Source organism: Pseudomonas congelans (genome assembly GCF_900103225.1).
GTDB lineage: Bacteria > Pseudomonadota > Gammaproteobacteria > Pseudomonadales > Pseudomonadaceae > Aquipseudomonas > Aquipseudomonas congelans.
In genome coordinates, this window is the sequence record NZ_FNJH01000001.1 from 556,980 (window position 1) to 614,650 (window position 57,671).

The following is a 57,671-nucleotide window of genomic DNA, read 5'->3' on the forward strand; positions in this document are numbered from 1 at the left end:
GACTTTGCTTACTTTGGTCCCTCAAAGTAAGGCGCCGTAAGGGCGCAAAGGTGACCTGAGCCAAACACCAATCCACCTGATGTCACCGAACCGCTGTGTGACGCAGAGCGTCACGAAAGGCATTACCACGCGGAGCGTGGGAACGAGAGTCGCAATGTGATTTTCGATTCGGGCAGAAGCCTGGAAGCCTTTTATTTGGAGCCTCCAGGACTTGCGTATAACGATGAGCGCGGAGCATGGGGACGATAATCAATAAAGTCTGGAAACCGCTCGCTCGGCTCAACGAAACGCCGGCACCACATGCTTGATGAACAGCTCGAGCGATTTCTTCTTCTCGGCGTGCGGCAGGCTGTTGTCGCACCAGAAACTGAACTCGTCTACACCCAACTCCTGATAATGACGAATACGCGGAATGATCTCCTCCGGAGTACCGATCATGGTGTTTTTGCGGATGTTGCCCAGCTCGAACTCCGGACGCTCCTTGAATTTCTCTTCCGGGCTGGGCGCCAGAAAACCGTTGACCGGCGTCTGTTTGTTGCCAAACCACGCGTCAAAAGTGCGGTAGAACTTCGCGATGGCAGTGGCGCCCACTTTCCAGCCTTCAGGATTATCTGCGGCATGCACATGCGTGTGGCGCAGTACCATCAATTGCGGGCGGGGCACGTCGGGGTTATTGGCCAGCGCGGCTTCGAACTTGTTCTTCAGGTCGACAACTTCTTCGTCACCCTTCATCAATGGGGTGACCATCACGTTGCAGCCGTTCTGCACGGCGAAATTGTGCGAGTCGGGGTCGCGCGCAGCGATCCACATCGGGGGCGTGTTGATCGGCTTGGGCACGGAAGTCGAGGTCGGAAATTTCCAGATGTCGCCATCGTGGGCGTAGTCCCCTTGCCACAGCGCACGTACCACCGGGACCATTTCACGCAACGCCTTGCCGCCTTCGGAGGCTGGCATGCCGCCGGCCATGCGATCGAACTCCACCTGATAGGCGCCGCGTGCCAGGCCGACTTCCATGCGCCCGTTGCTGATCACGTCCAGCAGCGCGCATTCACCCGCGACCCGCAATGGATGCCAGAACGGCGCAATGATGGTGCCGGCGCCCAGATGAATACGCGTGGTCCTGGCCGCCAGATACGCCAGCAGCGGCATCGGGCTTGGCGAGATGGTGTATTCCATCGCGTGGTGTTCGCCGATCCAGACTGTGCTGAAGCCACCTTGCTCGGCCATCAGCGTCAGCTCGGTCAGGTCCTCGAAAAGCTGGCGATGACTGACACTGTCATCCCAGCGTTCCATGTGCACGAACAACGAAAACTTCATGACACTTACCTCGCTTAAATCCTGGCGCCTGCACCGGCGTGATGAGTTATTGTTGTCTGATGGTATACCGTAATACTTTCGGTGCAAGTGTTTTTTGCGGTGCTGCTCCTCGCCGCGAAACGCAACGACAGAAACGAAAAAAGCGCCTCATGGGAGGCGCTTTCGGATGTTGCGGATTCAGCCGGGGCTGGCTCGATCAGTCGGGATCAACTGCAGGCTTCGGATTCGATGTAGTCAGCCGTGGAGTCGCGAATCACCGGGCCCATGCCGCTCACGGCCTTTGCCTGTTCCATGATTTCCAGAGTGGAACCGGTGCCGACCAGGTTCACCGTATGGTTGGCGCAGTTATAGACCCGCTTGGAGTAGATCACCCCAAGCATGCCTTCACGCCGGGTGATCACCACGCGCTCCTTTGCGCTGCCGCTCTTCTCTACCAGTGCGTGCTGACCGGTCGGATCATGAGGTATGGATAAGGTTTTGCCTTCGGCATGCGCCGACAGGGCAGGGATCATCAGGGCCAGAAAACAGGCATGCAATTTCATCGGTGCTCCTGCGGATGAATGCGGGTTCGTTGGATCCAAAATTTACTACCGTAATGCGCTTCTGGATAGCAGGGCGAGCTGCCTCTCGTCGGCTTGTTTTCAGCGAATCGCCTCCCGCATCCGGCCAAAAATCCATTAAAGCTGTTGCTCCGGCAACAGTGGTTCCACAGCCTGATGTGGCACGGACAGTTGACGCTGTACGTCAGCCGTCGCAACGCTTTGATCTGCCTCTGTTTTATTGAATGGCACGGTTGCTGCTCTATGGGTATGCAGGCCCTGGTGCTTAATGCGCTCGGGAAGCTTGCAGCCAGAGGAGTACCGACATGAGCCAATCGTCCATAAAATTTGCGTACTGGGTACCGAACGTCAGCGGTGGGCTGGTAGTCAGCAAGATTGAGCAGCGCACCAGCTGGACTATCGATTACAACCGCAAACTGGCGCAGATCGCCGAACAGTCCGGTTTCGACTATGCGCTGACGCAGATCCGCTTTACTGCCGGATATGGCGCCGAGTTCCAGCACGAGTCCGTAGCCTTCAGCCACGCGCTACTGGCCGCGACCGAAAAGCTCAAGGTTATTGCCGCGATATTGCCCGGGCCGTGGACGCCGTCGGTTGCCGCCAAGCAACTGGCGACTATTGATCAGCTCACCGCGGGGCGCGTCGCGGTCAATATCGTCAGTGGCTGGTTCAAGGGCGAGTTCCAGGCCATCGGTGAGCCCTGGCTGGAGCATGATGAACGTTATCGGCGCTCAGAGGAGTTCATTCGAGCGCTCAAGGGGATCTGGACTACCGACAACTTCACCTTCAAGGGTGATTTCTATCGCTTCCACGATTACACCCTCAAGCCCAAGCCGATCCAGCGTCCTCACCCCGAGATCTTTCAGGGTGGCAGCTCGCGGGCCGCGCGCGATATGGCGGCGCGGGTGTCGGACTGGTATTTCACCAACGGCAATACCGTCGAAGGCATCAAGGCTCAGGTCGATGACATTCGAGCCAAGGCTGCCGCAAACGGGCATTCGGTGAAGATCGGCGTGAATGCCTTCATCATTGCCAGGGATACTGAAGAGGAGGCGCGTGCCGTGCTCGCCGAAATCGTCGACAAGGCTGATCCCGAAGCCGTCAACGCCTTTGGTGATGCCGCGAAACAGGCCGGCCAGTCGAGTCCGGAAGGCGAGGGTAACTGGGCCAAATCCACCTTTCAGGATCTGGTGCAGTACAACGATGGCTTCAAGACCAACCTGATTGGCACACCCCGGCAAATTGCCGAGCGCATCGTGGAACTCAAGTCCGTTGGCGTAGACCTTGTGCTTTCAGCGTTCCTGCATTTCCAGGAAGAAGTCGCCTATTTCGGTCAGCAGGTATTGCCTCTGGTGCGCGAACTGGAAGCCGCTGCACAACGCAAGCCTGTCGCCGAGACGGCTTGACCCCCGGCCATTCCCGACAGCCCGTCTCGTCCCTGTAAGCCGGTCGCGCTTACAGCCCGCCATAAAATCAGGCGCCACTGTGATCCAGTGTGCGCCTGCGTCCGTATGTTCAACCCCGATCAACCCATAGACAGCTCTACGTGGCATTATGATGCCACTCACTGGCATGCTTTTATCGATGCCAGGCCTTCCAGGTATGGCCGAGCACTTGCCGACAATGGCAGTTGATAGCGAAAGGATTGTCGATGGCCCCTGAGCAATCAGGTCCGGTTTTCAGAAAAACCAGATGCACTGGTTCTCACCTGTTGTGGAGGCATGTTTTGAAACGCGACCTTCGGCTTGCGTCATGGCTGATCTTCGTAGTGTGCGCCTGCGTGGTGATGTTAATGGCCTGGCAAGCATGGACCGCGCGCCGCAACACTCTGGAAAACATCCAGACCAGCACTATCAATCTGGCTGGAGCGCTGAGCACCTACACGGACGGCATTTTCAAGCAAAGCGAGCTGATGCTGATCGGCCTGACGGAACGTGTCGAAAAGGACGGCGTCGGGCCTGAACAGATCGAGCGTCTCAGGTGGGTCATAGCGCGTGAAATGGGCGCGCTGCCGCAGATTGACACCGTGTCGCTGTACAACGCTGACGGGATTTGCATCTTCTCGAGCAATCCCAAAGTCATTGGCATCAACAGCGGGCAGCGCCAGTTCTTTCAGCACCATCTGCAAACACCTGACAAAACCCCTTACATCGGCCCGACGATTCGCAGCCGTGCCTCAGGCGAATGGGTCATATCGGTCAGCAGGCGCATCAATAATCCCGACGCGAGTTTTGCCGGGCTGATGGTCGCCACCATCGGTGTCGACCATCTGTTGAAATTCTATTCGGATATCAAGGTTGGACAAACCGGCATCATCAGTCTGACGTCGACGACCGGACAGCTGCGGGTGCGCTATCCCCATCTGGAGCAGGAAATCGGTCGCGACCTGTCATCGACGCCCATTTTTACCTCGAAACGCGGCCTGATCTCAGGCACGGCTCAGTTCGTTTCCAGAATTGACGGCGTTGCGCGTTTTTATGCGTTCAAACGCAGTGATGTCTACCCGATCGTGACCGTTGTCGCACTGGGCCAGAAAGAGGCCATGCTTGACTGGCTGGGCCAGACTAAGCAATCCATTCTGGTCATGCTGGTGCTGCTGGGGTTGGTGATCGGACTCGGCGTTCGTCTGATCGGGCATATTCACAGTCGCATACGCGCAGAAGACCAGTTGCTTGATTCCCAGGCAGCCCTGATCCAGCTGAACCAGCACCTGGAGTTGATCGCCTCTGAAGACAAGCTGACCGGGCTGGCCAATCGCAGACGCTTCGATCAGTTTCTGGAAGTCGAATTCAAGCGCGCCAGACGCGAGCGCAGCCTGCTGTCGTTGATTTTGATCGATGCCGATCATTTCAAACGCTACAACGATCATTACGGTCATCTGGCCGGTGACGAATGCCTGATTGCGCTGGCCCGCGTGGTCGAGCAGTTCATTCGTCGTCCCAGTGACGTCGCCGCCCGTTATGGCGGTGAAGAGATCGCGGTGGTGTTGCCCGGTACTGACGAGTCGAACGCTCGCCAGGTAGCCGAGAACATCCTGCTGGCCGTCCGCGACGAGCAGATCGAACATCCCGCCAGCCCGTTTGGCATCGTGACGATCAGCCTCGGTGTCGCGACATTCATGGGCACGGATCGACAACTCGATGAGCGCAGCCTGATCGAGCTTGCCGACCGCGCGTTGTATGCCGCCAAGTCGCAGGGTCGCAACCGGGTGAATGTGGCGTCGGAAATCGCGACCGGTACGTTGCCGGCCTGGACCCGCGTCAAGTCCTCTGCGGACGCGCAAGCCGACACTGAGCCAAGGTCGGGCCAGCGGGATTGACACTCGCCGGCCGCTTCCTGCCTATCGCTTCTCAGGCAGTTGCTGGTCGTCGGCAATCTGTTGCGCATGCGGTTTGCGGCGCAGCACGGACAGGACCCAGGCGAAGAATATCGGCACCAGAACCACGCCCAGCAACGTCGCGCTGAGCATGCCGCCGATGACACCGGTGCCGATGGCGCGCTGGCTCGCTGCACCTGCGCCGGTGGCCAGGGTCAGCGGCACCACGCCCAAGATGAAAGCCAGCGACGTCATGACAATCGGCCGAAAGCGCAGCCGCGCAGCCTGAAGTGCTGCGTCGCGCAGTGAATGCCCCTGATCCCACAGCTCCTTGGCGAACTCGACGATGAGAATCGCGTTTTTCGACGCCAGCCCGATGATGGTAATCAGGCCGACTTTGAAATACACATCGTTGGGCAGGCCGACGGCCGTCACGGCCAGCACGGAACCCAGCGCGCCGACGGGTACGATCAGCATCACCACCAGCGGGATCGCCCAGCTCTCATACAGCGCGACCAGCAGCAGGAACACCACCAGCAGTGCCAGGCCGAACAGTCCGGCTGCCTGGCCACTGGCGAGTCTTTCCTGATAGGAGAGGCCGGTCCATTCGTAACCGATGCCTTGCGGCAGCTCTGAAACGATCCGTTCGATTTCCGCCATGGCCTCGCCGGTACTGACGCCCGGCGCTGCGTCGCCGGAAATCCTGAATGCGGGGTAACCGTTGTAGCGAGCGATTTGCACCGGGCCTTGTTCCCAGTGCGTGGAAACGAAGGCACCCAGCGGCACCAGCGTGCCGCTGTTATTGGGTACGTAGAGTTTGAGCACGCTTTCCGGGGTCATTCGCGAACTCTGCTCGGCCTGTACGACCACGCGCTGCTGACGTCCGGCATTGGCGAAGTCGCTGATCACCGAGGAGCCGAAGGCGGTGGACAGGGCGTTGCTGATCGACTCGAAACTTACGCCCAGTGCCCGGGCTTTTTCGCGGTCGATGTTGAGTCGCAATTGCGGCGCTTCGGCCAGACCTTCCATCATCGCGTAGAGGATCTTCGGATTGCCGTTGGCTTCGCCGAGCAGCTTGTCGCGCGCTGCCAGCAACGCTTCACGGCCCAGGCCCGCACGGTCCTGCAGACGCAGCGAGAAGCCGCCCGAGGTGCCCAGACCGTCAATGGGCGGTGGCGTCACCGCCATCACCGTACCATCGCCAAGCCCGGCAAAATGCTGGTTGAACGCCGCCGCTTCTTCCGCCGCCGACTGGCCCTTGCCGCGTTCCGACCAGTCCTTCAGGGTCGGGAACGCAAGACCGGCGTTCTCACCCATGCCCGAGAAACTGAACCCCAGCAGCATGGTTACCGCACCCGTGGCTTCGCGGGACAGCATATAGTTCTCGAGTAGTTGCGCAGTGAGGTCGGTACGCGAACGGGTGGCACCGGGAGGCAGTTGCACGTCGATGATCAGATAGCCCTGGTCTTCCACGGGCACAAAGGACTCCGGCAGGCGCAGGTAGAAAAAGCCCAGCAGACCGACGATACCGACGTACAGCAGCATGTAGCGGCCGGCGCGCTTGATCATGCTGGAGCTGACGCGCTCGTAACGGTCGGTGAACTTGCCGAACAGGCGATTGAAACCGCCGAAGAAACCGCGCTTTTCATGGTGCCCGGCCGGGATCGGCTTGAGCAGCGTGGCACACAGCGCAGGGGTGAACGTCAGGGCCAGGAACCCCGAGAACAGAATCGACACGGCCAGCGACAGCGAGAACTGCTGATAGATCACCCCGACCGAGCCGCCCATGAATGCCAGTGGCAGGAACACGGCGGCGAGGACCAGCGTGATGCCGAAAATCGCCCCGGAAACCTGCTGCATCGCCTTGACCGTGGCGGCGGCGGGAGAGAGGCCTTCTTCAGCCATGATCCGCTCGACGTTCTCCACCACCACAATGGCGTCGTCGACCAGAATACCGATGGCCAGCACCATGCCGAACATGGTCATCATGTTCACCGAGAAGCCCATCAGGTACATGATCGCCAGCGTCCCCGCCAGACACACCGGGACCACGATGGTCGGGATTAGCGTGTAACGGATGTTCTGCAGAAACAGGAACATCACCAGAAACACCAGCACCATGGCTTCGATAAGGGTGTAGATCACCTTGTCGATGGCCACATCGACGAAGCGCGAGGTGTCGTACGGTATCGAAAACCCGACACCTTCCGGGAAGTTGACCGACAGCTCGGTGAGCCGCTGCTCGACGGCTCTGGCCGTCTGGATCGCGTTGGCGCCCGGCGACAGCTGAACGGCACCGGCGACGGCACGCTGACCGTTCAGGCGTGATTCGAAGCTGTAATCCTGGCTGCCGACGGCTACGCGGGCCACATCGGACAGGTGCACCGCAGAGCCGTCTTCGTTGGCACGCAGAACGATGCGCCCGAACTCTTCCGGGTTGTCCAGCGTGCCCTTGACCGCCAGCGTGGCGGTCAACTCCTGCAGTGACGAGGCCGGGCTACTGCCGAAGCTGCCTGCCGGCACCTGCACGTTCTGCGCCCGGATGGCAGCATTCACATCGTCGATGGACAACCCGAAGCCCACCAGCTTCTGCGGATCGATCCACACCCGCATCGCGGCTTCGGCAGCGAAGAATTGCAGCCTGCCGACACCGTTCACCCGGCTTATTTCGTTATTGACGTTGCGTGCCGCGTAGTCGGCCAGCGCGACGGTATCCTTGTTGGCCGCGCCGTCCTTGTAGTTCAGTGTGTAGATCAACAGAAAACCGGAGCTGGCCTGTTCGACCTGCAGGCCCTGGCTGAGGACCGTCTGCGGCAAGCGTGCTTCGGCTTTCTTGATACGGTTCTGTACCTCGACCTGAGCCAGGTCCGGGTTGGTGCCCGGCACGAACGTCACGTTGATTTCCGCGCTGCCGGTCGAGTTGCTGGTCGACTCGTAATACAGCATCCCCTTGGCACCGTTAAGCTCGTCCTCGATGACGCTGGTCACCGAATCGACCAGCACTTTCGCGGATGCGCCGGGGTAGGTTGCGGTGATGGTGATCTGCGGTGGCGCCACGTCCGGGTACTGCGCCACAGGCAGAGACGGCAGCGCCATCAGCCCGGCGAGGAGGATGAATAGGGCAAGTACCCAGGCGAAGTTGGGGCGCTTGATAAAGAAAAGAGACATGGACAGTGATCCTTGATCGCGCTGAAGGCGGCTTTATTGCGCCGTGGCCTGCTGCTGTGCGGAGGGCGATTTGCGGGCGACCTTGTCGCCGGAGCTGAGCCCGGTCATGTTGCCGACGATGACCTGTTCGCCCGCCTTCAGACCTTCGGTGATCTGCCAGCGCGAATCCTGCATCGCCCCGGTTTTTACCGGGCGCGCCTCGACCGTGCCGTCCTGGGCAATCACCAGCACGCGGGCTGCACCGTCACCGGAGCGTTGAACGGCGCGCTGCGGAACAAGAATGGCGTTGCTGTCGACGCGCTGTGGTGTGCGTACCCGTACGTACATTCCGGGCAGCAGCACGCCCTTGGGATTGGCAAAGCGGGCACGCAACGAAACCTGGCCGGTGGTCCGGTCCACTGCGACATCGGTAAACAGCAGAGTGCCAGTGCTCTTGTAATCGGTGCCGTCGACACTCAGTGACAACGCGTCTTCGCCGCCCTTGGGCAAGCGGCCTTCCTGTATCGCGGCGCGCATCTGCAAGGCCTCGGCGGCTGGCTGGGTGAAGTCGGCGTAGACCGGGTCGAGTTGTTGAATGGTTGCCAGCAGCGTGGTTTCGCCCTGACCGACCAGCGCGCCCTCGGTGACCATGGCGCGGCCGATGCGGCCTGAAATAGGCGCCTTGACGGTGGCATAGCCCAGGTTCAGCCTGGCTGTTTCCACATCGGCCTCGGCCGAACGCTTCGCTGCAACAGCGTTTTGCAGTGCAGAGCGGGCCGTGTCGAAGGTCTGGCGGCTCACGGCTTCTATTTCCACCAGCGACTCATAGCGCTTGACCGTGGCCTGAGTCTCGAACAACGTGGCCTGGGTACGTGCCAGATCTCCTTGCGCCTTGGACAGCGCGGCCTTGAACGGCGCCGGATCAATCTGGAACAGCACTGCGCCGGCTTTCACGTCGGCGCCTTCCTCGAAGTTGCGGCTCAGCACGATACCGGCCACCCGGGCGCGAACCTGCGCCACACGCACCGGTTCGATACGGCCGGGCAATTCATCGACGACCGTGAACGATTCGGTGTTGACGGTAATTGCCTCTACCTCTTTGGGGGGCTTCGCTGCAGCGTGATCCTGCTGCTGTTTCTGTTCGCACCCGGCCAGGCCCAACGCTGCCAGCAGGGCTATTGCAGGCATGACACGCCAATCGCTGAAACTACTCATCATTCACCCGGCCGCAGCCCATCAGATGCTAAAGCCGCGAATGATCCACTCTGAAAGCCGATGAGTCAATATTGACTCACATGAGGCTTTAGTGACTAATTGTGTATAGGCTTTGAGAACGCAGTAAGGTTTCTGCACAATGCGCCGCCCGCCACTTATACGAGTTGAAGACGTACCCAATGGAATTACCTGCTGAAGACAAATTTCTGAAGGCCCTGGCCGTTGCGCTGGTTGACCATTCCAACGGTACGCTCAAGGATATTGCTCAGGCAGCTGGCGTCAGCAAGGCGACGCTCAACCGCTTCTGCGGTACCCGCGCCAACCTCGTGGAACTGTTGCTCAATCACGCCTCGGACCTGATGAACCAGATGGTCGCCGACGCTGACCTGCAGCATGCTCCGCCACTGGAAGCGCTCCAGCGACTGGTCGACAACCACCTCATGCACCGCGAAATGCTGGTCTTTCTGGTGTTCCAGTGGCGCCCGGATTCACTCGATGAAAGCAGCGGGGGGCGCCGCTGGCTGCCTTACTCCGATGCCCTCGATGCGTTTTTCCTGCGTGGTCAGCGTGAAGGTCTGTTCCGGATCGACGTCGGTGCCGCCGTCCTTACCGAAATGTTCGCAGCGCTGCTCTCCGGGATGGTCGACGCAGAACGCCGCGGCCGTGTGGCACGCGTCGGCATGGGCGCATTGGTGACCCAGTTTTTCCTGCAGGGCGCGGCGGCACGATAAGCCAGCCTGTGCTGTTTTGTCGCATGACCTGTTGCAGCCCATGAGCGCGACGTTTGCGCGTCTGCTCATGCCTTGATACAGGATTGGCGGTATTCCCCATTGTCCTTGAGTGGTAAATTCGCCGCCTTTGAATTTGTCTGAACCCACGCGCCTTATCCTCAGAGGACGCAAGACATGACGCAACATCTGACACGCCGCGAGGTGGTCGCTGGCCTCTCGTTGCTGAGCCTTGGCCTGCTGACCGGATGCGGCAGCTCCAATGCATTGCCGTTCAAACACGGCAAGGACATGAGCAACGAGATTGTCGGCCGCAATTTCCGGCTCAAGGATTCGCAAGGCAACGTCAAGACCCTGTCGAGTTTTCGCGGCCTCATGCCGATGATCTTCTTCGGCTTCACCCAGTGCCCTGCCATCTGTCCCACGGCGCTGGCGCGGGCCGCGCAGATCAGGAAACTGATGGGCGAGGAGGGCAAGACGCTGCAGGTGGTGTTCATTACCCTGGACCCGGAGCGCGATACGCCCGAAGTGATCGACGCCTACGTGAAGGCCTTCGATCCGACCTTTGTCGCACTGTCCGGCACGCTCGAAGAAACGGCCGCAACGGCCAAGGAGTTCGGCGTATTCTTCGAGAAGGTCCCGCTGGGTGACACCTACACGATCTCGCACACCGCCACCAGCTACGTCTACGACACCCGCGGCGTATTGCGCCTGGGGTTGTCGCACCGGCTGTCTGCCCAACAATGCACCGAAGATCTGCTCACTTTGATGGAAGTATGCTGATGACCGTTCTGATTCGTAACGTTGCAAAGCCGCTGTTGCTGACCCTTTCGCTGTTGGGCCTGAGCGCTCAGGCCCTGGCCGAAACACGCGTCGACGATGCCTGGGTGCGTGCCACCGTGCCAGGCCAGTCAGCCACTGGCGCGTTCATGCGCATCACCTCGGACACAGACAGCAAGCTGGTCGACGTTGCTTCACCTGCTGCCAAAACTGTGCAGATCCATGAGATGAGCATGAACGGCGATGTGATGAGCATGCAGCGTGTCAACTCGGTCGACCTGCCGGCCGGCAAACCGGTGGTGCTCGATTCCGACGGCTACCACGTGATGTTCATGGGCCTGGCCGCACAGGTCAAAGAGGGCGACCAGGTGCCCCTGACCCTGACCGTGGAAGACAAAAAGGGCGTGAAGCAATCGATCCAGGTCATGGCAGTCGCCAAGTCACTGACCAGCGACGATCACAGCAGCCACGGTGATCACAGCGGCCATTGAGGCCTGCGTTATAAACCGGTCTTGTGGGAGCGAGCTTGCTCGCGAAGAGGCCGGCACAGACCCCCAGCAAACAGGGCGCTCGATGCATCGGCACGATAGTGATCTACCTGATGGCTATCGTGCCGATGCATCGAGCGTGGGAATGCCTCTCGTGACGCTCCGCGTCACCACTCTGCGCCGCACTGCACATTCATGAGCGGACGCGGAACGTCGGCACGATAGTCTCTTCCCGTACATCCAAGCCGCATTCCGCCTGAGGCCAAGGAAGCATTCAGTCAGATCTTTATATGCATTTAGGATCTAACCGGTTAACCAAATATTCTTTTCAGGAACAAGCCTCTTTCGGCGATGATTGCCTCGCCACATCGGCCTAAGGAAGGTGACTGATACCAACAGAACCTGGATTTTTATCATGAAAATGCAGGAGTGTATCAATGGGCAATGTCCAGACCGCAGCCAGTGCACATGACGCGCTCTGGCGCCAGACGCCGAGTGGCGACCTGGTCGATCTGGTCGATCTGGGGCGTCCTTTCCGTGCGCCTCTGGCGTTATCGCGATTGCAAAGCACCCCCAAGCCAATTCTCGGGCGACGTGAAGCCATTTTGCTCGGTGCGCTGGCGCTGGTGTTCCATGCCGCGATCATTTACTGGCTGAGCCAAAAACCGACGCCCGAACTGCCGGTGGTGCCACCTGAAATTCCGCCGATGACCATCGAGTTTTCCCAGCCTGCGCCACCGGTTGTGGAAACACCGCCGCCACCCCCCGAGCCTGTCGTGCAGCCGGTGGTCGAGCCGCCGCCTCCGGTCGAGGACGAACTGGCCGTCAAGCCGCCACCGCCAAAACCGATTGCCAAACCCAAGCCACAGCCGCCCAAGCCGGTCGTGAAACCAGTGGCCAAACCGGTTGAGCAGCCACCCGCACCTCAGGTATCGGCAGCCCCTGTCGCCGCACCTGCGCCGCCCGCACCAAAACCAGTGACCCCGGCTTCGGCCAGTGCGGGTTACCTGCGCAACCCGGCCCCGGAATACCCATCACTGGCCATGCGTCGCGGCTGGGAAGGCACTGTGCTGTTGCGCGTGCATGTATTGGCCAGCGGCAAGCCCGGCGATATTCAGATACAGAAGAGCAGTGGCCGCGAGCAGCTCGACGACGCCGCGCTTGCGGCGGTGAAACGCTGGAGTTTCGTCCCGGCCAAGCAGGGCGATGTAGCCCAGGATGGCTGGGTCAGCGTGCCCATTGATTTCAAGATCAAATGAGGCTTCAAGATCAAATAACGTTTCACAATCAAACCCGGCTATTCGATTGACCTGGCGAGCTACCTGAACCAAAGGCGCATCGCGACACACTCCATGCCTTGTTCAGACTTTGTTCAGAGAGAGCTACGCCATGAACCTGATTGCTTCGCCTTTTGAATCCATCGAACACGCGGTCATCTGGCTGCTGGTGCTTTTTTCCGTCGCGACCTGGGGCCTGGCCCTGCTCAAGGGGGTGCAGTTTTCACGCCTGAAGTCACAGGATCGCAAGTTCCACAAGCAGTTCTGGGCGGCATCAAGCCTGGATTCCGCCGCTCAACTGGCTCAGGAGCAGCCGGGTGCTGCCGCCCGGGTTGCGCTGGCCGGTTACGCCGCCATTCAGGTGCCGGATGGCGCGCAGGCCAATGACCTCAGTCAGTCCATCAATCATCAGGACCGCCTTGAGCGCGCACTGCGCCAGCAGATCGTTCGTGAGCGCCGTTCGCTGGAAACCGGTCTGGCCATCCTCGCCAGTATCGGCAGCACTTCGCCTTTCATCGGTCTGTTCGGTACGGTCTGGGGCATTATGTCGGCCCTCAAGGGCATCAGCGCGGCCGGTTCGGCGAGCCTGGAAACGGTGGCCGGGCCGATCGGTGCCGCGCTGGTGGCAACCGGTGTCGGTATTGCCGTCGCAGTGCCTGCGGTGCTGGTCTACAACTACTTTCTGCGACGCCTGAAACTGACCGCTGCAGACCTGGACGACTTTGCCCACGACTTCTATAGCCTGGCGCAGAAGAGTGCCTTCCGTGTGCTGCTGCATCCGGTCTTGAAGTCCGGCACTGCAGGCGCACACACCGGGCAGAAAGTGAAGGAGGCATCCTGAGATGGCTTTTTCCACGCAAGACACCGATGAAGTGCTTAGCGAGATAAACGTCACGCCGCTGGTAGACGTGATGCTGGTGCTGCTGGTGGTGTTCATCGTTACCGCGCCGCTATTGACCAACTCGATCCCGATCAACCTGCCCAAGACCGAATCGGTCGCGCCAGTGGAGCAAAAAGACCCGTTGGTGGTGAGTATCGACGGGCAAGGCAACCTATTCATCAACAAGGATGAAATCCAGCCGGACTTGCTGGAAAGCAACCTTAAGGCAGCCAGGGACAAGGCTCCTGACGTGCGCGTGCAATTGCAGGCGGACAATGGCGTCAACTACGGAGAAGTCGCGCGCGCTATGGCTTCCATCGAACGTGCCGGGATTACCAAGCTGTCGGTTATCACTACCAAGTAACTGAGTTGTACCACCTACAGCTTCAACGGTTTTGGGCCGCATCCTCAGGCAGGTGCGGCCTTTTTTTGTTTGAATCGCAGGCATTTTTCAGCACTGACACAAAGGCAGGTTGTTATTCTTTATTGGTATTTAAATATTTAAATCAATGTCATTAAGCTATATCGCATCGGACTACCGGAACCTCAGTCAGACATCGTAATGATCGCTACCGTCCGCCGCACGGATCGCTCGTTGTAACCAGAACAGAGTTTCTGGATCAGGGATATTCAAGGGGTAGTGGTATGGGAGTTTTCAAACAAAGTGTATTGGCCACGACGATTTTTTCAGCCAATTTGCTGAGCGTCGCCGGTATCAATGCAAGCGCGTTCGCCGCAGAAGCGACAGATGAACAAAACAATCGGGGGGCAGCCACCCTGGGCACAGTGATCGTTACCGGCACCCGTGCGCAGGAGCGTACCGCCAGCGCGTCGCTGTCGCCTATTGATGTGATCTCCGGTGACAGCCTGCGCAGTTCCGGCTCCAGCGAGCTGGGCACCGTGCTGGCACGCCTGATCCCTTCGATCAATTTCCCCCGGCCCAGCCTCGTGGACGGTGCGGAGCTGACGCGTCCGGCGCAACTGCGTGGACTGTCGCCGGATCAGGTGCTGGTGCTGGTCAATGGCAAGCGTCGTCACACGTCCGCCTTCGTCAATCTGGGCGGGGCGGTCGGACGTGGTTCGGCACCTGCCGACCTGAATGCCATTCCGCTGTCAGCCATCGACCATATCGAAGTCCTGCGCGACGGTGCGTCGGCACGTTACGGGTCCGATGCCATTGCCGGGGTGATCAACATCATTCTCAAAAGCGCCGACCATGGCGGGTCGATTTCCAGCCAGTACGGCCAATACAAGAAGGGCGACGGGATCCAGCGCCAGGTGTCGGGCAATACCGGTTTTGCCCTGGGCGACAATGGCACCTTCAACCTTTCCGGTGAAGGTGCCAACAATGACTACACCAACCGTGCCGGTGACGACTTTCGAGCGTCCAGTATCGGGTCCACTACTTACGGTCAGCAAGTGTTCCGCCAGGGTGAGCCACAGACCCACGAGGGCAAGCTGCAGTACAACGCGGAATACAGCTTCAGCGATGCGGCGGAGTTCTACAGTTTCGGGGGCTACAGCAAGCGGCGTGGCGAAACCGCTGCATTTTATCGGCCGAGCAATGCCTCGAACAACATTGCGGCGATTTATCCCAACGGCTATCTGCCGCTGATCAACGGCACGCTCGAAGACACTTCGCTGGTCGCTGGCCTGCGCGGTGAACTGGCGTATGACTGGCACTACGACGTGTCCGTCAACTATGGCAAGAATTCCTACGAGCTGCGCACCAAAACCATCAACACCTCATTGGGACTGAACACGCCGCGCTCGTTCTACAACGGCAATCTGACCAATGATCAGAAGCAGCTGAGCCTCGACCTGTCCAGGGAATTCAATGCGGCGTGGCTGCCTTATCCGGTATCGGTCGCGTTTGGCGCGGAATACCTGCGTCAGGGCTATCAGATCGAGGCAGGGCAGGCGGAGTCGTATTTCCAGACCGGCAGTTCCGGGCTGGGCGGTTTTCGCGCGGCGGATGCAGGCAGTTACTCGCGGCACAACTTCGCCCAGTACCTGGACCTGGAAACCCATCTGACCGAGGAACTCGGTGTGTCGGCTGCCGTCCGCCACGAGGACTACAGTGATTTCGGTTCCAATGTCAGCGGCTCGCTGTCGGCGCGTTACGATTTCACTCCGCAGGTGGCTTTGCGAGGCAGCGTATCGACAGGCTTCCGCGCGCCTTCGCTGGCGCAGCAGAACTTCACTTTCACGTCGTCGCAACTGATTGGCAACACCATCCAGGAAGCGGGCACGTTTCCGGCCGGCAGTAACGTTGCGCAGCTGTTGGGCGCCGAAGACCTCAAGCCCGAAAAGTCCCGCAATTACAGCCTGGGCCTGGTACTCCAGCCGCTGGACAGCCTGACCGTGACCGCCGACGTCTATCGCATCGACATTCAGGACCGTATCTCGCTGTCCTCCAATCTGGTGCTCAATAACACCGCCATCAATTACCTGCGCAGTAATGGCGTGGGCGATATCAACTACACCAGTGCCCGCTATTTCACCAACGCCACTGACACCAGCACAGATGGCGTCGATCTGGTAGCCAATTACCGCTACCAGTTCGACAACGGCGTAAGCTGGAACAGCACGCTGGGTTACAACTACAACCACACCAAAGTTACCGACGTGAAGGCCAATCCGGCGATTCTCGATCAGTTGGGGGTGAACCTGATGCGGGTAGACCGCAGGGAGCGCATCGGTTTGCTGGGCGACACCACGCCGCAACACAAACTGACCCTGGGCAATGACCTGAACTTCGGCAACTGGGCGTTGCACTCCAATCTGGTGCGTTACGGCGAGTTCACCAGCTATCAGGCCGACAAGGTCAACGACCAGACCTTCAGCGCCGCCTGGCTGCTGGATCTGGCGGTGGACTACACCCTCAAGAACTGGGTCTTCACCCTGGGCGGCGACAACGTCACCGACAAGTACCCCGAGAAGCTCAACGACTTCTCCTCCAGCGGCGGTAACCTGGCCTACAGCACATTCTCGCCCTACGGGTACAGCGGCGCTTATTACTACGGCAAGGTGACGTATAACTGGTAGCGCGATTTGCCGTTGACTGTCCTGCCATTGTGTTTGCATAAAGCTCGTGACGCTGCAACACAACGGTATGCCTTGCTCGGAGTCACTGCACATAAACAAAAGCGCTTTTTGTCGCGATGGTACTGACGACGCAAATTGCGACGTAAGTGACGGCTGAGTTCTGGCGCTGATCCGGGGGTAGCCTGGCAGGACGCCAGGCTAGCCGCACCGGGCCATGGATGGCCTGTTGCGGCGACCCCCGGATCAGTGTCAGGGCGAAGGAACCCGACGAAGTCGGGCCGGAAACGGAGCCAGGGGGTTTGGTTACTTTGGCCCCATCAAAGTGACTCGCCGAGGGGCGAAAAAGTGACCTGAGCCAAACCTCAATCCACCTGACATCCCAGAACCGCCGTGTTACGCAGAGCGTCGGCCGCGGTGAGGCGGCGACTGACACGGGGGAGAAATCTTGCAGTCTTCGGCATGCCATGCTCCGGCGGGGATTTAAAATTCTCTAGAGCATATCGCCATATAAAACGTTATTTAAATAGCCTTTAGAAATAATCATGGACCCTCGTGGACACGTGCAAAGCCGGTAGCAGGACAGACTTTAATATTCTAATTTTTTATAATTAGCTTAGAAGTAAATGTAATTTTTAATTGAATCCCCATGCGCCTAGTCTTGCTGATCAGTCAGAAATCATCCAGGAGCAATACCATGAGCAACGTCAGCGCTTTGCCAGTCCAGTCAGGTACGACACCGTCGGGTAGCGGCAGCGTGCGCGACAGAGTGTCGCCGGAAGAATGGGAAGTCCGGGTCAAGCTGGCGGCGGCCTATCGGCTGGCGGCGCTCAAGCGCTGGACCGATCATATCTATACGCACTTCTCGGCACGCGTGCCGGGCCCGGACGAGCACTTTCTGATCAACGCATTCGGGCTATTGTTCGATGAAATCACCGCGTCCAACCTGGTCAAGGTCGACATTGACGGCACGATTGTCGATGACCCTACCGGGCTGGGTATCAACTACGCCGGTTACGTGATTCACAGCGCCATTCATGCTGCCCGTCATGACCTGCAAGCGGTGCTGCACACCCACACCCGTGACGGTATCGCCGTGTCGGCCCAGAAGGACGGTCTGCTGCCCATCTCCCAGCACTCGATTGCCTTCTCCGGCCGGGTGGCTTACCACGGCTATGAGGGCATTGCGCTGGACTTGAGTGAACGCGAACGGCTGGTCGCGGACCTGGGTGACAAGAGCGTGATGATCCTGCGCAACCACGGGTTGCTGACCGGTGGGGTGAGTGTCGAGCATGCGTTCCAGCAGCTTCATGCCCTCGAGTACGCCTGCAACATTCAGATTGCGGCACAGTCGGCGGGTAACGCCGAACTGGTGTTCCCGCCGCGAGAGGTGATTGCCAAAGTGGAGGAGCAGGCAAAGGTCATCAAGGACGGCCATGCGCCGGGTGTCGCACGGCACTGGAATGCCCTGATTCGCGAGCTGGAGCGTAACGACACTGACTACAGGACCTGAGCCTGCAACGCGGTGATGCGAGGCGCTTGAGGTTGGTGTAGTGTGCGCAGCCAAAACAAGGGGCGCACACATGCAAGACCTGCTGAATGAAATCCTCGATGAAGTAAGACCCTTGCTTGGTCAGGGCAAGGTGGCCGATTACATCCCGGCACTGGGCGGGGTCCGGCCTGATCAACTGGGCATCGCGGTGTACGGCAACGATGGCCAGGTGTTCAGCGCCGGTGACGCCGAAACAGCGTTTTCGATACAGAGCATTTCCAAGGTGTTCAGCCTGGTACAAGCCATCGGTCACTCGGGTGAGGAGATCTGGCAGCGCCTCGGACACGAGCCTTCCGGCCAGCCATTCAACTCGCTGGTGCAGCTGGAGTTCGAGCAGGGCATGCCGCGCAACCCGTTCATCAATGCCGGTGCGCTGGTGATCTGCGACATTAACCAGGCGCGGTTTGCAGCACCGTCACTGTCGATGCGCGACTTCGTTCGACGCCTGTGCGGCAATCGGGCGATCACCTCAGACTCCAAAGTCGCCGACTCCGAATACCAGCACCGTTCGCGCAATGCAGCGGCGGCCTATCTGATGAAATCCTTCGACAATTTTCATGGCGATGTGGAAGACGTGCTGCGCAGCTACTTCCATCATTGCGCACTGAGCATGAACTGCATCGATCTGGCCAAGGCATTCGGTTTCCTGGCCCATCAGGGGTTTTGCGCGCACAGCGGCGAGCAGATCCTCACTGCGCGGCAGGCCACCCAGGTCAACTCGATCATGGCCACCAGTGGCCTGTACGATGAAGCCGGTAACTTTGCCTATCGTGTAGGCCTGCCGGGCAAGAGTGGTGTAGGCGGTGGTATCGTTGCGATCGTGCCCGAGCGTGCTTCGGTCTGTGTATGGTCCCCGGAGTTGAACGCAGCGGGCAATTCCCTTGTCGGTATGGCTGCGCTGGAAAAACTCAGCGCGAGGGTCGACTGGTCGGTCTTTTGAGGTAAAAAGCCTTCTGAAGTGAACCGCGCGTCAAAGCGCGAACCAGACAGGAGTCATGGATTGAATCGAAGGCTATGCAAATCGCTCATGCTGAGCGTCGGACTGCTGGTGCTGGCAGGCTGTGGTACGCAGCGGGTTCAGGAACCCGAACTGACGCCTGAACAGGCGCGCGCGCAGATCGTGCGCCTGATGCCGGCGACTGTCACGGATCGCCAGGCATGGGCCACGGATATTCATGCCGCGTTTGCCGCGCAGAAGATTCCGCTGACCACCGAAAACCTGTGTTCGGTGATGGCCGTTACCGAGCAGGAGTCGACCTTTCAGGTCGATCCTGCGGTGCCGGACATGGGCCACATCGCCCGCGCCGAAATCAACCGCCGCGCCGCGCGACTGCACATTCCCAACGCCCTGATCGCCACCGCGTTGCGCGTGCGCTCGCCGGACGGCAAGACTTATGGCAAACGTCTCGATTCTGCGCGCACCGAGAAAGACCTCAGCGCGATCTTTGATGATTTCATCGGCATGGTGCCGCTGGGTCAGACGTTGTTCGGCAATTTCAACCCGGTCAAGACTGGCGGCCCGATGCAGGTCAGCATCGCCTTTGCCGAGAAACACGCCGAGGATTACCCCTACACGGTCGATGGTTCGATCCGTCGCGAAGTCTTTACCCGCCGTGGCGGCATGTACTTCGGTATCGCCCACCTGCTGGGCTATCCGGTGAATTACAGCCAGTCGCTGTACCGCTTTGCCGACTTCAATGCCGGCTGGTACGCCAGCCGCAATGCTGCGTTCCAGAATGCAGTGAGTCGTGCGACCGGCATCGAGCTGGCGCTGGATGGCGACCTGATCCGCTTTGACTCCACCTCGCCGGGTTCCACCGAGCTGGCAGTGCGCACGCTGGGCGATCGGCTGGGCATGAACAAGTCGCAGATATGGAACCAGCTCAAGCAGGGCGACACGCTGGAATTCGAAGAGACTGATCTGTACAGCAAGGTCTTCGCACTGGCGGACAGGGCGGCGGGCAAGCCTTTGCCCAGAGCCATCCTGCCCGGCATTACCCTGAAAAGCCCGAAAATCACCCGCAACCTCACCACCGCCTGGTTTGCCGAGCGCGTCGACGACCGACGCGAACGTTGCGTGCAGCGTGCGCCCAGGTGAGTTTGAGTCAGCGTGACAGGAGTCTCACCGTCATCGCATCCTGCTCGCCCCCGAAAAACGTATCCAGCACTTGTTGAAACAAGGGCCGCTCAGGCGCTGCGATGCTGAACAGGGTCATGCTCGAATGCAGTTTCATGTCATCCGGCGAGCTGAAGATCTGTCGCGCCGAACGTTCTACCTGAGGAGCAATAATGCCAGCGCACTGTTCCAGGCGCGGTCCCAGCACGGGGTGTTGCAGATAAGCCCGCGCTTCAGCGAGGTCGGTGATTGCGTAATGTCGTGCCGTGTCGCTGCGCCCCAGCCCCTGGATCTGCGGGAAAACGAACCACATCCAGTGGGAGCGTTTCTGCCCGGCGTCGAGTTCCGTTAATACCTGCTGGAAAAGCGGTTGCTGGGCATCGACAAAGCGTTGCAGGTTGTAAGCATCTTTCATGATGAGTTTCCTGTTTTCAACGAACCTGTGGTCGTATGATGGCCGCCCGACATGGGGGTTCGACCTGTCTGAAGAGTTTTTAAGCGTATGCCGGTTTTCAAACGTTTCATTTCTTTCATGCACCAGGCCTTGCGCGCGATGCATCTGGTCTGGACCACCTCCCGAGCGCTGTCCATCGGGCTGATCGTCGCCACGCTGATCGCCGGCCTGCTGCCCGCGCTGGCCGCCTGGCTCGGCCAGCGCATCGTCGATGCGGTGGTCGCTGCCATGCAGTTGCACGCCAGTGCGGGCGAAGCACCTTTGTGGCCGGTGTTGCGCTATGTATTGTTCGAAGCCGGCGTGCTGGCTCTCCTGGCAGCAGCGCAGCGTGGGCTTTCCGTGCAGCAGGCGTTGCTGCGGGTGCTGCTGGGGCAGAAGGTCAATACCCTGATTCTGGAGAAGGCCCAGACCCTGTCGCTGTCGCAGTTCGAAGACTCCGAGTTCTACGACAAACTCGTGCGCGTCCGGCGGGAAGCCTCGACACGGCCATTGGCACTGGTGACCAAATCGTTGGGGTTGCTGCAAAACCTCATTTCGCTGATCAGCTTTGCCGTATTGCTGGTGCATTTTTCGCCTTGGGCGTTGCTGATTCTGGTGCTCGGCGCGTTGCCGGTGTTCTTTGCCGAGGCGCATTTTTCCGGCGACGCGTTCCGCCTGTTTACCCGGCGTGCTCCGGAAACCCGTCGGCAGAACTACATCGAAACACTGCTCTCCCATGAGGGTTACATCAAGGAGGTCAAGCTGTTCGGCTTCGCGCCGCTGCTGCTCAAGCGCTACCGCGACACCTTCGAGCGCCTGTATGCCGAAGACCGGCGCCTGACGGTGCGCCGTGACGGCTGGGGATTTTTGCTCGGGCTGCTGGGCACGGCTGCGTTTTACCTGGCCTACGCCTGGGTGGTGGTCGATGCAGTACACGGGCGGATCACCCTGGGGCAGATGACCATGTACCTGGTGCTGTTCAAGCAGGGGCAGGCCGCTGTGAGCAGCAGTCTCAGCGCCATCAGTGGTTTGTACGAGGACGGGCTGTATCTGGCCGACCTGTATGTCTACCTCGGTCAGCCGGTTACGCCGTCTGCTGGCAGCCTGACCGAGGGCGCGCAGCCCGGTGATGGCATGCGCTTCGAGAACGTCAGTTTCACCTATCCGGGGACCAGCCGTCCGGCACTGGAAAACATCGACCTGCACCTGGCTCCGGGGCGCAGCGTGGCCCTGGTCGGCGAGAACGGCTCGGGAAAGACTACCCTGATCAAGCTGCTGACGCGCCTCTATCAACCCGATCAAGGCCGCATTCTGCTGGATGGTAGCGACCTTCAAGAGTGGGACGAAGACGCCTTGCGCTCGCGCATCGGGGTGATTTTTCAGGACTTCATTCGCTATCAGTTTCAGGTCGGCGAGAACCTCGGGGTCGGTGATACTCAGGCCTTTCATGATGAAGGCCGTTGGCGCGAAGCGGCGGCGCAGGGCATGGCTGCGCAGTTCATCGAACAGCTCGACAAAGGCTACGCCACACAATTGGGTCGCTGGTTTGCAGGAGGTCAGGAACTGTCCGGAGGGCAGTGGCAGAAAATCGCACTGTCACGCGCTTACATGCGCCGCGACGCCGATATCCTGATTCTCGACGAGCCGACTGCCGCGCTGGACGCCGGCGCAGAGGCCGCAGTATTCGAGCATTTTCGCGAGTACGCCAAAGGACGCATGACGCTGCTGATTTCGCATCGGTTTTCCAGCGTGCGCAACGCCGAACATATCGTGGTTCTGGAGCACGGACGGGTGCTGGAACGCGGTGATCATGACAGCCTGATCGCCGCCGCAGGGCGCTACGCCGCGTTGTTCGATCTGCAGGCGCAAGGTTATCGCTAGGTAAAACCGGATAAAAAGTGTTGCAGTGAATGACCAGTCGGCGTTTTATGGGAGCCCTGTTTCAAGCTGTATTTTTTTGAATCAAACGGAGACATCGATGCAATTTCGTAAATTGGGCAAAACCGATCTGTCGGTCAGTGCGATCTGTCTGGGCACCATGACCTGGGGCGAGCAGAACACCCAGGATGAAGCATTCGAACAGATTCGTATGGCCAAGGACGCCAAAGTCAACTTCCTCGACACCGCAGAAATGTACCCGGTGCCGCCGCGCGGCGAGACTTACACCAAGACCGAAAGCATCATCGGCGAGTACTTCAAGAAGTACGGCGACCGCAACGACTGGGTACTGGCCAGCAAAGTCGCCGGTCCAGGCCGCATGGATCACATCCGCGATGGCAATCCACGCCTTGACCGCAAGAACATCACTGCGGCGCTGGAAGCCAGCCTCAAGCGTCTGAATACCGATTACCTGGACCTGTACCAGTTGCACTGGCCGGATCGCAAGACCAACTTCTTCGGTGTGCTCGGTTACACCCACGACCCCGATGATCAGGCCGTCGAAATCGAAGAAACCCTGTCGGTACTGGGCGATCTGGTCAAGGCGGGCAAGATTCGCCACTTCGGCCTGTCCAACGAAACGCCATGGGGCACCCAGCGTTTTCTGCACCTTGCCGAAACGCTGGATCTGCCACGAGCCGTCTCCATCCAGAACCCCTACAACCTGCTTAACCGCACGTTTGAAGTCGGTCTGGCGGAAATCGCTATTCGCGAACAGATCGGCCTGCTGGCGTACTCGCCACTGGCGTTCGGTGTGCTCGCCGGCAAGTACCTGGACGGCGCGCGTCCGGCCGATGGCCGCCTGACCCTGTTCGAGCGTTTCCAGCGCTACAACAATCCGCAGGCCGTCACGGCCACAGCCAAGTACGTTGCGCTGGCTCGCGAGCATGGTCTGGACCCTTCGCAGATGGCGCTAGCCTACGTGACCAGCCGACCGTTCGTGACCAGCAACATCATCGGCGCCACGAAACTCGATCAATTGAAGATCAATCTGGAGAGCATCGACGTCACGCTGTCCGATGAGGTCATCGCCGGTATTGAGGCCATTCACACCTCGCAGCCCAACCCTGCGCCGTAACCTGCACTGAACTTAATTTCAGCCTCGCCAGTCAGCACTAATACGCTTACTCCGAGGCTGAAATTGATGCACATCTCACTCAAGCAACAAGTCGCAATCGTTACCGGCGCCAGTTCCGGTCTGGGCGCAGGTGCTGCACGCGCGCTGGCAGATGCCGGTGCCGCCGTCGTTATCAACTACAACTCCAAGCCTGAACCTGCCGAGAAGCTCGCCGAAGAGATTCGTGCGGCCGGGGGCAAGGCGCTGGCTGTGGGGGCCGACGTTTCGAAGGAAGAAGACGTCGAGCGGCTTTTCGCACAGACCATCGAACATTTCGGCGCGCTGGATATTCTGGTCGCCAATTCCGGCCTGCAAAAGGACGCGTCGATCGTCGACATGTCCCTCGAAGACTGGAATACCGTCATCAACGTCAACCTCACCGGGCAGTTTCTCTGCGCCCGCGCGGCATTGCGCCAGTTCATCAAGCAGGGCATGCGTCCTGATGTGTCACGGGCAATGGGCAAGATCATTCACATGAGCTCGGTGCACCAGCTGATTCCATGGGCCGGGCATGTCAATTACGCAGCGTCCAAGGGCGGCGTCGACCTGTTGATGCGCAGCATCGCTCAGGAAGTCGGCGAGCTGAAAATTCGCGTCAACAGCGTTGCACCCGGTGCCATCCGCACGCCGATCAATGCCGATGCACGCAAGGGCGACGCCGAAAAGGAAATGCTCAAGCTGATCCCTTATGGGCGTATCGGCGAGCCGGAAGATGTCGCCAATGCCGTGCTCTGGCTGGCGTCCGATGCCTCGGATTACGTGCATGGCACCACCCTGTTCATCGACGGCGGCATGACCCTCTATCCGGAGTTCCGTGGCAATGGCTGACTTTTCCGCACAGGCGCAAAACCGCATCGAGGATCACGGCATCATCGGCGACATGCGCAGTGCTGCCCTGATCGCCGACACCGGCAGTATCGACTTCTGTTGCTGGCCGGATTTCGACAGCCCGTCGATTTTCACCGCGCTGCTGGACACACCCGACGCCGGGATCTTTCAGCTGGCGCCCGATCTGCCTGACGCCAGGCGACTGCAGATCTACCTGCCGGACACCAACGTCCTGCAAACCCGGTGGATTTCCGAGGACGCGGTGGTGGAAGTCACCGACCTGATGCCGATCGGCGAGGATCAGGATGATCTGCCGCGCATCGTGCGCCGCGTTCAGGTGCGTTTTGGTGAGGCCACGCTGCGCATGCGCTGCCGGGTACGCATGGATTACAGCCGTGCCGACACCACCGCGCGAGTCGATGGTGACGACATCTGTTTCGAAGCGGCAGGGCAACCGGGCATGCGCTTGTCGGCGGCGACGCCGTTGCGTCTCGAGCAGCACGACGCCGTGGCCGAGTTTCATATGCGCAAGGGCCAGACCATCGAGTTTATTCTTGGCGGAATCGACGACCCGAATGTCGCAGCTGGCCGGTGCTCGCGCTATTTCGATGACACCTTGAAATTCTGGCGGCGCTGGTCCGGGCAATCGCAATACACCGGGCGCTGGCGTGAAATGGTCACTCGTTCGGCGCTGACCCTCAAGCTGCTGACCTCGCGCAAGCACGGCGGCATTGTTGCGGCCGCGACGTTCGGCCTGCCGGAAACCGAGGGCGGCGAGCGCAACTGGGATTACCGCTACACCTGGATACGTGATGCGTCGTTCACCGTGTACGCGTTCATGCGTCTGGGGTACACCGACGAAGCCAATGCATTCATGAGCTGGGTGCGCGGGCGACTGGATGAGTGCTGCGAACAGACCGAGAAACTCGGCATTCTCTATGCGCTGGATGGCCACGCAGAGCTGCCGGAAGAGAATCTCGCTCACTTGTCCGGCTACGGCGGTGCGCAGCCGGTACGCATTGGCAACGAAGCGTACAAGCAGGTTCAGCTGGACATCTACGGCGAGCTGATGGATGCCGTGTACCTGGCCAACAAGTACGGCGACGCCATTTCCCATGACGGCTGGCAGCACGTGGTGCGTCAGGTCGACTATGTGTGCGAGCACTGGAACGACCGGGACGTGGGCATCTGGGAAATGCGCGGCGGCGATCAGCATTTTCTGCACTCACGGCTGATGTGCTGGGTGGCGCTGGACCGGGCGCTGCGCCTTGCCTTCAAGCGTTCGCTGTCAGGGCCGTTCGAGCGTTGGACCAAGGTGCGCGAGGAGATCCACAACGATATCTGGGAGAACTTCTGGAACGACGACCTGGGGCACTTCGTGCAGCACAAGGGCAGCCGCAATCTGGATGCCTCGATGTTGCTGATGCCATTGGTACGTTTCGTCGGTGCCAACGATCCCAAGTGGCTTGCGACGCTGGATGCCATCGAGGCCGCGCTGGTGCGTGACGGGATGGTGTTCCGTTACCGCAACGACGACGATCATGATGACGGCCTGGCAGGCGAGGAGGGCGCCTTCGTGGCCTGCTCGTTCTGGTACGTCGAGTGTCTGGCTCGCGCCGGTCGGGTCGAACAGGCCCATCTGGAGTTCGAGCAACTGCTGCGTTACGCCAATCCGCTGGGCTTGTACGCCGAGGAATTCGACGCGCATGCTCATCACCTCGGCAATACGCCGCAGGCCCTGAGCCATCTGGCGCTGATCAGTGCGGCCAGTTTTCTGGACCGCAAGCTGGGCGGTGGGCAGGCGCTTTGGCAGCCCTGACAAGGTGCAGAAACGGGTCATGAATGGACGCTCAACGCTCCGTTAATGATTCGTTTCACTTGGCCTGCAATGAATACCCCACAGGCTGTTCTTCAAGTCGGTAGCTTTGCGCCACTGTCCCGCAATAACTCAACCGCGGCAGGTAAACGCCGCCGTCGCGAAGGGCCGCTCGAATGGCGACGTCGTCATCACACGTCGCCAGCGTGCGTCCGGCAAGCAGCCCGATCGCTTGCCCCGAGCGCATCGCGCCCATCGGTGTCCAGTCGGCGATGATCAACGCACCTTTGGGCACTACCGGCTCGTAGGCGCGCACGAAATGTTCAGCGGACCGATCGTGCAGGTAGGGCACCATGAAGTAGCGAATATCGTCACGATAAGGCAGTTGCTCCTTGTGCGCCGGAAGGGTGATGACTCCGTTGGCGTACAGTGAATACGTCAGCAGGATGACTGCCGGTGACGACAATGCCGAGAGGTTGAGCAGCGTGGCGCGTGACGTTGTGCGAGGCAGAATGCGCTGCAACTGAACCATGCCGATGATAGTCAGCATCGCTGCCCCGGGCAGAAAAAAGGTAAAGCGGTCGGTCACGTTGTAGGAAATGGCGAACACCAGATTCAGCAGCGCGGCACTCCATAACAAGCGCAACCGGCTTCCCTTGGGAAACAGCAGCCCCGCCAGTTGCGGCCCGATCAGCGACAGCAGCAACAGCGCTACTGCGCTCTTTTCCTCCAAGAGTTTGTCGAAACGCAACAGGCTGCCTTCCCACTCCGGCCCTGCAACGGTTGCGCTGGCCCCGGTCATATAACGATGCGCAATATCCAGCAGACCCATCCCGGCGTTCAGATCATTGATTACCGCAACGGCGGCGGCCACGAAACCGAGCATGAAGCCGGGCAGGGTGATCAATACTCGCGCCTTGTATTGAAACAGCAGGTGCAGGTAAAGCGGCAGCAGAACGACGAACGTCAGTTGATGAACCGAGGCCGCCAGTCCGGTCAGTACGCCAATCAGGAAGAGTTTTTTCAGCGGCGTCAGAAGGAGGCTGTCTTTGAAATACAGCGCATAGGCCATTAGCACGAGCAGCGTGTGCAACAGGTAGACCTCAGCCTTGGTCGACACCCAGAACACCCCATGGGCCAGTATTGTCGCTACGGCAGCAAGCACCGCCTGGCGTGGCCCCGCGCCAACGCTCTGTGCCAATCGATAGACGACCCATGCCAGCGGCAGGAGAAATACCGAATTCAGCAGGCTGAGCGAGCGTGCACCGAACAGGCTGAAAAAAACCTTATTGAGCAACTGATAAAACGGATGCTCCAGTGGGCCGAGCGACTGACTGAAATACTGCCCTTCATGGGCGTTGGCCAGGAACATGCCATTGTCCATCCATTGCACCGGACCGCTGGAGGCCATGAAGCTCGCCGTGATGGCGGCGCCTAGCAAAAACAGGGGGATATACATCGATTTACGCGAATCGGCTGGCATTGAGCCGCTCCTTCATGAGGTGAACAAGGTTTGCGGAGTCTGTTTTGCGGCCTCAAGGCTGAGGATTCGCCGCCGGTGTCGCGCCGGTAAAGCGCGAGAGCATCACGGCCCCGATGGCCACTGCAAACCACAGGGTCGCCAGACGTATCAGCAATGTGGCAGCAACCGCATCTGCCCCCGGCATGCCTTTGAACATCAGCAGCCCGACCATCACCGCTTCGGCGCTGCCCAGCCCGCCCGGCATGAAGCTCAAGGCGCCCGCGAGCATCGCCAGTGCGTAGGTGAATACCGCGAAGGTCAGCGGGATCTGTGCGCCCATCCAGCCAAGCATCCAGTGAAATGCCAGTGCCTCGGCGCTCCAGGCCAGCAGACTTAGCAGGCTGGCGGTCAGCAGCACGTTGCCATGCAGGCACTGGCGAGCGGCAAGCAGCACGTTGAACAATTGCTGCCAGAGGCTGCTGATCCGCGTGTTTCCGGTGGGCGGTGAAACCTGTAAACGCTCCAGCAAATGACGGCGAGACATCACCAGTGAACCGGTCAGAACCAGTGCCAGACCGAGCAGGATCATCGGCTGCGCCTGCGGATACCAAGACAGGCCGAACAGCGTGAGCAGTACGATGGCCAGCAGATCGGAAAGACGCTCGCTGACAAACGCGGCAAAGCTTTGCGGGTAAGGCACGCCTAGCGGCCTGAGCAATACGCCACGCAGCGCTTCACCGGCCTTGCCGGGAGTCGTGGTCAGGGCGAAGCCGGCCAGATAGATCCGCAGGCTTTTCCGCCAGTCCACCGGATGCCCCAACACCGAGAGGTAGAGTTGCCAACGGACGAAGCGCAGCGCGTAGTTGATGGCAGACATCGACAACGCTACGCCGATGCCGAGCAGCCCGACCTTGCCAGTCGCTTGGCTGACCGCCTGCCAGCCGCCCCATAACGAGAAACCCAGATACCCCATGGCCGAGAAGACGATCGACAGGAGCACTGCCCGATAGCGCCACCCGGACAGCAGCGGCAAGCCGGTCACAGGTTGAGCCTTTTGAACAGTGGCTGCGGGATCGAGCGAATCACCCACATGATCCATGCCCAGAAGCCTGGCGCGTAAAGGCTTGTGGATCGGCGTGCAATGCCATTGACGATGCGTGGCGCAACGTCTTCCGGTTGCGCCACCAGCCAGGCCGGCAGCGGCAGCCCTCGGGTCATGGGGGTGTCGATGAAGCCTGGCTTTATGGTCACTACGTGTACGCCCAGCTTGAACATCCGCGCCTGTAACCCTTCGCAGAACGTCGAGACGGCAGCCTTGGCCGAGCCGTACAGATAATTGGAAGGGCGCCCGCGATCACCCGCGACCGAGGAAATCACCGCCAGTGTGCCGCAACGCTGGACCTCGAAATGCTTTGCCAACAGGGTCAGCAAGGCAATGACCGATGCACCATTGGTGACGAATTCCTGCACGGCCAGCCCTGCGTTCTTCTCGCAGGCCTTCTGATCGGGCAAGGTGCCGTGAGCCAGAAGCACGATATCAATCTGCTCCAGTGCAGTCAGGCAACCGGCCAGCATCGCCGGGTGCTCCGAAAAGTGAGTGAGGTCCATTTGATAGGTGCCTACGTGTCCGGCACCGCTAGCCCTGAGGTCTGCGGCATTGCCCAAGAGCTTGTCCGTATTGCGCGCCACCAGGAAAAAATCACAGCCTTGCGCAGCCCAGAGTCGGGCGCAGGCATGGGCAATGGTCGATGTAGCGCCGATGATCAGAATTTTTTTCATGACATCACTCGTTTCCAGAAGCGGGACATCAAAGAGGGGTCGCGCAGGGCTTCCAGTTGTTCCCACGCCGGATAGGCCTGACGGAAGTCGCTGCCGCTCATGTGCGCATCCTTGGCCGGGTACAGTCGCCCACCCGCGTCACGGACAATGGCGTCCAGGCGCGGGAACAGGGACCCGGCCAGATCGCGCGTCTGCGCAAAGTCCAGAGCCAGCGAGGTGCCCTGCATCGGGAAAGACAGCAACCCGGGCGAGGCGATGTCACCGCAGCGCTTGAGCACCGCGAGGAATGATCCCTGTCCCGAGGCTGCGATGGCATCGAGCAGCAACTGCATGGCCTGGGGCGCGCAAGGCTCTGGAATCACGCACTGGTATTGCTGAAACCCCTTGCGACCATAAAGGCGGTTCCAGTGCAGAATTCGATCCAGCGGGTAGAAGAACGCCTCGCAGGCGCTGCGGCGCGGCGTCGGCAGGTGTGAGTGCGCGTACCAGTACAGCGAATTGAACGCACGCAAGGACAGGGTGTTGACCAGCGACACCGGAGGCGTGAATGGCACGCTCAGGCGATTGCGCGCCTCAACCGGCAGTGACCCGTAACGGGCATGGTCGCCGACGATGTAGACCCCTCGGCCGCTATTGACACCACGGGCCAGGCAGTCGATCCAGGCCACGCTGTACTCATGCTGCGCATCCAGCTCTTGCGACAGCGTAAAGAACTCCGCCAGATTGGCGAAGCGCACTACCGTACTGTCAATCTGGCTGCTGCGGATAGGCATCAGTTGCAGCTCGACCCAACTGATAACGCCAGTCAGGCCCAGGCCGCCGATGCTGGCGGCGAAAAACCGGGGATTGTCCACGGCTGAGCAGACCATGGGCGGTTCGCCATGACGTATCAGCTCGAAACGCATGACATGACAGCCAAAGGTGCCGCGCTGATGATGGTTCTTGCCGTGCACGTCATTGGCAAGCGCGCCGCCTATCGTCACGTACTGTGTGCCTGGCGTGACCGGTAGAAACCAGCCGTGCGGGATGGCAGCCGCGAGCAGTTGTGACAGTGTCATGCCCGCTTCCAGCTGCACCACGCCGCGTTGCCAGTCGGCAGCAATGAAGCGATCCAGCTTGCGCATGTCCAGTACCTGATCGCTGCTGGCCAGACAGCTGTCGCCGTAGCTGCGGCCGTTGCCGAAGGGCAGGCTGGTGTGATGGCGCGCAATGGCTTGCGAGAAGAGCGCGGGCAAGCGTTTTATCGAGTCACACTCGTGACCCTTCTGGGCAATCTGCGGGTAGCGGCCCCAGGAGTAGAGAGGCCCGCTCATGCTGCGATCCAGAACACCAGCAGGAACAGCAAGCCGATCCCCTGGCTGATCCGGTCGCGAATCGCAAAGACCACCGGGTCCTCGTTCATTTCACCGCGATGGGTAAGCATCCAGATCCGGGTAATCCAGAACAACAGCAAGGGGCAAGCCAGCCAGATAACGTGTGGGTGCTGATACAAGGCCGCCGTTGCTCCTTCATGGATGTAAAGAGCCAGCACCATCACTGCCAGATTGCCTGACGAGGCACCCAATGAGGCGATCATGTCCAGATCGCCCGGGTAGTAACCACGACCACCCGTCTTGCCTGTTACCGCGCGCAATCGTGCTTCGCGCAGTTCGGCGTAGCGCTTGACCAGCGCAAGGCTGAGAAACAGAAACATCGAGAACGCCAGAATCCAGAACGTCAGTGGCAATTGAAACGCCGCCGCGCCGGCCAGGATGCGCGTGGTATAGAGCATGGCCAGAACGATGACGTCGACGGCCATGTGGCGCTTGAGGTAAAGCGAGTACACCAGTGTCAGCAGGTAATAGGCTCCCAGCACTGCCGAGAACTGCCACGGCAATCCTGTCGCTGCGGCGGAGAAGGCTGCGGCGAGCAACAGCGGTATGACCAGCAGGCCGGATTTTATCGACAGCGCACCGCTGGCGAACGGGCGCTCGCGCTTGCTTCTGTGGTGGCGGTCGTCTGCCAGGTCAAGGAGGTCGTTGAGCAGGTATACGCTGGATGCGCACAGCCCGAAACACAGAAAGGCCAGCAAACCGTCGAGCAGCAATTGCGTGCTCTGGACCTGATGGGCAGCCAGCAAGGGGACAAAAATCAGTGTGTTCTTCAGCCATTGATGAAGACGCAGCGCCTTGCGCCAGGCGCTGTTCCCGGACGCTGCCGATTGGATAACCTGCGCGACATTGCCGTGTGCCCGTGCCTCGCGCTCGACACCGGCAAGCGGGCTGGCGACGATGGCCTTGCGCGAGACCTGCCAGATGCACAGATCGTCCTGGGAGTTGCCGATGTAATCAAAGCCCCCTTCACCATAATGACTAACCAGCAAATCGCGTTTGCGATGCGCAGACAGGTTGGTTCTACCGTCCGAGGCCCACACCTGATCGAACAGTTGCAGATGTGCCGCGATCCGGTGGGCGAGGGTTTCGTGGGAGGCCGTTGCCAGAATCACGCTTCGACCGGTCTGTCGCTCGGCCTTGATGTAATCAATGACGTCAGGGTTGAAGGGCAGTAACGCCACGTCAATATCGGTACCCAGGGCCAGACCTTGCTTGAGAGACGCCTTGCCTTGCAGCAGCCAGGCGAAAAGGCTGAACAGCTTTAGCGGATGTCCACGGATAAAGGCCACTGCGGTTTCAAACAGCATGTCAGATCGCAGCAATGTTCCGTCGAGGTCGACAACCAGCGGTGTATGAACCTCAAGAATTCTTCCTTGAATACCGGGCATGAATAGTTGCTCCTGTGAACGTGAGCGCACTATGGAACGAAAACGGACATTCGCCACTTCAATAAAATTAAACCCTATCAATAATTCAGCTGTGCCGATGGCGTCAGAAAAATCGACGGTGTATTGATATGCACGGCGCGATGACTATTGATTCAATAGTCGATCACATGACGGAATCTGGCGGTGAAACTGTAAAGTTCATGAGTCACTAGTTCACCAGAGAACCGACGTTGCGCATTGCTTCAAGTTCGTCGAACACGGCTGTAGGGTCGGAACTCCGGGCCTTGTTCGCCACGACCGTTTTTTTGTCCTGACGCGTCATAATGACGTCTTTGTCGAGCGTCCTTCGGAGTCGTAATGACCCATCCCCTGTTGCGTGAGCTGATACCGCTGGTGTCCGACCTGTCCAGAGAGTTGCCGGACGAAGAGCGCTATCGGCGCCTGCTGCGCTCGTTGCGCCACTGGCTGCCGTGCGACGCTGCTGCACTGCTCAGGCTTGAGGATGACGTGTTGATTCCGCTCGCGGTGGATGGCCTGAGCGCGGATACGCTCGGTCGCCGCTTTCGGGTTAGCGAACATCCACGCTTCGATGCGCTGCTGGCGAGTGACGGGCCCGTACGGTTTTCAGCCGACTGCGAACTGCCGGACCCCTATGACGGCCTGGTCGATGGTCACGGTGCGCTGGAAGTGCACGACTGTCTGGGCTGCGCGTTGTCTGTGCAGGGCCGCCCCTGGGGCTTGATCACCCTGGATTCTCTGGACCCCGCGAGTTTCGGCAGTGTCGATCTGGACAGTCTGCAGGCCTTCGCCAGCCTTGCGGCAGCAACGGTGATGGCGGGGGAGCGCATCAACCAGCTGGCGCGAGGCTTTGAAGATCAGCGACAACTGGCTGAGGTCTACAAGCGTGCTGCCGGTGGGCGAGCGCCCCGCGAGCTGATTGGCCAGAGTGCCGCTCACCAGCGTTTGCAGCAAGAGATAGGGCTGGTCGGCAACAGCCCGCTGACCGTGCTGATCAATGGCGAAACCGGTGTCGGCAAGGAACTGGTGGCCGAATCGATCCACCAGCATTCGCCACGTGCGCACAAGCCGCTGATCAGCCTCAACTGCGCGGCGCTGCCGGAAACACTCGTCGAGAGTGAGCTCTTCGGTCACGTCAAAGGAGCTTTTTCCGGAGCGATCAACGGCCGCAGCGGCAAGTTCGAGTTGGCCGATGGCGGTACGCTGTTCCTCGACGAGGTGGGTGAGCTGCCATTGTCGGTGCAATCCAAGCTGTTGCGTGTGCTGCAAAGTGGCCAACTGCAGCGGGTCGGCTCGGACAAGGAGCATCATGTGGACGTGCGCATCATCGCCGCCACCAATCGCGATCTGGCCGAAGAAGTGCGGTCAGGGCGATTTCGTGCCGATCTCTATCATCGACTCAGTGTTTACCCGTTGCACGTGCCGGCCCTGCGTGAGCGCGGGCGCGATGTGCTGCTGCTGGCCGGGTATTTTCTGGAAGAGAACCGCGTGCGCATGGGGTTGCGCGGACTGCGCCTGAACGCCGATGCGCAACGCTCGCTGATTGCACACGACTGGCCGGGCAATGTTCGTGAGCTCGAACACCTGATCAGCCGGGCAGTGCTCAAGGCGCTGTCTGCGCATCCTCACAAGCCACGCATCCTGACCGTTGAAGCTTGGGCGCTTGCGCTGGATGACGTGGCGCCCGGCGTGTCGTTACCTGCAGCGGCACCCGCTCATCAGGCGATCATCGAGGGGCCAGGGCTCAAGGCGTCGGTTGATGCTTATCAGCGTTTATTGATTGCCGAGTCGCTTGAGCGGCATCAAGGCCGATGGGTGGAAGTGGCGCGTGAATTATCCGTAGACAGGGCCAATCTCAATCGACTCGCCAAGAGGCTGGGAATACGCTGATATATCCAGATGAGGTGTTCATTGGTCGCACGCATCAAAAAAATAATGAATTTCTTTACTGTGAACAGAGTCACCTATACTTCAAGCCACTGCTGAAAAAGGATCAGGCATTCAATGGCACTTCCAAAGCATTACCGCATTGATTATCTGCTGAATGGTTCGTTCAAGAGTTTTTATATACGAACCGAGAACATGGATAACGCTGAAGCGTGGCACTGTGCAAGTGTCGACGCAGGCCTCGCACGCATACCTAAATACCGATTGGAGAAGGTTGCACGCGTATCGAAACCTTACGCGGAGCACTTTGGTGTCACCAACGTCGAATGGGCTCAGGCCTGAGCCCATTCGACCGTACACCCCGTCAGCGATGAGCTATCTGCTCCAGCGCCAGATTACGTGTACGTGGCCCGAACCGGCCGATCGTGACGATCACGATCAACATACTGCCGACGATAAAGGCCAGCACGCCTGGCGTGCCGAAGTGGTCGAGAAATATCCCGATCAGCAGGCTGCTGAACACCGTTGACAATCGGCTGAACGAATAACAGAAGCCCACCGCGCGAGCGCGTATGTTGGTCGGGAACAGCTCGCCCTGGTACGAGTGATAGCTGAAGCTCAGCCACGCGTTGCAGAACGTAATCATGATCCCGCAGAAAATCAGCCCTGCCGCGCTGGTTTGAAACGCGAACAGGCTGCCAAATATCATTGCTCCCAGTGCAGAGCCGACGATTTGCCATTTGTTCTCGAAGCGGTTGGCAAATTTTACGAACAGCAGCGGCCCCAGCGGATAGGCCAGCGTAATCACGAACGCGTACGCGAGGCTGTGGGTGACGCTCAGGCCCTGACCAGAGAGCAGGGCGGGCAACCAGTTGCCGAAGCCGAAGAAACCGATGGCCTGAAAAACATGAAACACGATCAGCATCAAGGCGCGGCGACGATAGGGTGGCTGCCACATGTCGGCAAATCTGCCGTTGCCTGACAGCGCCACGTTTTCCGGTTCAGGTTCATCCAGTGGTTTGCCGTGGTCTTTGATGCAGCGTGCCTCAATCCCGTCCATGATTCGCTCGGCTTCATCGAAGCGTCCCTTTTGCGCCAGCCAGCGCGGCGACTCCGGCAGCGCCGAGCGCAGCCACCAGACGAACAGGGCAAAGACTGCACTGCTGATCACTACCCAGCGCCAGCCGGAAAATCCGAAAGGATCCTGGGGCACCAGCCACCACGACATCAGTGCAACGCTGGGGACTGACAAAAACTGAATGAAGAAGGCAAAGGCGAATGCCGAGCTGCGTATGCGCTTGGGCACCAGTTCCGACAGGTAGGTGTCGATGGTGACCAACTCGACCCCCAGGCCGATACCCACAACGAAGCGCATGCCTATCACGCCCAGCGCGGAGGTCTGCAGGCCCATGATTACGGTGGCGATGGTGTACCAGATCAGCGCGAAGGTAAAGATCGCGCGACGGCCGTAACGATCGGCAATCGGGCTGACGAGGCTGGCACCGAAAAACAGGCCCAGAAAGGTCGCCGAGGCAAAGGCCGCCTGATCTGAAAAGCCGAACAGGCCCTGACTGCCCGTGGCGAAGATTCCTTCGCGGATCAGGCCGGGACTGATGTAGGCGGTCTGGAACAGATCGTAAAGCTCGAAAAAACCGGCGATGGACAGCAGCGCGACCAGTCGCCAGATGGTCGAGACCGCAGGCAAACGGTCGATACGTGCCGAGATATAAGCCGCACGTAACGCTTCGTCCGCCATGGTGGGTGTCTGGTGGGGAGGGTTCATCAGTGGCCATCCTGAGTTCTTGTTGGAGACTGGATGGTACCCTTTACAATTGGTAATGATTAGAGCAGTTTGCGTTTATCAGCCGTCTGAGGATTAATAATTGTTTATCTGGCTGCTTTATTGAGTTTTTATTTCACTTCAGGTTGATCATTCATCTGCCAAACCGCTCTTGTCCATTACGTCACTCATGCTTATACGCCCACGCCAGTTCAGCTTGATGTATCGACCTTCAGACCATGAGATAGCCCCGGTCTGCGGCGCGTTATCGGTCGGATCACGTCAAGCCGGAGCTGCGTCGCCGGCATCGTGCGCTACGCTGCATCCAAGGGTATGTGCAACATGGAAAGTTGCATCCAAATGACGGCTATAGATGAACGTCGTTGAGGATGACATTGCCTGAGACAGCGTTAATAACTGAACTCAATAACAAGGATGTTTATATGTCGAACTTCCAGGAAACCAAAGCCACCGTAACCTTTGATTAACGGAAAGCCGATGGTCGGCACTATCATCTCAGGCGAAGGCACAGTTCAAGGCAGATCACTGAGTATTCAATGGTCTGCCTGGCCGATCCGCGGTCGAGTGGTTTGTTCGAGTCCACCGAGGGAAGCTTCTGTAAATAATCTTCCCCATCCGCTGAAAGCAAGGGGCCGATTTCGCTGCGCATGTATCAACATGTGTCGCAAAACCTTAGGATGAGCTTCTTCATTCTTCTGCTCGACTGGTTCCCGTGACGTACAAACTGCCCACCACAGCCACTGCTCCTTTTTGCCCCTCGGCGACCACCGATAGCGTGGCCATTCCGCCAAACGCCTCCCTGCTGCGCAAGATGATGCTGTTCGTCGGGCCTGGCCTGCTGGTTTCCATCGGCTACATGGACCCCGGTAACTGGGCGACAGCTATCGAGGCAGGCTCGCGTTTCGGTTATTCATTGCTGTTTGTAGTGGTGCTGGCCAGCCTTTCCGGCATGGTGCTGCAAAACCTTTGCTCGCGTCTGGGCATCGTCACCGGCCGTGATCTGGCGCAGTTGTCCGCGGCTCATTACAGCCGCAAGGTCGCCAAGGGCCAGTGGCTGCTGGCAGAGTTGTCGATCATTGCCACCGATCTGGCGGAAGTGTTGGGGACTGCGCTGGCGTTTCATCTGTTGCTCGGCGTTTCCATCACCACCGGTGTGGTGCTGACCGCCTTCGATACGCTGATTGTGCTGGCCTTGCAGGGTGCCAATTTTCGTCGTCTGGAAGCCATTGTGCTGGGGCTGATTGCAACCATCGCCAGCTGCTTCGCCGTGGAGTTGTTTCTGATCAAGCCGTTCTGGCCGGACGTCGTCGCGGGTCTGAAGCCGAGTTGGGATGTGTTGAGCAGCCAGGAGCCGCTGTACATCGCCATCGGCATTCTGGGTGCTACCGTCATGCCGCATAACCTTTATCTGCACTCATCCGTGGTGCAGACTCGGGTCAACGGTTCGGACCAGGCCAGCAAGGCCAGCGCGATTCGCTACGCGCGGCTCGATACCATCGGTTCGCTGAGCCTGGCACTGCTGATCAATGCGGCGATTCTGATCCTCGCTGCTGCAGCATTTCACAAGACCGGGCATACCGAGGTGGTTGAGATTCAGGACGCCTATCACCTGCTCGATCCGCTGGTAGGCGGCGCGATTGCCAGCGTGTTGTTCGGTATTGCCTTGCTGGCGGCGGGGCAGAGCTCGACATTCACCGGCACCATTGCCGGGCAAGTGGTGCTCGAAGGTTTTCTGCAGGCGAAAATTCCGTGCTGGCAGCGGCGCTTGATCACCCGTGCGCTGGCATTGATTCCGGCGCTGATCGGCGTGGTCTGGTTGGGTGACAGCTCGGTTGGGCAGATGCTGGTGCTCAGTCAGGTCGTGCTGAGCCTGCAATTGCCATTCGCGCTCTGGCCGTTGATTCGTTTTACCAGCGACCCACAATTGATGGGGCCGTTCGTCAACAGCCGGCTGGTCAAAACGGCTGCCTGGGGGCTGTTCGGGCTGATCTCGGCGGCCAACCTGACGTTGCTGTGGTTCTGGATCAGCTGAACTTGACCGGCTGCAGCGACTCTCACACCTGACACCAATGTCAGCCGTCAGGTAGCCGGACATGAGCACACCGAACGACAAGGGCAGCGTCTTCGAAACCGATTTGCCCGCCCGTCTAGACCGTCTTCCCTGGGGCCGCTTTCATACCTTGCTGGTCGTGGCGCTGGGGATCACCTGGCTACTGGACGGCCTGGAAGTGACCCTCGCAGGTTCGGTAGCCGGCGCCTTGAAGGCCAGCCCGGCGCTCAACCTCACCAACAGCGACATTGGCCTGGCAGGCGCCGCTTACATTGCCGGTGCGGTGCTGGGTGCGTTGTTCTTTGGCTGGCTGGCGGACCGTCTCGGGCGTCGCAAACTGTTCTTCATCACCTTGCTGCTGTATGTCGGCGCGACGGCCGCCACGGCGTTCTCCTTCAGTGTATGGAGCTTCATGCTGTTCCGCTTTCTGACCGGCATGGGCATCGGCGGCGAGTACACGGCAATCAACTCGACCATTCAGGAATTTACCCCGGCCCGCTATCGGGGGTGGGTCGACCTGACCATCAATGGCACGTTCTGGCTGGGCGCCGCGCTCGGTGCGATTGGCTCGATTGTCTTGCTCGACCCGCTGTGGATCGGCGCCGAGCTGGGCTGGCGCCTGTGTTTCGGGATCGGCGCGGTATTGGGGCTGCTGGTTCTGCTGATGCGCCTGTGGTTGCCAGAGAGCCCGCGCTGGTTGTTGATACATGGCCAGGCTGAACAGGCGAAGCAGATCGTCGAGCAGATAGAAGCAGACTTGCAGCGCCAGGGGCACGTATTGCCCGCCGTCGCGGGAAAACCCCTGCGCCTGCATGCCCGTGACCATACGCCGCTGGGCGAGGTCGCCAGAACGTTGCTGGTGACGTTTCGTCAGCGTTCGTTGGTAGGCATGACGCTGCTCACGGCCCAGGCGTTTTTCTACAACGCAATTTTTTTCACCTATGCACTGGTGCTGACCGACTTCTATGACGTGCCGGCCGAGCGCGTCGGTTGGTACGTGCTGCCACTGGCGCTGGGCAACTTTTGCGGTCCGCTGCTGCTGGGCAGACTGTTTGACGTGGTCGGTCGACGGGTGATGATCAGCCTCACCTATGGTGTCTCGGGCGTGCTACTGGCCATCAGCGGCTATCTGTTCCAGCAAGGTTTGCTGGACGTCACCCAGCAAGCCATCGCCTGGATGGTGATTTTCTTCTTTGCATCGGCCGCGGCCAGCTCGGCCTACCTGACCGTCGCCGAAACCTTTCCACTGGAGATCCGTGCCCTGGCGATTGCGGTGTTCTACGCATTCGGTACCGGGCTGGGCGGGATGATTGGCCCGACGCTGTTCGGCGAGCTGATCGAAACAGGTGAGCGCAGCAATGTGCTGATCGGCTATCTGATAGGCGCAGGGCTGATGTTGCTGGCGGCGATTGTGCAGTCGATATGGGGCGCGGCTGCCGAGCGCAAATCTCTGGAAGACGTGGCCAGGCCGTTGTCGCAGGCCGGGGACCGATAGGGGGCGTTAACGGAATATGCCGCGCAGGCTGTCCACGGACGCCTGCAGGCCGATGATCCGCTCACTGACCTCTTGCGCTTCGTGTGCCCGGGAAGTTCGCTCGAGGTACAGGAGATGTCCTGCCAGGTTGGCCGAAACAAGTTCCAGGTCGTCGGCAGTACGCCTGATGTACGCCTGCATGTCTTGCAACTGTTCGATCTGCACGGATGGTCCCCTTATAGGTCGCATCCGAGCGCACTAATTGAATGGGTGGCTATCGTCAGTCCACCCAATCGGGTTGTCGGCGGCAAGGCCAGCTTTCTTTAATGCCGCAGGTAAATAAACAGGCCAATCATTTTTTGCATCGTGCCGAGCGATCTATTCGTCTTCCTGATCATCGTGTTCCGAGTAGGAGTCCAGCAACTCGGCCAGCGCCAGAGTGCGGTCCAGCCCTTTGCGGGTGGACATGATTTCGGCTACCGCCTGCGTGGCGGCAACTCTGGCAGCTTCGCGTTCGGCATCGGTGTTATTGGGCGTGGCGGCCTGCGCAGCCTCAATAATCGATTGCTCAAAGGTATTCATGGTGCTCGCTCGTGAAATTCAAGTGCCTGTGATACCGAGAATGGCGGATTGTTTCAAGGCCGATCAATCACCTTCGTAGGGAAAGTCCTCCAGGCTCTGCATCAACGCAACGCCCTGCGGCCCCTGAAGATTCTCCAGCACCCAGCAACTGTTGGCATTTTTGGCCAGCAGCAGGCGTGTCGTCTGGCTGGCGACCGGCTGTTGAGGGGCATCCTTGTAACCCAGGTTATAGGTCATTTCGACCACGGCCTGCTTGTCCGAGTTGGACACCAGCTTCCAGTCAATCGGCTTTTGCACATCACCGTCCTGCGCGTCGGTCCACGGGTTGGCGCTGACGGCGCATTGATCGCCGTTCTGGCACGCCCAGTCCTTCTTGAGCAGGCTCAGCAGAGGTTTGGACAAATAATCAGCGCTACCTTTGCCGTTCAGATAAAAATCCTGATGCTTTTCGTAAATCCAGCGCGCCGTATCGACCGGGGTCGCAGCCGGGCAGGCCGCATGGGCGGTGGTTGAAAGCAGGCAGGCGAAGGCAATGGCGACGGTTCTGGACATGGAGCGGGCTCGCAGAAAAGGTGGCAGTGAGGGTGACAGGCACATGACAGTGCATTTGTAAGCCAAGCGGACAAAAAAGCAATGTTTTTGGTCATGTGCAGCAGGGGGAGGCGGGCGGGTAGAAGCGGATTGAGGGGTATTCATTTAATGCGCTGCACGTTGCCAGCACTCCCTGGACCCGGGAACTTTCCACGGTATTCAAAGAAGCTTGCCATGCGTCGAGCATTCATCGGGGCGTTTGCACAGGGGAGTTATCGAAACATACGCTGCACTGGCATGTTCGTCCTCAAGCCTGCGTCACTTGGACGTGCTCGCGCAGAGCGCGAGCAACAGACAGGGTCGTTCTTACTTCTTGACCGGCACGATATCCATGATCTGGCCATTGACCTTCTGGAAACGCACGTACTTGTTATTAATCTTCACCCATTCACTTTCCTTGGCGGGTGTTTCCAGGCCTTTGCTTTTCCAGTCCTTCACTTCCAGATCGCTGCGGCGATATTTTTCCGGAACGCGGGAGCCTACTTCCAGCTCGTGGACGTTGTCCTTGGATTCGGTGACTTTCGGATCCGCCGTCTCTGCTGCGTGAACGGGCAGGGTGACGGCGGAAAAGCAGCCGAGCAAGGTCATGCAGGCGATCAACGATTTGCTATTCATGTGAAGACTCCCGGTCTTTGGTATCAGGCGATGGCTTAATGCCTCGTAATAACTCGGACCCCCACTGTTGCAAATCATTCGATCGGGTTTGCTGTGCTCAGCCTTTCAGTGTCTCGGCGATGGTTGCAGAGAGTGGCGTGGTCGGGCGGCCGATCAGCGCGCTCAGTTGGCGACTGTCATCGAACAAGGCGCCCTTGGCAGCGGCAGCATCGGAATCGGCCAACAACTGTGCCACGAAATCCGGCAGGCCTGCCTGGACGAGCGCGGCTTCGAACTCGGCTTGTGGCAGGTTGACGTAAGGCAGGGACTTGCCGCTCTGTGTCGATAGCTGCGCCGCAAATTCGGACAGCGTGTAGGACTCGTCGCCTGCCAGTTCATACACGCTACCGGCCTGTGTCGTTTCCGACGTCAGCAGCACAGCGGCCGCCTCGGCGTAATCCAGGCGCGAAGCAGAGCTGATACGGCCATCGTCGGCACAGCCCATGACCGCACCATGGGCCAGCGCGCCGGGAATGCCTGCGGTGTAGTTCTCGGTGTACCAGCCATTACGCAGCAAGGCGAACGGCAGGCCGCTGGCGCGCAGGTAATCTTCGGTTTCGCGGTGCTCCCTGGCCAGGCTCAATGCCGAGGTGTCGGCGTGCAGAACACTGGTGTAGGCCAGCAGTGCGACCCCGGCGCGTTTGGCCGCATCGATCACCGCCTTGTGCTGGGGCAGACGCTGACCCACTTCGCTGGAAGAAATCAGCAGTACCTTGTCGGCGCCGGCAAATGCAATTTCGAGTGTCGCAGGCTGTGAATAGTCGGCCTGACGGACCTGAATACCCTGCCTGGACAGATCAGCGGCCTTTTCCGGACTGCGCACGGCGGCGACGATTTGCGAAGCCGGTACGCGGCTGAGCAATTGTTCTATGACGAGGCGGCCAAGCTGGCCGGTGGCACCGGTGACAACGATCATGGAATGATTCCTTGAATCGGGTTGAAAGGAAGCGCCAGCATAGTCATGATGCTTACCTTTAGTAAGTACGTACAAAAAGGTAAGTGTCATGAGTGAATCCGCTTCGCAATCAAGCGCCTCGCAACCAAGTGTTACGCAGGCAGGCCTGCAGCCGGAAACGGCCGAGACGCTGTTGGCGCTGGTTCGTCAGGGCCAGGTGCTGGCCACTGATTGTCCTTCGCGGGTGGTGCTCAATCACGTCTGCAGCCGTTGGGGCGTGCTGGTGCTGGTCGTGTTGCGGGGTGGCATGCATCGCTTCAGCGAAGTACGTCGCAAGATCGGCGGGGTGAGCGAAAAGATGCTCGCACAGACCCTTCAGCATCTGGAGCATGACGGTTTTGTCAGCCGCAAGTCGTTGCCAGTGGTGCCCCCGCATGTTCAATACCGGTTGACCCCGATGGGCGAAGAGGTCGCCTTGCAGGTTGAAACCCTCGTCACCTGGATCGAGACCAATCTGCCGCGCATCATGCAGGCCCGCGAAGCGTCGAATACGCTGCACACCCCGCCCGAATGAGCCTTTTCTGACAGATTTTTCATCCTGCGATTGTCGGCTTGATCGCCTGCAATCAGCCGCTTCTTGGTATGGTGCGCGCCGAAATCTTTATATACACGTTCAGTTGCGCCGTTTGCCCTTCACCGAGAAGCTGTAGAAATGCCCAATCCAATTCCCCTGAAAGACCACGAAAAAGAGACGCGACTGGTCAATCAGCGTCTGATTGCCTGCGCAGTGCTGGTTGGCCTGCTGGCTGCCTGTCTGGTCGCGCGCATGTATTTCCTGCAAGTTACCGAGTTCGACTACCACTCGACCATTTCCGAAAACAACCGTGTTCACGTACTGCCGATCCCGCCCGAGCGCGGTTTGATCTTTGACCGCAATGGCGAAGTGCTTGCCGACAATCGTCCCAGTTTCAACCTGACCCTGACTCGTGAGCGCGCAGGCGACTGGCACAAGGTGATCGATGAGCTGATGACCCTGCTGGAGCTGCCCGATGAAGACCGGATTCTGTTCGACAAGGAACTGAAGCAGGTTCGCCACCCGTTCGAGCCGGCTACGTTGCTTTACGAACTCACCGAAGAACAGATCGCAACGCTGGCGGTCAATCAGTACCTGCTGCCGGGCGTGGACGTGGCGGCGCAGTTCGTTCGTCATTACCCGTTGGGCGCCCATTTTGCTCACTCGATCGGCTACGTCGGGCGTATCAACGAAAAGGAAGCGGCCCATCTCGATAACGAGTATCGCGGCACGCAATCCATCGGCAAGACCGGCGTCGAGCGCTTCTACGAGTCCGAGCTGCACGGCCACGTAGGCTACGAAGAAGTCGAGACCAATGCCCAGGGTCGCGTGCTGCGCGTGCTGAAACACACTGACCCGGTGCCGGGCAAGAACATCACCCTCACGCTGGACGCGCACCTGCAGGCCGCGGCGGAAAACGCGCTGGGTGATCGACGCGGCTCGGTGGTCGCACTGGACCCTGAAACCGGCGACGTGCTGGCGATGGTCAGTAAACCCAGCTTCGACCCCAACCTGTTCGTTACCGGCATCAGCTTTAAACAATATGCCGCGCTGCGCGATTCCATCGACCGGCCACTGTTCAACCGCGTGCTGCGCGGCCTCTATGCGCCGGGCTCGACGGTCAAGCCGGAAGTGGCGATTGCCGGGCTCGACAGTGGCGTGATGACGGCCTCGACAAAAGTCTTCGACCCTGGCTATTTCCAGTTGCCGGACTTCGACCATAAATACCGCAACTGGAACCACAGTGGCGATGGCTGGGTGGACATGGACACGGCGATCATGCGTTCCAATGACACCTATTTCTACACCGTGGCGCACAAGCTCGGCATTGACCGCCTGCACGACTACATGACCATGTTCGGCATCGGCCAGAAGGTCTCACTGGACATGTTCGAGGAGTCTGCAGGGCTGATGCCGTCCCGCGAATGGAAGCGGGCCACGCGTCGACAGGCGTGGTTCCCCGGCGAAACGGTGATTCTCGGCATTGGTCAGGGCTATATGCAGGTCACGCCGTTGCAACTGGCTCAGGCCACGTCACTGATTGCCAGCAAGGGTGTCTGGCATCGACCGCATCTGGCGATGGAAGTCGGTGATAAGGCACCTGTCGACGAGCATCCGATGCCCAACATCGTGCTGCGCGATCCCAACGAATGGAATCAGGTCAATACCGGCATGCAGATGGTCATGCACGACCCGCGCGGCATTGCGCGGGACGCGGCCAAGGGCGCTCAGTACCGCATCGCCGGCAAAAGTGGTACGGCACAGGTGGTGGCGATCAAGCAGGGCGAGCGCTACAACCGCCTGAAGACCCTCGAGCGTAATCGCGACAACGCCTTGTTCGTTGGCTTCGCGCCGGCCGACCATCCCAAGATCGTCGTGTCGGTGACCATCGAAAACGGCGAGGCGGGTGGCCGGGTGGCAGGTCCTGTAGTGCGGGAGATTCTCGATGCCTGGCTGTTGGACAGCGACGGCAAGCTAAAGCCGGAGTACGCCACACCTGTCAAGGCTCCGGGCAACCCGCACGCCTGATCAGCCTTTTAAAGCACTGGCCTAAGGACCGAGCCCTGAACAGGGCTCAGGTTTTCTGAACTGTCGAGAATGCATCGGGTCGACCACAACAGGCGTGGCAGAGCGCTGCGCGCGTTTTACCGTACTCATTATCATTGCCTCGACAAGGAACCCCGCATGTCCAAGACCATTGCCGACCATCTCGCGCAAACCCTCGCAGCGGCAGGTGTTTCCCACATCTGGGGGGTGTCCGGTGACAGCCTCAACGGCCTGACCGACAGCCTGGAACGCACCGATTCGATTCGCTGGATGCATACCCGTCATGAAGAAGTCGCAGCCTTTGCTGCCGGGGCCCAGGCGGCGTCCAGCGGCAAACTGGCGGTCTGCGCCGGCAGCTGCGGACCGGGCAACCTGCACCTGATCAACGGCCTGTACGACTGCCACCGTAACCGCGTGCCGGTACTGGCAATTGCTGCGCACATTCCGTCCTCGGAAATCGGTCTGGATTACTTTCAGGAAACCCATCCGCAAGAGCTGTTCAAGGAGTGCAGCCACTTCGTCGAGCTGGTCAGCAATCCCGAGCAGTTCCCGCGAGTGCTGGAGCGTGCCATGCGTGCCGCGATCAGCCAGAAAGGGGTTGCGGTGATTGTCTTGCCGGGCGACGTTGCGCTCAGCGATGCGCCGGATGTGGCGGCAAAATGGATCGAGGCCACCGCGCCCAACGTGGTGCCTGCCGAAAACGACCTGCAGTCGATGGCTGACATGCTCAACGATTCCAAAGCCGTCACACTCCTGTGCGGTGCGGGTTGTGAGGGTGCCCACGAGCAGCTTCTGGCGTTGGCGGATACGCTGGGCGCTCCGATCGTTCATGCATTGCGCGGCAAGCAGCACGTCGAATACGACAACCCGTTCGACGTCGGCATGACCGGCCTGATCGGTTTCAGCTCCGGCTACCACGCCATGCTGTCCTGCGACACGCTGGTGATTCTGGGCAGCAGCTTTCCGTATCGGAATTTCTACCCTGAAAAAGCCAACATCATCCAGATCGACCTCGATCCGACCCAGCTTGGTCGCCGTACGCCGGTGGCGCTGGGTCTGGTCGGCGGTGTGCGGGAAACCCTTGAGGCGCTTCAACCAAAGCTCAAGCCGCATACTGATCGCCGTTTCCTCGACAAGGCCCTGAAACACTACGCCAAAGCCCGGGAAGAACTGGACGAGCTGGCCACCCCGACGCCGGATGGCACGCCGATTCACCCGCAGTACCTGACTCGACTGGTCGACGAGCAGGCCGATGCCGATGCGATCTTTACCGTCGACGTCGGTACGCCGACGCTGTGGGCTGCGCGCTACCTGCACATGAACGGCAAGCGCAGTCTGCTTGGCTCGTTCAACCACGGCTCGATGGCCAACGCCTTGCCACAAGCTTTAGGGGCCAAGGCTGAACATCCGGATCGTCAGGTTGTAGCCCTGTGTGGCGACGGCGGCCTGTCCATGTTGCTGGGGGACCTGCTGAGCATCCGTCAGTTGAACCTGCCCATCAAGATGGTGGTGTTCAACAACAGCTCGCTGGGCTTTGTCGACATGGAAATGAAAGCCAGCGGCTACGTGCCGCACGGCACTGATCTGCATGAAACCAACTTCGCCGGTATTGCCTTGGGCGCAGGCATTCTGGGCCTGCGCGTCGAGAACGCTGAAGAGCTGCCCGCCGCCTTGCGCAAGGCGTTCGATCATCCCGGTCCGGTGCTGATCGACGTTGTCACGGCCAAGCAGGAACTGGGCATCCCACCGAAAATCAAGCTGGCCCAGGCCAAGGGCTTCAGCCTGTACATGATGCGCGCGATCATGAGCGGGCGCGGCAGTGAAGTGCTGGAACTGGCGAAAACCAACCTGCGTTAATACATTATAAAAACTGATGGGTTGAATAGAAAAAGTTGCAACTTCTATCCGCCGAGATTGTCGCCACTGTTGCAGGTGACAATCTCGGCGTCTTTACATCGCTCTTTTCATAATGACTGCTCAAGGCGGTCATTATTTGTGGATCCAAACTTCTCACACCTTTTACTCATTGAGTTCGCTGTTTGAATTAACAAATTCAAATAGTGGGTAAAGCTTCTGTGCCCACAGCCGAGACAGTGGTACGGAAGCAAGACCGGCTACGGCAGGCTGATTACCGAACAGTCCCTGGCGACAAAAAAACGTCGACGCTACAGAACGTTACGCCCTGGATAGTCTTTATAGAAAAGTCTGCACGTCATGAGGTCTGCAATGCTTAGAAATGCTCCTTTGAGTATGAAACTGCTGCTTATTTTAATATTTCCCCTGTTGGGCTTTCTGGCCTTCGCAGGTCTGTTCGTGGCTGACAAAAGCGAAAATCTCGGTGACATGAGGCGCGCAGTGACGGCCAGCAGTGCCGCACAGAAGCTGAGTGACGTCGTCACCACTCTCCAGCGCGAGCGCGGGGCCAGCGGCGTGTTTCTGGGCAGCGGCGGCAAGTCCATGCAGGACAAACTGAAGACGTTTCGTCAGGAAACCGACAAGGCGATAAGCGAGATGCGCGCTCAGTCGACTGACGGCATTCCCGGCCCGGAAAAGGTCAACCGTGCGTTCGAGGACCTGATCGCCCTGCGCCTCAAGGTCGATACACTCGGGATCAACAGCACAGAATCCGGCACGCGTTTTACTGACATTATCAAAACCCTCATCGGCTTCTCCTATTCACTGGAATCGAGCATCGAGGATCCGGAAATACTGCGCGGCCTGAGTTCGCTCAATCAGTTCGTGGATATGAAGGAGCGTGCCGGTCGCGAACGTGTATTGCTCGGCCTGGCATTCAACCAGAACCGTTTCGACGCCGCACTGTTATCACGCTTCAGTCGCAACCTGGGCGAGTTCTCCGGTTACTTCGAAGCGTTCCAGCGCTGGTCGCCGGAAGCCTTCAAAACCAAACTCAATGCCGTTCTGCAGCAACCAGGATCGCTCGAAGTGGCGCGCTTGCAGCGTCTGGGCTTCGATACTCCGCTGGGTGACCCGCTCAACGTCAAGCCGGAAGACTGGTTCAACCTCTCTACCGCACGTATCGACATGATGGCCAATGTAGAAGCAGAACTTGGCCAGAACGTCGTCGGCCTGGCAACGGATGCGCGCAGCTCCGCTCAGAGCAGCCTGTACGTGGCGGTTGCCACTGTCGTTCTGATGCTGATCGTAGTGTTGTGGCTGGCGTCGGTGATCATCCGCAACATCAAGGTCGCGGTTGTCGATGTGAACCGCACTTTGATGGCACTTTCCACCCGCGACCTGACCGCCCGGACCCGTTATGTCGGCAAGGACGAGTTCGGCGAGATCTCGCGCAATCTGGACAACATGGCGCATCAGATCAGTGAGGTCATCAGTGAAATCGGCAGCGCCACGGCGCAGGTTGCCACCGCCGCCGAGCAGTCTTCCGCTGTGGCGTTGCAAACCAGTCAGAACGTGGCGCAACAACGCCAGGGCACTGATCAGGTCGCCACTGCCATCAGCGAAATGAGTGCCACGGTAAAGGATGTCGCGCGCAGCACCACCGACGCGGCCGAGATGTCACAGCGCGTCAACAACAGCACCGTGCAGGGCAAGACCGAAATCGACAACACCATCGGCCTGATTCAGGGGCTCTCGGTGCAGGCTGAAGAGACTTCACGGATCATTGACGAGCTCAAGGGCGAGAGCAACTCGATCTCCTCGGTGCTCGATGTCATTCGTGGCGTCGCCGACCAGACCAACCTGCTGGCGCTCAACGCAGCCATCGAGGCTGCTCGTGCCGGCGAGCAGGGGCGTGGTTTCGCGGTGGTTGCCGACGAAGTGCGCAATCTGGCCAAGAAGACTCAGGACTCTACCGTCAGCATCCAGAAAATGATCGCCAACCTGCAGTCCGGCTCGGAACGCGCAGCAGCGTCGATGCAGGAAACCCTGGGCAAGGCGCAGGAGGGTGCCAGCAATGTCGTACGCGCTGGTGAACTGCTGGAAGAGATCGCCGAAGGCATCGCGACCATCAGCGACCGCAACATCCAGGTCGCTTCTGCCGCGGAAGAGCAGAGTCTGGTTGCCGAAGAGATTCATCGCAACGTCGATGACATCAACTCGCTGGTCATCCAGGTCAGTGCCGGTGCCGAGCAGACCGCCGTCACCAGCCGCGAACTGGCGCGTCTGGCTGAGCAGCAGCAGGGTCTGGTGGGCCGCTTCAAGGTGAGCTGACAGTCAGTTGCTCGTGTGTTGTGAAAGGCCTGGGAGCGAAAGCTTTCAGGCCTTTTTGTTGGTCCCCGGATACTGTCGTGCCGCGGTAACTGATCACCCTTGATAGCCTGTCAGTCATGACCCTTCAGTCACCTTTTCATGTAACCCCACGTTCCGCTTACGATTATGTAGTGACTAAAAATAATCACTACATAATTGTTGACGCACCCCATTTGCCCTTGCATTATGCAGCTGTCTCCCTGATCGGGAGCGCTGCAAAAGGTGTGATGAACAGGCTCGGCAAGCCGTCGAGATGTTCCCGGATGTAGGCTGCCCACAAGGCAGATTGATGGAGCTGAACTGGCATTTGTCGTCGATAAGGGCGAGAAGCTGGCGAAATGTCCTCATGATGCTTGTAATGGATCGATTACCGATCCTGGGCCGGGTCTTTGGGTTTCGTGACTTCTTCTCTCTACGCTGATGCCGCTGTGTAGCGGCTCTTCATCAAGGCTACCTGCATGTCCTTGAGGGCTGGAACGGTATTCGACGCACACTCAATCGTGTTGCGTTGCTGAAGTTCTGGCGAATGAACTTGATGTATCAATTATTGAACAGTCTATGAGCGAAGGGGCATCAACATGAATATCAACACACAACCGACTATTGATGAACTGGCTCGTCTGTTTGCTGCGTGCAAAGACACGCTGGATAACCATATCGCCTGGGTTGCCGAGTCGGGTGAAGTTCGCGTCGACGCCATGTCGCCGTTCACCCAGGAGCACGAGTTTCGTGATGCGCATCCGCAACTGCGCGCGTCCCTGAAGATGTTCCGTCGTGGCCAGGGTTATGTCGGCAAGAAAGCCGCTGCCGATCGCGCCTACATGGAGGACACGCTGCAGGCGCTGAAAGGCGAATGGCAGAAGACTCGCCGGCAGGCGCACTCGCAGGTTGCCTGAGCCCAGGGCACCGCAGGTCCTGAAGCCTGTTCCCGATCCCGGTCGGGAACAGGCTTTTTGCTTTTCGGCGCCAAGAGGGGCGATGGTCTACAGGTTGTACAAAGTGTTTTCGGTGGTATAGATTCCGGCCATGAGTCAGCGACCCTGACTGTCTTCACTCGCTGCCTGCCGTGATTGCCACTGCAGTGCCTGCACATGACATAGATGAGGTTGCCGATGCGTGCGCCACGATGGTTATGGTTGGTGATGTTACTCAGCGCCGGCGCTTCGGCGGACTGGCGCGAGGCATTGCCCAATGCTCAGGTCGTCGGCGGCGGAGACCTTAGTCTGTTCGGCTTTCGTGTTTATACGGCCCGATTGCTCAGCCCGGTCAAACCTTTCGTGGCAGACGCGCCACTGGCACTTGAACTGACCTACCATCGCGCCATTGATCGTGAAGATCTGGTCGATGCCAGTATCGATGAGATCAAGCGTATTTCCGGGTCGAAGGTGAATGAGCAGCAACTGACCGAATGGCGACAGCAGATGAACCAGTCATTTGTCGACGTTCAGCCGGGCATGAAGATTACCGGCGTCTACCTGCCTGGTCGCGAAGCGCGGTTTTATGTTGGCGACAAGCTCCAGCATGTGGTGCCCGACAGCCAGTTCGCCAAGGCCTTCTTTTCCATCTGGCTGGACCCGAAAACCCGTAACCCCGAACTTCGCGAGCAGTTGCTCGGCAGTACCGGCTCATGACCCATCAAGGAGGGCGCATGCTGAGAAAGTGGATGTTAATGCTGTGTGTGGGGCTTGTACTGAGCGGCTGCGGTGGCGTGCCGGTAACCCGTTACAGTCAGGAAGCGCCAAAGCTCGATCTGCGCCAGTACTTCACCGGGCGTGTCGAGGCCTGGGGAATGTTTCAAAAACGCTCTGGTGAAGTCACCAAGCGCTTCACCGTGGTGATCGACGGGCACAGCGAAGGCGAAGTGCTGGTCATGCACGAGGCCTTCAGTTACAGCGACGGCACCAAGCAGGTGCGGGAGTGGCGCTTGCGTCCCGATGGTCCAGGGCGCTGGAAGGGTACGGCAGGTGACGTGGTTGGCGAGGCCTATGGCGAAGTGTCAGGCAACAGCTTCCACTGGAACTATGTGCTCAGGCTGCCGGTGGATGGCACCGAGTATGACGTGAGCCTGGATGACTGGATGTACCTGATCGACGAGCAGACCATGGCCAATCGTTCTTCGATGACCAAGCTGGGTGTCGAAGTCGGGCAGATCACGTTGTTCTTTCGCAAGGCCGCTAAATAAATAACGCCTCGTATGAGGCGTCATCCTTCAGGGCGGCTGCTCAGCCGCCCGTCATATTCATGAAGCGGACCACCTGCACACCATCGTCGTGGGTGAAGTTGTGGCTCCACGGCTTGAGCTGCATGGCGTCGATGATGGCTTTTTCGAGCTTTTCCGGCTGGCCGGGATTGGCGCGCAGTACCGCTTTCAAATCCACGGAATGCTCGTTACCCAGGCACAAGAGCAAGCGACCTTCGACTGTCATGCGCACGCGGTTGCAAGTGCCGCAGAAGTTATGGCTGTGCGGGGAGATGAAACCGATGCGGATGCCCGGTGCCTCGGCCAGACGCCAGTAGCGCGACGGCCCCTGAGTCGAATCAGTCGACGGCACCAGCGTGTAACGTTCGGCAATGCGTTCGCGCACCTGATCGCTGGAGTAGAAGGACTCGGCGCGGCTGTGCTCGCTGATGATGCCCAGCGGCATCTCTTCGATGAACGAGACATCCAGGTTGCGATCGATGGCGAACGCCAGCAGGTCGTTGATCTCATCATCGTTGCGACCGTGCATCACCACGCAGTTGAGCTTGGTGTGCACAAAACCGGCGGCGTTGGCGGCATCGATGCCCGCAATCACTTTGTGCAGATCGCCCGTGCGGGTCAGCTCGCGGAAACGCTGGGGATCAAGGCTGTCCAGGCTGATGTTCAGGCGTGTGACACCGGCCTTGAACAGCGGGGCAGCCAGCTTGTCCAGCTGCGAACCGTTGGTGGTCATGCACAGTTCACGCAGGCCGGGCAGGGCGGCGATCTTTTCGCAAAGCCCTACCACGCCTGCACGCACCAGCGGTTCACCACCGGTAAGACGAATCTTGCGCGTACCCAGTGCCACGAAGCGCTCGGCCACCTGGAGGATCTCCTCCAGCGACAGAATCTGTTGCCGAGGCAGAAACGTCATCTCTTCGGCCATGCAGTACACGCAGCGAAAATCGCAGCGGTCAGTGACCGACATGCGCAGATAATCGACTTTACGTGCAAAGCGGTCCATCAGGACGGGTTCTGACATTTCACCTTCTAACTAATCGAGTGGGCTGTATTACCGGGTTTGGAGGCCAGTGCGTTACCAGGGTTCAGCCAAATTACAGCGTGCCGACTTCAGGCCTGATCGCAGACTGGCAAAGTGCCTTGTACGGATTACATAGTAGCTGCACGCATTGCTGTTTGCACCGGCTGCATGACGCCACGCTAACCGAGTCGAAATGCCGCAGTCCAATTGCTTGTTCCGATACGCTCATCGACCTGCTCTATTACCGACGCCACGCTGACGTCATGGATCAGGATTGGCTGAAGCGCTGCGCTCGTAACGCTCCAGCAACGGCTGAATGCTGATGCCATGCAGCAGGATACTCAAGGCCACCACCGACAGCGTCATACCGATCACGACATCCCCGACGTCGTCCGCCAGGCCATGGGAAAGAGCGAAGCACAGGTAGTAAAGACTGCCGATGCCGCGAATGCCGAACCAGCCGACCAGTGCCTTCTGTTTCCGGTTTAGCAGACGTCGGCTGACCAGCAGCCAGACACTGGCCGGGCGTATGACGCAGAACAACGCCAGCCCCAGGCCGACGGCGCGCCAGTCCCAATAAGTGGCCAGCGCAGCGCCCAGCAATGTGATCAGCAGTACTTCCATTGCGCGCTCCACCAGACTGCCGAACGCCAGCATGTCGCCCATCATCACCCCGGCGGCCAATTGTGAATCGCTCAGGTCATCGGATTCGGCCACGGTGCCTTTTTCCAGTGATGCTGTCATGTGCCCGAGCACCGGCTGTGCCACATGTTCGGAGGGCAGTTCCGAGCGGGTGGTGCGCACTTCGGCCTGACGCAAGCCGAAGCCTGCGGCGAATACCGAGAGAAAGCCAAAGGCCCCTACGCTTTGGGCAACCACATAAGCCAGTGCGATAAGCGCCAGGGCCAAAAAGTCGTTGGGGGAGGTGGTACTGTCGGCGTTTTTGATGCGCAGAAAAATCATCAGGTGGCCAACCCCTCGGCCCATGCCATAACCGATCAGAAGGCCAGCGGGCACTGCCCAGATCAGGTCTTTGATCAGCCAGTCCTGTACCCAGTTGGCCATCCCTCCACCGGAAGTCAGATAGAGCAGCGCAAAAATAACGAATGGGAACGCGGTGCCGTCGTTGAGCCCGGCCTCGCCCGACAAGCCAAAACGCAGACGGTCCTGATCTTGCGCACTGTTGACCTGCACCATTCCCGCCAGTACAGGGTCGGTGGGTGAAAGCATGGCGCCGAGCAATAAGGATATGGTCCAGTCGATACCGAAAATGTAATGAGCGGCAAAGCTCACTCCGGCAATCGTCGCCAGCATCACCGGCCCGGCCAGCCAATACGCCGAGTGCCAGGCCTTGCCCTTTAACGGTAAGCGCAGCTTGATGCCGGTCCCGAAAAGTGAAAACAGCACGGCCACCTCGGTCAGGCGCTCAAGCCACTCATGAGACGCCTTGAAATCGAGATCGACGATATCGAGGCCCATCGGGCCGATGCTGAAACCGAACGCCAGGCAGACTGCCGAGGTTGTCACCGGCATCCAGCGTAAAAAGGAAGAGGTCAGTGCCAACAGCATCAATAAAACGCCGAGCACGCCCATGCAGACCAGAAAACTCATAGAGAAAGAACCACCGTTGAATGCGCCTTGAGAAGAGGGCGTAACGGTGGGACTGCCCTATGCGGTAATAAGTTGAAATAATTTGCCGGGCGGTTGCAAAACGCTGCCGCTGGCGGCCGGTACGGGCGCATCCAGCGTGCAGGCGTGCGTCGGGCTAGCGCTCGATGCTGCGGCTCCAGCGTGCGTTCCACTCGGGACGGATCTGATTGACCTGATCCCAGTCGATGGTCACCGCCGTTTCCAGGTACTTCTCCATGGCCTCGACCTGACTGCGCGTCTTGTCAGTGGTCGGGGTTTTCGGGTTCGACGGGATCTGGTCACCGAACTCCAGCGCAGGCGCCTGTGCTTCCGGGGTCAGCAGATAGGCCGCCAGCTTTTGCGCCAGCTCCGGCTGGTTGTTGTTGGCGATCGCACATTCAGCCACGTTCAACACCACGCCGCCCTCCTTGGGCGATGCGTACTCCACCGGTACGCCCTTGATCTTCAGGGCGGTGACCTGGGTCGGCGTCAGCGGGAACAGGGCGGCTTCGTCGGTCTGCACCATTTCCGAGATCTTGGCCGAGCTGGCGATGTATTCCAGCACGTTCGGGCCGATGGTTTTCGGCCAGGCCTTGAAGCCGGGTTCGACGTCTTTCTCGCTGCCGCCCTGGATACGGTTGAACATCAGAAAGCCATGCAGGCCGAAGGTCGAGGAGGCCAGTGACTGGAACACCACCTTGTCCTTGAAACGTTTGTCGGCCAGGTCCATCCACGAGGTGGGCGCGCTCCAGCCCTGTTCCTTGAACATTCGCGTGTTGTAGGCCAGGCCGGTCACACCCAGGCTGACGGCTGCCGCCTGTTCCTTGATTTTGGCCTTTTCAGGGAGGTCGGCCAGGCTGGCGCTGGGTTTCAGGGTGTCGCACAGGCCCATGGAAATGGCCCGGTACATGATGCCGTCGTCGAGAAAGATGACGTGCATCTGCGGGTTGTCCTTACTCGCCTGAACCTTGGCGAGGATATCGGCCGACGTGCCAGGCACGATCACCACCTTGACGTTGTTGGCCTTCTCGAAAGCCGGCAGCACTTGATCGGCATACAGGCGCTCCATGGTCCCGCCGTTCATGCCCAGGTACAGCGTGGTTTCGGCCCGGGCAGGCGTGGACAGTAGTGCGGCGGCCAGCGGCAGGCAGGACAGCCCGGTGAGGGCGAGACGTTTGGTGCTTTTCATAGGGACGACCTTCCTCTGTGCAATGGGATGACGTTCGTAACAGGTTCGATAGCAGGGGGTTGCAGGGCGATTTGCTGAAAGCGGCCGATGGAAAAGGCATCGAGCGGGATCCGTGAGGCGCCGTCGCAGACCCATTCGGCCAGCGCTTCACCCGCTGCCGGGCCGATCTGAAAGCCCGCCCCGGCAAAACCGAAGCCATGCAGCAGACCCGGCTGTTTCAGGCTCGGGCCCAATACCGGTTCGCGATCCGGCAGGTAGCCTTCGGTGCCGCTCCAGGTGCGGATCGCCTGAGCGCCGGCGAGTGGCGGGTAGAGCTCGACGGCGTTGCGCAGGATATCCAGCACCGCCGCCTGCCCCGGTCTGGCGCGCGCCGGGTCGAGAGCAAAGCCTTGTCCGCCGCCCAGGACGCAATTGCCGCGTGCCACTTGTCGGGCATAGATGCCGCCGCCTTCGACGCCGGTGCTGACGTCCATGAACATCGGCAGCGGTTCTGTCACCAGCATCGCCGGATGCCCCGAATACATCGGCACCGGTTCGTTGAATTGTGCTGCCAGCGCTGCGGCCCACGCCCCGGCACAGTTGAGCAGCCAGGTGGCGCGCAGTGTCAGGCCGCTGGCGGTCGTGACGACGAAGGCGTTGCCGTCGTGGCTGACTTCGCTGACCGGCGCTTGCTCGAACACCTGTGCGCCTGCCCGACGCGCAGCGCGGGCGAAGGCCGGCGAGACCAGGCGTGGATTGGCGTGTCCATCGTCAGCGCACAGGGATGCACCGACAGCAACATCGCCTGCCCAGGGATAACGGGCGCGCAGTTGATCGCGATCAAGCAACTGCAAATCCAGGCCGAATCCCTGACTGGCTTCGGCGTAGGCGCGCAAGGCATTCATGTCCTGTTCGCTGCGCGCCAGTTTGAGATGGCCCGAGCGCTGGTACTCGCCGTCGATGCCGATCAGTTCGCGCAGATTGCCCCATATCTGGTGCGCCCGTTGCGACAAGGGCAGCTGCGACAGCGTACGGCCCTGACGACGTACGCCGCCGTAATTGACGCCGCTGGAGTGCGACCCGCAAAAATCGCGCTCCAGCACGGCGACCCGCTTGCCCTTCAGGGCCAGCGTCAAGGCTGCCGAGGCGCCGACGATGCCGCCGCCGATGACAATCGCATCGGTTTCAATCAGTGTGCTCATGCTTGCGTCTCCACTGATGGCTTCTCCATGCGCTGCGTATCAAGCCCGAAGGGCAGTGGCTTGATCGGTGCCTGACCGCGCAGGCGGCCGACGTGCTCGACGGGCAGGCCGCTCTCGCGGGCAATGATCTCGGCCGCGGCCAGGCCACACATCCGGCCCTGGCAGCGACCCATACCGACCCGGCACATGGCCTTGACCCGGTTGATCTCCCAATGGCCGTCCTGCACGGCGCTGCGAATCTCGCCTGCGGAGACTTCTTCGCAGCGGCACACCAGCGTGTCATCCGCCACGTTGGCGGCCCAGTCCTCAGGGAAGGGAAACGCGGTTTCCAGCCCGTGGCGGAAGCGCTCGATGCGTCGCAGTGCGGTTTTCAGCGTATCGATACGTGCAGTGTCTGCGACAACACCGATGTCTTGCAGCAGCCCGAGCGCGGCCAGTTCTCCAGCCATTTCCGCAGCGTCCGCGCCCATGATTCCCGCGCCGTCGCCCGCCAGGTAGATGCCTGACGCGCTGCTGCGTCCACAGTCGTCGCGGGTCGGCAGCCATGCCCGGTTGAGCGGGCTCCAGGCGAATTCGCAGCCCAGCAGGTCGGCCAGTTGCGTCTCGCTGCGCAACGCATGGGCGAAAGCGACCGCGTCGCAGGCCAGGCGGCCCGATTTGCCGTTACGTTGCCATTGAATGCCGTCTACGCGTTTTTCGCCGTCGATGCGTGTGAGCTGCGCACCTTGATGCACGGGAATGCCGTGTGTGCTCAGCCACGCGCGGTAATAGATGCCCTTGGCCAGCAGCGCCGGTTGGCCCAGCAGCGCCGGCAATGCCTTGCATTGTGCCGAAAACGGCGCGCTGTCGAGCACCGCCAGCACCTTCGCGCCAGCCTTGGCGTACTGGTAGGCGACCAGGTACAGCAACGGGCCAGTGCCACAAAACACCACACGCTGGCCAATTGCACAGCCCTGATATTTGAGCGCGATCTGCGCTGCGCCCAGGCTGTACACGCCGGGCAGGGTCCAGCCGGATACTGGCAGAATTCGGTCGGTGGCACCGGTGGCGACGATCAGGTGGCTGAAGTCGAGGGTGGCGGCGTTACCGTTTTGCAG

At 59.6% G+C, this 57,671-nt stretch carries 48 protein-coding genes (1 of these 48 only partly in view); 27 read left to right on the plus strand and 21 right to left on the minus strand.

The window, feature by feature from the left end:
* Window positions 1-279: 279 nt before the first annotated feature.
* A complete protein-coding gene (locus tag BLR20_RS02405; protein ID WP_054994016.1) occupies window positions 280-1,317 on the minus strand; it encodes an LLM class flavin-dependent oxidoreductase in 1,038 nt (345 codons plus the stop codon).
* 206 nt (window positions 1,318-1,523) lie between these two features.
* On the minus strand, window positions 1,524-1,859 hold the full coding sequence (locus BLR20_RS02410) for a hypothetical protein (RefSeq protein ID WP_010433418.1): 336 nt from the start codon (window positions 1,857-1,859) through the stop codon (window positions 1,524-1,526).
* 323 nt (window positions 1,860-2,182) lie between these two features.
* Between BLR20_RS02410 and sfnG the strand changes: the two genes are divergently transcribed.
* A complete protein-coding gene (gene sfnG, locus BLR20_RS02415; RefSeq protein WP_054994017.1) occupies window positions 2,183-3,283 on the plus strand; it encodes a dimethylsulfone monooxygenase SfnG in 1,101 nt (366 codons plus the stop codon).
* Window positions 3,284-3,603: 320 nt separating this feature from the next.
* Window positions 3,604-5,196: a sensor domain-containing diguanylate cyclase gene (locus tag BLR20_RS02420; protein ID WP_054994018.1), complete on the plus strand. Its 1,593-nt coding sequence runs from the start codon at window positions 3,604-3,606 to the stop codon at window positions 5,194-5,196.
* 21 nt (window positions 5,197-5,217) lie between these two features.
* On the opposite strand, the gene BLR20_RS02425 is transcribed toward BLR20_RS02420, so the two are convergent.
* Together BLR20_RS02425 and BLR20_RS02430 are read right to left on the minus strand one after the other, a co-directional pair.
* Window positions 5,218-8,361 (minus strand): efflux RND transporter permease subunit, encoded by a 3,144-nt coding sequence (locus tag BLR20_RS02425; protein ID WP_054994019.1) that lies wholly within the window; start codon window positions 8,359-8,361, stop codon window positions 5,218-5,220.
* Between the two features lie 33 nt (window positions 8,362-8,394).
* Window positions 8,395-9,555 (minus strand): efflux RND transporter periplasmic adaptor subunit, encoded by a 1,161-nt coding sequence (locus BLR20_RS02430; protein ID WP_025991001.1) that lies wholly within the window; start codon window positions 9,553-9,555, stop codon window positions 8,395-8,397.
* Between the two features lie 179 nt (window positions 9,556-9,734).
* On the opposite strand from BLR20_RS02430, the gene BLR20_RS02435 reads away from it, so the two are divergent.
* From BLR20_RS02435 to BLR20_RS02495, 10 genes are all read left to right on the plus strand, one after another.
* A complete protein-coding gene (locus BLR20_RS02435; protein WP_054994020.1) occupies window positions 9,735-10,286 on the plus strand; it encodes a TetR/AcrR family transcriptional regulator in 552 nt (183 codons plus the stop codon).
* A gap of 174 nt (window positions 10,287-10,460) precedes the next feature.
* Window positions 10,461-11,066: an SCO family protein gene (locus BLR20_RS02440; protein WP_003424002.1), complete on the plus strand. Its 606-nt coding sequence runs from the start codon at window positions 10,461-10,463 to the stop codon at window positions 11,064-11,066.
* Window positions 11,060-11,554, plus strand: a complete 495-nt coding sequence (locus tag BLR20_RS02445) for a copper chaperone PCu(A)C (protein WP_074594355.1) — start codon at window positions 11,060-11,062, stop codon at window positions 11,552-11,554. Before BLR20_RS02440 ends, BLR20_RS02445 begins: the two co-directional genes overlap by 7 nt.
* A gap of 434 nt (window positions 11,555-11,988) precedes the next feature.
* Window positions 11,989-12,810, plus strand: a complete 822-nt coding sequence (locus BLR20_RS02455; RefSeq protein WP_054993071.1) for an energy transducer TonB — start codon at window positions 11,989-11,991, stop codon at window positions 12,808-12,810.
* Window positions 12,811-12,940: 130 nt separating this feature from the next.
* Window positions 12,941-13,669 (plus strand): MotA/TolQ/ExbB proton channel family protein, encoded by a 729-nt coding sequence (locus tag BLR20_RS02460; RefSeq protein ID WP_054993070.1) that lies wholly within the window; start codon window positions 12,941-12,943, stop codon window positions 13,667-13,669.
* 1 nt (window position 13,670) lies between these two features.
* The gene (locus BLR20_RS02465; protein WP_054993069.1) at window positions 13,671-14,072 is read left to right on the plus strand and encodes an ExbD/TolR family protein; all 402 of its coding nucleotides are present in this window, start codon (window positions 13,671-13,673) and stop codon (window positions 14,070-14,072) included.
* 281 nt (window positions 14,073-14,353) lie between these two features.
* A complete protein-coding gene (locus BLR20_RS02470) occupies window positions 14,354-16,756 on the plus strand; it encodes a TonB-dependent receptor plug domain-containing protein (RefSeq protein WP_054993068.1) in 2,403 nt (800 codons plus the stop codon).
* Window positions 16,757-17,450: 694 nt separating this feature from the next.
* Window positions 17,451-18,266 (plus strand): class II aldolase/adducin family protein, encoded by an 816-nt coding sequence (locus tag BLR20_RS02485; RefSeq protein WP_010433162.1) that lies wholly within the window; start codon window positions 17,451-17,453, stop codon window positions 18,264-18,266.
* Window positions 18,267-18,336: 70 nt separating this feature from the next.
* Window positions 18,337-19,245, plus strand: coding sequence for a glutaminase B (glsB, locus tag BLR20_RS02490; RefSeq protein ID WP_054992915.1), 909 nt, complete (start codon window positions 18,337-18,339; stop codon window positions 19,243-19,245).
* Window positions 19,246-19,332: 87 nt separating this feature from the next.
* Window positions 19,333-20,403, plus strand: coding sequence for a DUF1615 domain-containing protein (locus BLR20_RS02495; RefSeq protein WP_054992914.1), 1,071 nt, complete (start codon window positions 19,333-19,335; stop codon window positions 20,401-20,403).
* 7 nt (window positions 20,404-20,410) lie between these two features.
* Here BLR20_RS02495 and BLR20_RS02500 read toward each other — a convergent pair whose 3' ends face one another.
* Entirely contained in the window at window positions 20,411-20,836 is a 426-nt protein-coding gene (locus tag BLR20_RS02500) for a DUF1810 domain-containing protein (protein ID WP_054992913.1), read from the minus strand.
* An 87-nt stretch (window positions 20,837-20,923) separates the two neighbouring features.
* On the opposite strand from BLR20_RS02500, the gene BLR20_RS02505 reads away from it, so the two are divergent.
* The 4 genes from BLR20_RS02505 (at window position 20,924) to BLR20_RS02520 (ending at window position 26,556) form a co-directional block, all read left to right on the plus strand.
* Window positions 20,924-22,735, plus strand: coding sequence for an ABC transporter ATP-binding protein (locus tag BLR20_RS02505; RefSeq protein ID WP_054992912.1), 1,812 nt, complete (start codon window positions 20,924-20,926; stop codon window positions 22,733-22,735).
* Between the two features lie 97 nt (window positions 22,736-22,832).
* The gene (locus BLR20_RS02510) at window positions 22,833-23,870 is read left to right on the plus strand and encodes an NADP(H)-dependent aldo-keto reductase (protein WP_010410606.1); all 1,038 of its coding nucleotides are present in this window, start codon (window positions 22,833-22,835) and stop codon (window positions 23,868-23,870) included.
* 66 nt (window positions 23,871-23,936) lie between these two features.
* Complete coding sequence (locus BLR20_RS02515; protein ID WP_010433174.1) at window positions 23,937-24,737, plus strand: SDR family oxidoreductase; 801 nt, start codon at window positions 23,937-23,939, stop codon at window positions 24,735-24,737.
* Window positions 24,730-26,556: a glycoside hydrolase family 15 protein gene (locus BLR20_RS02520; RefSeq protein ID WP_054992911.1), complete on the plus strand. Its 1,827-nt coding sequence runs from the start codon at window positions 24,730-24,732 to the stop codon at window positions 26,554-26,556. The genes BLR20_RS02515 and BLR20_RS02520 overlap by 8 nt, the downstream gene beginning before the upstream one ends.
* 55 nt (window positions 26,557-26,611) lie before the next feature.
* Here BLR20_RS02520 and BLR20_RS02525 read toward each other — a convergent pair whose 3' ends face one another.
* Genes BLR20_RS02525 through BLR20_RS02545 form a run of 5 tightly spaced genes read right to left on the minus strand, consistent with a single transcriptional unit; the run spans window position 26,612 to window position 32,555 of the window.
* On the minus strand, window positions 26,612-28,036 hold the full coding sequence (locus BLR20_RS02525) for a glycosyltransferase family protein (protein ID WP_054992910.1): 1,425 nt from the start codon (window positions 28,034-28,036) through the stop codon (window positions 26,612-26,614).
* Between the two features lie 52 nt (window positions 28,037-28,088).
* Window positions 28,089-29,057 (minus strand): lysylphosphatidylglycerol synthase transmembrane domain-containing protein, encoded by a 969-nt coding sequence (locus BLR20_RS02530; RefSeq protein WP_054992909.1) that lies wholly within the window; start codon window positions 29,055-29,057, stop codon window positions 28,089-28,091.
* A complete protein-coding gene (locus BLR20_RS02535) occupies window positions 29,054-29,794 on the minus strand; it encodes an SDR family oxidoreductase (protein ID WP_054992908.1) in 741 nt (246 codons plus the stop codon). The genes BLR20_RS02530 and BLR20_RS02535 overlap by 4 nt, the downstream gene beginning before the upstream one ends.
* Window positions 29,791-31,107, minus strand: a complete 1,317-nt coding sequence (locus BLR20_RS02540; RefSeq protein ID WP_054992907.1) for an FAD-binding oxidoreductase — start codon at window positions 31,105-31,107, stop codon at window positions 29,791-29,793. The genes BLR20_RS02535 and BLR20_RS02540 overlap by 4 nt, the downstream gene beginning before the upstream one ends.
* Complete coding sequence (locus tag BLR20_RS02545) at window positions 31,104-32,555, minus strand: UbiA family prenyltransferase (protein WP_054992906.1); 1,452 nt, start codon at window positions 32,553-32,555, stop codon at window positions 31,104-31,106. Before BLR20_RS02545 ends, BLR20_RS02540 begins: the two co-directional genes overlap by 4 nt.
* Before the next feature lie 357 nt (window positions 32,556-32,912).
* Here BLR20_RS02545 and norR point away from each other — a divergent pair, with 357 nt between their 5' ends.
* Both norR and BLR20_RS02555 read left to right on the plus strand, forming a co-directional pair.
* Window positions 32,913-34,463, plus strand: a complete 1,551-nt coding sequence (gene norR / locus BLR20_RS02550) for a nitric oxide reductase transcriptional regulator NorR (protein WP_032613866.1) — start codon at window positions 32,913-32,915, stop codon at window positions 34,461-34,463.
* Between the two features lie 114 nt (window positions 34,464-34,577).
* Window positions 34,578-34,802 (plus strand): DUF6555 family protein, encoded by a 225-nt coding sequence (locus BLR20_RS02555; RefSeq protein WP_003407519.1) that lies wholly within the window; start codon window positions 34,578-34,580, stop codon window positions 34,800-34,802.
* Window positions 34,803-34,824: 22 nt separating this feature from the next.
* On the opposite strand, the gene BLR20_RS02560 is transcribed toward BLR20_RS02555, so the two are convergent.
* The gene (locus BLR20_RS02560) at window positions 34,825-36,243 is read right to left on the minus strand and encodes an MFS transporter (RefSeq protein WP_032613868.1); all 1,419 of its coding nucleotides are present in this window, start codon (window positions 36,241-36,243) and stop codon (window positions 34,825-34,827) included.
* A gap of 793 nt (window positions 36,244-37,036) precedes the next feature.
* On the opposite strand from BLR20_RS02560, the gene BLR20_RS02565 reads away from it, so the two are divergent.
* Together BLR20_RS02565 and BLR20_RS02570 are read left to right on the plus strand one after the other, a co-directional pair.
* Entirely contained in the window at window positions 37,037-38,293 is a 1,257-nt protein-coding gene (locus BLR20_RS02565) for an Nramp family divalent metal transporter (protein WP_235809994.1), read from the plus strand.
* 61 nt (window positions 38,294-38,354) lie between these two features.
* Window positions 38,355-39,806: an MFS transporter gene (locus BLR20_RS02570; protein ID WP_032613870.1), complete on the plus strand. Its 1,452-nt coding sequence runs from the start codon at window positions 38,355-38,357 to the stop codon at window positions 39,804-39,806.
* Window positions 39,807-39,812: 6 nt separating this feature from the next.
* On the opposite strand, the gene BLR20_RS02575 is transcribed toward BLR20_RS02570, so the two are convergent.
* The 5 genes from BLR20_RS02575 to BLR20_RS02595 form a co-directional block, all read right to left on the minus strand.
* On the minus strand, window positions 39,813-40,010 hold the full coding sequence (locus tag BLR20_RS02575; protein ID WP_003349205.1) for a hypothetical protein: 198 nt from the start codon (window positions 40,008-40,010) through the stop codon (window positions 39,813-39,815).
* Between the two features lie 153 nt (window positions 40,011-40,163).
* Window positions 40,164-40,367, minus strand: coding sequence for a hypothetical protein (locus BLR20_RS02580; protein ID WP_004404016.1), 204 nt, complete (start codon window positions 40,365-40,367; stop codon window positions 40,164-40,166).
* Between the two features lie 63 nt (window positions 40,368-40,430).
* Window positions 40,431-40,919 carry a DUF3828 domain-containing protein gene (locus BLR20_RS02585; protein WP_010433212.1) on the minus strand — a complete coding sequence of 163 codons (489 nt, stop codon included), beginning with the start codon at window positions 40,917-40,919 and terminating at the stop codon, window positions 40,431-40,433.
* Between the two features lie 345 nt (window positions 40,920-41,264).
* Entirely contained in the window at window positions 41,265-41,573 is a 309-nt protein-coding gene (locus tag BLR20_RS02590) for an RcnB family protein (protein ID WP_010433214.1), read from the minus strand.
* A 97-nt stretch (window positions 41,574-41,670) separates the two neighbouring features.
* Window positions 41,671-42,528, minus strand: a complete 858-nt coding sequence (locus tag BLR20_RS02595) for an SDR family oxidoreductase (RefSeq protein ID WP_054992905.1) — start codon at window positions 42,526-42,528, stop codon at window positions 41,671-41,673.
* Between the two features lie 88 nt (window positions 42,529-42,616).
* Here BLR20_RS02595 and BLR20_RS02600 point away from each other — a divergent pair, with 88 nt between their 5' ends.
* The 7 genes from BLR20_RS02600 to BLR20_RS02630 all read left to right on the plus strand — a co-directional run bounded on the left by BLR20_RS02600 (window position 42,617) and on the right by BLR20_RS02630 (window position 51,536).
* A complete protein-coding gene (locus BLR20_RS02600; protein ID WP_054992904.1) occupies window positions 42,617-43,081 on the plus strand; it encodes a winged helix-turn-helix transcriptional regulator in 465 nt (154 codons plus the stop codon).
* A 138-nt stretch (window positions 43,082-43,219) separates the two neighbouring features.
* Window positions 43,220-45,109, plus strand: a complete 1,890-nt coding sequence (gene mrdA / locus BLR20_RS02605) for a penicillin-binding protein 2 (RefSeq protein WP_032613874.1) — start codon at window positions 43,220-43,222, stop codon at window positions 45,107-45,109.
* A 156-nt stretch (window positions 45,110-45,265) separates the two neighbouring features.
* Window positions 45,266-46,984: a ubiquinone-dependent pyruvate dehydrogenase gene (gene poxB, locus BLR20_RS02610; RefSeq protein ID WP_054992903.1), complete on the plus strand. Its 1,719-nt coding sequence runs from the start codon at window positions 45,266-45,268 to the stop codon at window positions 46,982-46,984.
* 369 nt (window positions 46,985-47,353) lie between these two features.
* Entirely contained in the window at window positions 47,354-49,315 is a 1,962-nt protein-coding gene (locus BLR20_RS02615; protein WP_054992902.1) for a methyl-accepting chemotaxis protein, read from the plus strand.
* A 617-nt stretch (window positions 49,316-49,932) separates the two neighbouring features.
* Window positions 49,933-50,250 (plus strand): hypothetical protein, encoded by a 318-nt coding sequence (locus BLR20_RS27700; protein ID WP_032613878.1) that lies wholly within the window; start codon window positions 49,933-49,935, stop codon window positions 50,248-50,250.
* Between the two features lie 216 nt (window positions 50,251-50,466).
* A complete protein-coding gene (locus tag BLR20_RS02625; protein ID WP_010432665.1) occupies window positions 50,467-50,985 on the plus strand; it encodes a chalcone isomerase family protein in 519 nt (172 codons plus the stop codon).
* 17 nt (window positions 50,986-51,002) lie between these two features.
* A complete protein-coding gene (locus BLR20_RS02630) occupies window positions 51,003-51,536 on the plus strand; it encodes a DUF3833 domain-containing protein (RefSeq protein WP_054992901.1) in 534 nt (177 codons plus the stop codon).
* Between the two features lie 40 nt (window positions 51,537-51,576).
* Here the strand turns inward: BLR20_RS02630 and moaA are convergent, their stop codons facing one another.
* The 5 genes from moaA to BLR20_RS02655 all read right to left on the minus strand — a co-directional run.
* Window positions 51,577-52,575, minus strand: a complete 999-nt coding sequence (gene moaA / locus BLR20_RS02635) for a GTP 3',8-cyclase MoaA (RefSeq protein WP_003317890.1) — start codon at window positions 52,573-52,575, stop codon at window positions 51,577-51,579.
* Window positions 52,576-52,836: 261 nt separating this feature from the next.
* Window positions 52,837-54,186, minus strand: a complete 1,350-nt coding sequence (locus BLR20_RS02640) for a cation:proton antiporter (RefSeq protein ID WP_054992900.1) — start codon at window positions 54,184-54,186, stop codon at window positions 52,837-52,839.
* A gap of 154 nt (window positions 54,187-54,340) precedes the next feature.
* Window positions 54,341-55,393 carry an ABC transporter substrate-binding protein gene (locus tag BLR20_RS02645; RefSeq protein ID WP_054992899.1) on the minus strand — a complete coding sequence of 351 codons (1,053 nt, stop codon included), beginning with the start codon at window positions 55,391-55,393 and terminating at the stop codon, window positions 54,341-54,343.
* On the minus strand, window positions 55,390-56,574 hold the full coding sequence (locus BLR20_RS02650; RefSeq protein WP_054992898.1) for an NAD(P)/FAD-dependent oxidoreductase: 1,185 nt from the start codon (window positions 56,572-56,574) through the stop codon (window positions 55,390-55,392). The genes BLR20_RS02645 and BLR20_RS02650 overlap by 4 nt, the downstream gene beginning before the upstream one ends.
* Window positions 56,571-57,671, minus strand: partial view of an FAD/NAD(P)-dependent oxidoreductase gene (locus tag BLR20_RS02655; RefSeq protein WP_054992897.1) — the 3' portion only. Its footprint extends 291 nt past the window's final position; only the last 1,101 of its 1,392 coding nucleotides appear in the window; its start codon lies beyond the right edge, outside the window; its stop codon occupies window positions 56,571-56,573. Before BLR20_RS02655 ends, BLR20_RS02650 begins: the two co-directional genes overlap by 4 nt.

Coding starts and splice junctions, on each gene's coding strand:
- BLR20_RS02405 (WP_054994016.1), bottom strand. CDS start 1,317: ATGAAGTTTTCGTTGTTCGTGCACATGGAACGCTGGGATGACAGTGTC.
- BLR20_RS02410 (WP_010433418.1), bottom strand. CDS start 1,859: ATGAAATTGCATGCCTGTTTTCTGGCCCTGATGATCCCTGCCCTGTCG.
- sfnG (WP_054994017.1), top strand. CDS start 2,183: ATGAGCCAATCGTCCATAAAATTTGCGTACTGGGTACCGAACGTCAGC.
- BLR20_RS02425 (WP_054994019.1), bottom strand. CDS start 8,361: ATGTCTCTTTTCTTTATCAAGCGCCCCAACTTCGCCTGGGTACTTGCC.
- BLR20_RS02430 (WP_025991001.1), bottom strand. CDS start 9,555: ATGAGTAGTTTCAGCGATTGGCGTGTCATGCCTGCAATAGCCCTGCTG.
- BLR20_RS02435 (WP_054994020.1), top strand. CDS start 9,735: ATGGAATTACCTGCTGAAGACAAATTTCTGAAGGCCCTGGCCGTTGCG.
- BLR20_RS02440 (WP_003424002.1), top strand. CDS start 10,461: ATGACGCAACATCTGACACGCCGCGAGGTGGTCGCTGGCCTCTCGTTG.
- BLR20_RS02445 (WP_074594355.1), top strand. CDS start 11,060: ATGCTGATGACCGTTCTGATTCGTAACGTTGCAAAGCCGCTGTTGCTG.
- BLR20_RS02455 (WP_054993071.1), top strand. CDS start 11,989: ATGGGCAATGTCCAGACCGCAGCCAGTGCACATGACGCGCTCTGGCGC.
- BLR20_RS02460 (WP_054993070.1), top strand. CDS start 12,941: ATGAACCTGATTGCTTCGCCTTTTGAATCCATCGAACACGCGGTCATC.
- BLR20_RS02465 (WP_054993069.1), top strand. CDS start 13,671: ATGGCTTTTTCCACGCAAGACACCGATGAAGTGCTTAGCGAGATAAAC.
- BLR20_RS02470 (WP_054993068.1), top strand. CDS start 14,354: ATGGGAGTTTTCAAACAAAGTGTATTGGCCACGACGATTTTTTCAGCC.
- BLR20_RS02485 (WP_010433162.1), top strand. CDS start 17,451: ATGAGCAACGTCAGCGCTTTGCCAGTCCAGTCAGGTACGACACCGTCG.
- glsB (WP_054992915.1), top strand. CDS start 18,337: ATGCAAGACCTGCTGAATGAAATCCTCGATGAAGTAAGACCCTTGCTT.
- BLR20_RS02495 (WP_054992914.1), top strand. CDS start 19,333: ATGCTGAGCGTCGGACTGCTGGTGCTGGCAGGCTGTGGTACGCAGCGG.
- BLR20_RS02500 (WP_054992913.1), bottom strand. CDS start 20,836: ATGAAAGATGCTTACAACCTGCAACGCTTTGTCGATGCCCAGCAACCG.
- BLR20_RS02505 (WP_054992912.1), top strand. CDS start 20,924: ATGCCGGTTTTCAAACGTTTCATTTCTTTCATGCACCAGGCCTTGCGC.
- BLR20_RS02510 (WP_010410606.1), top strand. CDS start 22,833: ATGCAATTTCGTAAATTGGGCAAAACCGATCTGTCGGTCAGTGCGATC.
- BLR20_RS02515 (WP_010433174.1), top strand. CDS start 23,937: ATGCACATCTCACTCAAGCAACAAGTCGCAATCGTTACCGGCGCCAGT.
- BLR20_RS02520 (WP_054992911.1), top strand. CDS start 24,730: ATGGCTGACTTTTCCGCACAGGCGCAAAACCGCATCGAGGATCACGGC.
- BLR20_RS02525 (WP_054992910.1), bottom strand. CDS start 28,036: ATGCCAGCCGATTCGCGTAAATCGATGTATATCCCCCTGTTTTTGCTA.
- BLR20_RS02535 (WP_054992908.1), bottom strand. CDS start 29,794: ATGAAAAAAATTCTGATCATCGGCGCTACATCGACCATTGCCCATGCC.
- BLR20_RS02540 (WP_054992907.1), bottom strand. CDS start 31,107: ATGAGCGGGCCTCTCTACTCCTGGGGCCGCTACCCGCAGATTGCCCAG.
- BLR20_RS02545 (WP_054992906.1), bottom strand. CDS start 32,555: ATGCCCGGTATTCAAGGAAGAATTCTTGAGGTTCATACACCGCTGGTT.
- norR (WP_032613866.1), top strand. CDS start 32,913: ATGACCCATCCCCTGTTGCGTGAGCTGATACCGCTGGTGTCCGACCTG.
- BLR20_RS02555 (WP_003407519.1), top strand. CDS start 34,578: ATGGCACTTCCAAAGCATTACCGCATTGATTATCTGCTGAATGGTTCG.
- BLR20_RS02560 (WP_032613868.1), bottom strand. CDS start 36,243: ATGAACCCTCCCCACCAGACACCCACCATGGCGGACGAAGCGTTACGT.
- BLR20_RS02570 (WP_032613870.1), top strand. CDS start 38,355: ATGAGCACACCGAACGACAAGGGCAGCGTCTTCGAAACCGATTTGCCC.
- BLR20_RS02580 (WP_004404016.1), bottom strand. CDS start 40,367: ATGAATACCTTTGAGCAATCGATTATTGAGGCTGCGCAGGCCGCCACG.
- BLR20_RS02585 (WP_010433212.1), bottom strand. CDS start 40,919: ATGTCCAGAACCGTCGCCATTGCCTTCGCCTGCCTGCTTTCAACCACC.
- BLR20_RS02590 (WP_010433214.1), bottom strand. CDS start 41,573: ATGAATAGCAAATCGTTGATCGCCTGCATGACCTTGCTCGGCTGCTTT.
- BLR20_RS02595 (WP_054992905.1), bottom strand. CDS start 42,528: ATGATCGTTGTCACCGGTGCCACCGGCCAGCTTGGCCGCCTCGTCATA.
- BLR20_RS02600 (WP_054992904.1), top strand. CDS start 42,617: ATGAGTGAATCCGCTTCGCAATCAAGCGCCTCGCAACCAAGTGTTACG.
- mrdA (WP_032613874.1), top strand. CDS start 43,220: ATGCCCAATCCAATTCCCCTGAAAGACCACGAAAAAGAGACGCGACTG.
- poxB (WP_054992903.1), top strand. CDS start 45,266: ATGTCCAAGACCATTGCCGACCATCTCGCGCAAACCCTCGCAGCGGCA.
- BLR20_RS02615 (WP_054992902.1), top strand. CDS start 47,354: ATGCTTAGAAATGCTCCTTTGAGTATGAAACTGCTGCTTATTTTAATA.
- BLR20_RS27700 (WP_032613878.1), top strand. CDS start 49,933: ATGAATATCAACACACAACCGACTATTGATGAACTGGCTCGTCTGTTT.
- BLR20_RS02625 (WP_010432665.1), top strand. CDS start 50,467: ATGCGTGCGCCACGATGGTTATGGTTGGTGATGTTACTCAGCGCCGGC.
- BLR20_RS02630 (WP_054992901.1), top strand. CDS start 51,003: ATGCTGAGAAAGTGGATGTTAATGCTGTGTGTGGGGCTTGTACTGAGC.
- moaA (WP_003317890.1), bottom strand. CDS start 52,575: ATGTCAGAACCCGTCCTGATGGACCGCTTTGCACGTAAAGTCGATTAT.
- BLR20_RS02640 (WP_054992900.1), bottom strand. CDS start 54,186: ATGAGTTTTCTGGTCTGCATGGGCGTGCTCGGCGTTTTATTGATGCTG.
- BLR20_RS02645 (WP_054992899.1), bottom strand. CDS start 55,393: ATGAAAAGCACCAAACGTCTCGCCCTCACCGGGCTGTCCTGCCTGCCG.
- BLR20_RS02650 (WP_054992898.1), bottom strand. CDS start 56,574: ATGAGCACACTGATTGAAACCGATGCGATTGTCATCGGCGGCGGCATC.